Genomic DNA, 57671 nt, shown 5'->3' with positions numbered 1-57671 from the left:
TTGGCGATGATGGTCAAGCCCAGCTTGTTCGCCGTCGATTCGCGCATCAGCACCAGGGCGGCCGCGCCATCGTTGATCGACGAGGACGAAGCGGCGGTAATCGTGCCGTCTTTCCTGAACGCCGGTTTCAGGGCCGGGATCTTTTCCAGGCGCGCTTTCAATGGTCCTTCGTCAACGCTGACGACGGTGTCGCCACCACGGCCGGGCACGGTGACGGGCGCGATTTCCCAGTCAAAGCCGCCATCTTTCGCGGCTGCCTGGGCGCGCTGCACCGAGGCGATGGCAAACGCATCCTGCGCTTCGCGCGTAAAGGCGTACTGGCTGGCGCATTCTTCGGCAAACGTGCCCATCGAGCGGGCATTGCCTTTTTCATCGCGGCTGTAGGCGTCTTCCAGGCCGTCCATCATCATGTGGTCGAACAGCATGCCGTGGCCGATGCGGTAGCCGCCGCGCGCCTTCGGCACCAGATAGGGCGCATTGGTCATCGATTCCATGCCGCCGGCCACCACCACCTCGGCGCTGCCGGCCAGCAGGGTGTCGTGGGCGAACATGGTGGTCTGCATGGCCGAGCCGCACATTTTGGACAGGGTGACGGCGCCGGTGGCGTCCGGCAAGCCGGCCTTGCGCAGGGCCTGGCGCGCGGGCGCCTGGCCCTGGCCGGCCATCAGGCAATTGCCGAAATATACGTGTTCGACCAATTCGGGGGCGATGCCGGCGCGCTCGACGGCGGCCTTGATGGCCACGGCGCCCAGGTCGCTGGCGGTGATGTTGGAAAAATCGCCCTGGAAGGCGCCCATGGGGGTGCGCGCGGCACCGACGATAACGACTGGATCATGCATGATGGATCTCCGTATCAGTAATGGGTTATTTGGTTTCGGCAAACAGTTCGCGGCCGATCAGCATGCGGCGAATTTCGCTGGTGCCGGCGCCGATTTCATACAGCTTGGCGTCGCGCCACAGGCGGCCCGCCGGGTAGTCATTGATATAGCCATTGCCGCCCAGCGCCTGGATCGCTTCGCCGGCCATCCAGGTGGCTTTTTCGGCGCTGTACAGAATCGCGCCGGCCGCATCCTTGCGCAACTGGCGCACGGCTTCCGGCGTGGTGGCGCGGTCGCAAGCCTGGCCCACCGCATACACATAGGCTTTGCAAGCCATCATGGTCGAATACATGTCGGCCAGTTTGCCCTGCATTAATTGGAATTCACCGATGGCCTGGCCGAACTGCTTGCGGTCGTGCACATACGGCACCACCAGGTCCATGCAGGCCTGCATGATGCCCAGCGGTCCGCCGGACAGCACGGTGCGTTCGAAGTCCAGGCCCGACATCAGCACATTGACGCCCTTGCCCAGGCCGCCCAATACATTTTCGGCCGGTACTTCGCAATCCTGGAACACCAGTTCGCCCGTGTGCGAGCCGCGCATGCCCAGCTTGTCGAGCTTTTGCGCGATCGAGAAACCCTTGAAACTTTTTTCGATCAGGAAGGCCGTCATGCCGCGCGCGCCGGCCGCCAGGTCATTCTTGGCGTACACCACCAGCACGTCCGCGTCGGGGCCGTTGGTGATCCACATCTTGGTGCCGTTCAGCACCCAGCGGTCGCCCTTGAAATCGGCGCGCAGCTGCATGCTGACGACGTCCGAACCGGCGTTCGGTTCCGACATGGCCAGCGCGCCGATATGCTCGCCGGTGATCAGTTTCGGCAGGTATTTGGCTTTCTGTTCGTCGGTGCCGTTGCGCTTGATCTGGTTGACGCACAGGTTCGAGTGGGCGCCATAGGACAGGCCGACCGAGGCCGAGGCGCGCGAGATTTCTTCCATGGCGATGATATGGGCCAGGTAGCCCATGCCGGCGCCGCCGTATTCTTCGCTGACGGTAATGCCGAGCAGCCCCATGTCGCCCATCTTGCGCCACAAGTCCATCGGGAACTGATCGCTGCGGTCGATTTCGGCGGCGCGCGGTGCGATTTCGGCGGCGGCGAATTGTTGAATCGCTTCGCGCAGGGAGGCGATGTCTTCGCCGTGGTCAAAGGTCAAGCCTGGGAGATGGAGCATGTCGTCCTCGTCGTCGTTATGTGGTGTCGGCTGTCTGCCGCTTCAAAAGTCATCGTGTCAAAAGCAATGATACTCAGTTGTGACGTTTACGTAAACGTAAAGCAAAGTATAAAACAGGTCCGCCTGGCCTGCATCAGGCCTGCCGCATCAGGTTGGCGCCAGCGCGCCGTCGTCCAGTTCTGCCAGCATGCGCGCGCAGGCCGCTTCGTGGCTGCTGATCTCGGCCAGCGCCATTTCGATGTCGATGCGCTGCTGCTCCAGCGTCTGCCGGTGCTGCGCCAGCACGCCAAGAAAACGGTCCATCTGCGCGCGCGTGTCCTTAGGCGATTCATACATGTCGACCAGGCCTTTGATCTCGGACAAGGCCAGGCCCAGGCGCTTGCCGCGCAGGGTCAGTTTCAGGCGGGTGCGGTCGCGCGGCGTGTAGACGCGGCTGCGCCCGCCCGCGCCTTCGCGTTTCGGGCTCAGCAGTCCCTGGTCTTCATAGAAGCGGATGGCACGCGCCGTGATGTCGAACTCGCGGGCCAGTTCGGTAATGGTATAGGTAATGCTTGGTGCGGGCGCAGGCAGGGACATGGGCGTGGGGCTGGTGGGCATGATGGTGTGGACTGGATTGACGTTTACGTTCACGTCAATGCCATTGTAGCGTGCCCACGCCGTGCTGCCAGAAAAGAAATGCTGGCACGTGGTGACGGCAATCGTTATGCACGATACAAAATTTATTGAAATTGACGGATTTTAGTACGAAAAAGTCAATGAAGATTGAAAGTTGGTGGCGCAGATGACACCAAAAAGAACTTTCTTTGTGCCAACATAAGCGCTTTTCGTTATGATGGAAGTAAATTTGCTATCCAGACAAGCATACTGCCATAAGTTTCCATATTAAAAATTAAATGGTTTTTGTGCAAAGTTTGTTATTAAGAAATTGTATGGCGTAGGCCTTGCATGTGTCGCCGCAGGGGCGCATGATCCACTACCGTATGTTGTAGCGCCAAAACGAGGCTTTGAAATCGTGCTGCATTGCGAAATTCAAAGCCAGCCGCGAATTTGACCCGAAGCCATGCAGGATAACAAGAGAAAATTTGGCCGCTTTTTTACCCAAAAAGTCCGCCGGAGTGTTAATTGTAAATTATTTTCTTTTCAAAAAGTAACAATCCGTATGGTCATTCAAGAAACTGACTTTCATGTTACAACATGAAATAGTACACCTATGAATTCTTCTAACGAACGCGAAAGCTTTAGCCAGCGACTTCAGCTGGCTCTGAAAAACGCCCACTACTCCCCCGACAGCCCGACCAGACTGGCCCGGGAATTCAATATCCGCTTCGACGGACGCCCGATTACCGTGCATGCTGCAAGGAAATGGTTAGTCGGGGAAGCCATACCCACGCAAGAAAAATTGCGCATGATCGCCCAATGGTTGGGCGTGCCGGCGGAATGGCTGCGCTTTGGCGGTCCCGAAAGCGCCGTACCGAATGGCGAAGCGGGCAGTGCCTTGTCGCGCTTCGAGTCGGCCGATGTGAAATTAATTGCTGATCTGCAAAGATTAGATGAGCATCATCGTCAAATCGCGCGCGAATTTATTCGTATGCTGGTGCGCGTCAACTACCAAAAGTAAGTATTTTCCCGTAGATGCGGCGCCATCGCATGGCGCCAGGCCGGCCGTTCAAGGTCGGCTGTTTTTTTGCGCGAGGTCATGCTGGAGACATGATTTTGCTGCACAATAAGACCTCTTATGTTGCACTGCAACTGGATTATTCGACAATCATCCCGTAACAGACAGCGCAGTCGCCAATAGCGGCGCATAATAAGACCAGCAGCAGCCAGTTTGTCATCCAACACGGAGCCGAGCATTTGAGCCGTCTTATGAAAAGCAACTACAGCAACACCGCGCAGCTGAAAGACTTGATGACCGTGCCACCCATGACCGCCGCGCAACATGCGGAAGTGATGCGCAAACGGATCGCCCACCGCAGGATGGTTGAAGAAGCCAGGGATTTGAAGCGCGCAAGCGCCAGTCAGTTCGACAAAAGATAACGCTTCACGCAGGATTGCTGTCGCCGGCCTTCAATCCATGCCAGCGTGGCGCCAGGCTGTGCTCGATGCCGAGCAGGTCGATGACTCTGGCGACCGTATGGTCGACCATCTCGGCTATGCTGTCCGGCAAATTATAAAAGCTGGGCAGGGGCGGGAAGATGATGCCGCCCATTTCGGTGACGGCCGTCATATTGCGCAGGTGCGCCAGGTTGAACGGCGTTTCGCGCACCATCAGGATCAGGCGCCGGCGCTCCTTGAGCACCACATCGGCCGCGCGCGTGATCAGATTATCCGACAGGCCATGCGCCACGGCCGCCAGCGTCTTCATCGAGCAGGGCGCGATCACCATCCCATCCGACTGGAACGAGCCGCTGGCAATCGATGCGCCGATATCGCGCAGCTTGTGCACCACATGCGCTTGTGCTTCGACGTCCTTGCGGCCCATGCCGGTTTCCTGGTGCAAGGTCAATACCGCCGCGTCCGACAACACCAGGTGGGTTTCGACGCCGGGGATGGCGCCTAATAATTGCAGCAGCCGCAAGCCGTACACGGCGCCAGTGGCGCCCGTGATGGCAACCACGATACGGCGCGGCCGCTGCGGTACATCAGGCATCGAGCAGGGACTTCAGTTCGCCCGATTCAAACATTTCATTCATGATGTCGGAGCCGCCGATAAACTCGCCCTTGACATACAGTTGTGGAATGGTTGGCCAGTTCGAGTAGTCCTTGATGCCCTGGCGAACTTCCGGATCGTCCAGCACGTTGACGGTCGCGATATTTTCCACGCCGCAGGCTTTCAGGATCTGGATGGCGCGGCCGGAAAAGCCGCATTGTGGAAATTGGGCGGTGCCTTTCATGAACAGCACGACCGGAGTGCTCGTCACGGTTTCTTTGATCCAGGTTTGTACGTCGCTCATGGTGGCCTCTGATTGGGTAAATAAATAGATGGCGTCATTTTATAAGAAAACGACGCCAGGGGTATGCGCTCAGGTCATTAATTCAGGATGCGTGCCACGCTACAGGATCTTGCCCAGGCAGACGGACTGGGCCGCGCCCACGTATTTGCCATACGGTGCGACGGACGCATAGCCGTGCTTGCGGTAAAACGCCACGGCGCGGCTATTGATCACGCGGGTGGACAGGACCACCGTGCGGTAACCCAGGCGCAGGGCTTCGGCTTCGGCATGAGCCAGCAATGCCGCACCCACGCCCACGCTGCCCGGACCGGCAAACATGCGCTTGAGTTCGGCCGTCGTACTGTTTGGCGCACCCAGCGGTCGCAGGGCGGCGCAGCCGAGCAGCTGGCCGGCACTGTTTTTGGCCAAGTAAAATCCAGCGCGCTGGTCCGGCGCCTCGATATCGAACGAGGCGCGGCCGCTGTCGCCGCTGAGGCTTTGCAACACCTCGGACAATTCATCTTGCAATAGCTGCGCCTCGGGACTGCTGGCGCTGGCTGTTGCAATGACGATCTCCGACATATTGCTTTAGCCGCGCAGCTTGGCAAACGCGGCCGCCATGCTGCCGGCCGGCTCCGGCGCATTGCGCGTTTGCGACTGGTGCTGGGCCATGCTGCGGCGGTCGTTGCGGTCGCCCTTTTGCTCGGGCTTGCTGCCAGCCTGCGGCGCGCTGTCCGTTAGGCGCATGGTCAGTGCGATGCGCTTGCGCTTCTCATCGACTTCCAGCACTTTGACGCGCACCACTTGCCCCGCTTTCACCACCGTGTGCGGATCCTTCACAAACGTATTCGACAGCGCCGAGATATGCACCAGGCCGTCCTGGTGCACGCCGATATCGACAAAGGCGCCAAACGCGGCCACGTTGGTGACCACGCCTTCCAGGATCATGTCCGGGCGCAGGTCGCGGATTTCCTCCACGCCTTCTTTAAAGGTGGCGGTGGTGAATTCCGGACGCGGATCGCGGCCCGGTTTTTCCAGCTCTTTCAAAATATCGGAAATGGTCGGCACGCCGAAGGTTTCGTCGGCATATTTTGCCGGGCTCAGGGTTTTCAGCAGCGACGTTTCGCCGATCACCGCCTTGATGTCCTTCTTGATGTCCGCCAGGATCTTTTCCACCAGCGGATACGATTCCGGGTGCACCGCCGAGGCGTCCAGCGGATTGTCGCCGCCCATCACGCGCAGGAAGCCGGCCGCCTGTTCGAACGTCTTGTCGCCCAGGCGCGGCACGCCCTTCAAAGCCGCGCGCGAAGTGAACGCGCCCTTCATGTCGCGGTAGCTGACGATGCTTTGCGCCACGCTGGCCGACAGGCCCGACACGCGCGCCAGCAGTGGCGCCGACGCCGTATTGACGTCGACACCGACGGCATTCACGCAATCTTCCACCACCGCATCGAGCGAGCGCGCCAGCTGGCTTTGGCTGACGTCATGCTGGTACTGGCCCACGCCGATCGATTTCGGGTCGATTTTCACCAGCTCGGCCAGCGGGTCCTGCAGGCGGCGCGCGATCGAGACGGCGCCGCGCAAGGACACATCCATGTCCGGCAATTCTTTCGAGGCGAACTCGGACGCCGAATAGACCGATGCGCCCGCTTCCGAGACGACGATCTTCGTCATCTTCGCTTCCGGGTGCTGCTTGATCAGGTCCTGTGCCAGCTTGTCCGTTTCGCGCGAGGCGGTGCCGTTGCCGATCGAAATGAGCGACACATTGTGCTTGGCGGCCAGGCGGCCCAAGGTATGCAAGGAGCCATCCCAGTCGTTCTTCGGCTGGTGCGGGTAGATCACGGCAGTGTCGACGACTTTACCGGTGGCGTCGACCACGGCCACCTTGACGCCCGTGCGCAGGCCCGGGTCCAGGCCCATGGTGGCGCGCTGGCCGGCGGGCGCCGCCAGCAGCAGCGCTTTCAAATTGGTGGCAAACACATTGATGGCGTCCTGCTCCGAGCGTTCGCGCAGCGCGCCCATCAGTTCGGTTTCCAGGTGCATGAAGCTTTTTACGCGCCAGGTCCAGCGCGCCGTGTCGGACAGCCATTTGTCGGCCGGGCGGCCCTGGTTCTTGATGCCGAAGCGGGCGGCGATACGGCCTTCGCACGGATTGTGCGGCGCATCCCATTTCGGTTTTTCCGCTTCCGTGTCCAGGCGCAGGATGACGTCGAGGATGCCTTCGCGGCGGCCGCGCAGCAGGGCCAGCGCGCGGTGCGATGGCACCGTGGCAATGGTTTCCGAGTAATCGAAATAATCGGCGAATTTTTCGCCTTCATCCTGCTTGCCTTCGACCACTTTCGATTCGACCACGCCATGCTCCTGCACGTACTCGCGCAAGGTTTGCAGCAGGGTCGCGTCTTCGGCGAAGCGCTCCATCAGGATCTGCCGTGCGCCGTCCAGCGCGGCCTTGGTGTCCGCCACGCCCGGGTTGTTGCCATCGGCACTCGTAAATGCGTCGCGCAGGAACTTGCCCGCTTCCATTTCCGGCGTCAGTTCCGGATTGTCCAGCAAGCCGTCGGCCAGCGGGCTCAAGCCCGCTTCGATGGCGATCTGGGCCTTGGTGCGGCGCTTCTGTTTATAGGGCAGATACAAGTCTTCCAGGCGCGTCTTGTCTTCGGCGTGCATGACGGCGTCCAGCAGCGCCGGCGTCATCTTGTTCTGTTCGGTGATCGAGGCCACGATGGCGGCGCGCCGGTCTTCCAGTTCGCGCAGGTAGCGCAGGCGCTCTTCGAGCAGGCGCAGCTGGATATCGTCCAGGCCGCCGGTCGCTTCCTTGCGATAACGGGCGATAAAGGGCACGGTGGCGCCTTCGTCGAGCAGTTCGATGGCGGCGGCAACCTGCACCGGTTTGGCGGCAAGTTCAAGGGCAAGACGTTGTTCGATGGTGGGCAGCATGGTTGTTTCCAAAGCGATCAAGGCTGGAATGATACGCAATCGGCGCGATTGTGTCAGTCTTTGGACAGTGTGCGCTGCGGAACTGATATTGAATAAGCTATTCGGCCGCGTATGAAGGATAATATTGCCTGTTGCCGATTTTGATACACACTCCAACCATCATGCGTACCATGGATTTTACCCGCGACGACATCAGTGACACCCCTGCCGCACCGGCCAGCGCGCCTGGCGGGCCCTTGCCGTACGCCGTCGCCACCTGGCTGCAGCGCGTGGAGGCGGCCGCCCACCCCAAGCCCGTGCTGCCACTGGCCGAACCCGACCCCAAGCTCAATGCGCACCGCCTGATCTATGTGCTGGCGCCCACCAGCGGCGGGCGCCATGTGGCGCTGTGCCTGTACAAGGCGCGGCTGAGGCCGAATGGCGATGTCGCTGCGGCCAGCCCCATCAGCGAGATCTTTTCGCTGCTGTCGGCGCCGCCCACGTTCCTGACGCCGGCCGACGAAGACCTGGTGCGCTTCTTCGTGGCCATGCGCACGGGCCAGAATTCGCAGACCGGCAGCGCCACCGAACCGAAGGGGAAAGTCGGCGCGGCTTTGCTTTCCATGCTGGCCGAGCAGGACAAACTGTTGTGGGCCAATTCCTGGGCCGATGTCGGCAATGGCCTGGTGTATCCGCTGAAAGAAGGTCCGGTGCGCCCGGCGCGGCTGTTCTGGCGCGACGAGGGCAAGACCATGCGCCTGGGCTGGCAGGTCGACCCGCCGGAAGGCGTCAGCCACCACGGCGCCGACCAGATCGACTACATGCTGCCGACCGATCCGCCGTGGTATATCGACAATCTGTCGTGCGGCGTGCTGGAACTGAACCAGGGCGGCTCCGACATTTCCCTGGCCGACCTGCAGGCGCTGGTGGCGCAGGCGCCGCCCCTGAACGCGAACGACAAGGTGCGCGTGTCGCAACTGTTGCTGGCGCAGGGCTTGCAGCATCTGATGCCGTTGCCGCAGCCCTTGCCGCAGCGCCTGCGCAAGGATGTGGCGGCCACGCCGGTGCTGCTGATGGACAGCGCCATGCTGGCCGACGGCAGCGTGCAGCGCTGGCATGATTTTGTGGTGCTGTCCTACGACTACGATGGCGAAAGGGTGTCGTTCGACCCGGCCCAGCGCGTGGTGCGCCAGGTCGGCGAGGTAACGGAAATTATCCAGCGCAACACCATCGACGAGGCGCGCGCGCTGGCGCTGCTGGCCGAACTGCAATTCAAGAAACCGGGCGCGGCACCCTTGAGCGGCCTGAAGGGCGCCTTGCTGCTGCCGAGCCAGGCCGAATGGCTGCGCTTTGCCGAGTCCGGCATTGATACCCTGCTCGATGCGGGCTGGATCGTCGAGAAAACCAATAAATACCGCTATGACGTGCTTGATGTCGATGACTGGTACGCCGATATCGATGACCAGGACCCGGACAGCGGCAACGCCTGGTTCGAGCTGGAACTGGGCATCGTCGTCAACCAGGAGCGCGTGCCGCTGCTGCCGGTGCTGGTGCAACTGATCCGCAATGCGCCGAACGACTTCAATCCGAAGATCATCGATGCGCATGCCGAGGATGACCAGATGCTGGCCACCCTGCTTGACGGCACCCGCGTGGCGCTGCCGTGGGGCAGGGTGCGTCCTATCCTGAACACCCTGGGCGAGCTGTATTTCAACGACAAGATCAAGCGCGCCGTGCGCATGTCGACCCTGGATGCGGCGCGCCTGGAAGAGCTGGCGCGCGGACTGGAACTGCGCTGGACCGGTGGTGAGCAGTTGCGCGCCATGGGCCGCAAGCTGAGCCAGTTCGGCTCGGTGCAGAAAGTGGCGGCGCCCGCTGGCCTGCAAGCCACCTTGCGCGATTACCAGGCCGACGGCCTGGCGTGGATGCAATTCCTGCGCGACCATGACCTGGCCGGCATCCTGGCCGATGACATGGGCCTCGGCAAGACGGTGCAGACGCTGGCGCATATCCTGATCGAAAAAGAGGCGGGGCGCTTGACGCATCCGGCGCTGGTGATCGCGCCGACCAGCCTGATGGGCAACTGGCAGGACGAGGCGGCCAAATTCGCCCCGAGCCTGAAAGTGCTGCTGCTGCAAGGCAAGGACCGCGCCCAGCAATTCGACCAGATCGACGATTGCGACCTGGTGCTGACGACGTATGCGCTGCTGCCGCGCGACGAGGAAATCTTGCGCGAGCATGATTTCCACCTGGTGATCCTCGACGAATCGCACTACATCAAGAATACGCGCAGCAAGGCGGCGCAAAGCGCGGGCCTGTTGCGCGCGCGCCACCGCCTGTGTTTGTCCGGCACGCCACTGGAAAATCACCTGGGCGAACTGTGGTCGCAATTCCATTTCCTGCTGCCGGGCTTGCTGGGCGACGAGAAAACCTTCAACAGCCAGTTCCGCCATCCGATCGAGCGCCAGGACGACCCGCTGCGCCGCATGCTGCTCAACCGCCGCATCAAGCCCTTCCTGCTGCGCCGCACGAAAGACAATGTCGCGAAGGAGTTGCCGCCAAAGACGGAAATGGTGCGCAAGGTCGAACTGACGGGGCCGCAGCGCGACCTGTACGAAACCGTGCGCCTGGCGATGGACCAGAAGGTCCGCGAGGAAATCGACAAGAAGGGTGTGGCGCGCAGCCAGATCGTGATCCTCGAAGCGCTGCTGAAACTGCGCCAGGTCTGCTGCGATCCGCGCCTGGTCAAATCCCTGCCGGCGAAAAAGCAGGCGGCCGGTTCGGCCAAGCTGGCCGACCTGATGCAGATGGTGGAAGACCTGCTCGACGAAGGGCGCAAGATCCTGGTGTTCTCGCAATTTACCAGCATGCTGGAACTGATCGAGGAAGAACTGGAATCGCGCGATATTCCCTACGCCTTGCTGACCGGCGAAACCAAGGACCGCAGCGCCCAGGTGGCGGCCTTCCAGCAGGGCGCCGTGCCGATCTTTTTGATCAGCCTGAAGGCCGGCGGCGTGGGCCTGAACCTGACGGCCGCTGACACCGTCATCCATTACGATCCGTGGTGGAATCCGGCCGCGGAAAACCAGGCCACCGACCGCGCCTGGCGCATCGGTCAGGACAAGCCCGTGTTTGTCTATAAATTGATCGCCAAGGGCACGCTGGAAGAAAAGATTCAATTGCTGCAGCAAAAGAAATCGGAACTGGCGCAATCGATCCTGGCCGAAGGCGAGTCGCAGAAAATGGCGCTCACCCAGGAAGACTTGCAGCAGATTTTCGCGCCGCTGGAGGATTAAGCACGCTTATACTGGCGTATTGATTCCATGCCGGGTGTAAACATGCTGCCTGTCTTCCTGTTGCTGCTGGCCGGCGCCATCCTGATGGCGCTGCGTTTCGTGCAATTGCGCCGCGCCCTGCTGCGCGCGCGCGCCGGCGAGGCGCAGTTCCGCCTGCTGGCCGAGCATAGCCGTGACGCGCAATTCCTGCTCGACGCGACCACCCTCGAATTGCTTTATATTAGCCCGGCCGCACAGCGTGTCACCGGGCTGGACCTGTCCGCCTTGCAGCGGCATGCGGCGCTGTTGTGCGCCGACGTGCCGGCCCGCTTGCAGCGCTGGCAAGACGGCGACACCAGCCGGCTGACGCTCATGCGCGAAGCGGAACTGCCGCACGGCGACGGCCAGCTGGCGCTGGAAATCACCTCCACCATCGTCGAGCGCATGGCGGGCCGCCCCTGGACCCTGGTCGGCAGCGTGCGCGACGTGACGCAGGCGCAGCGGGAAGAAGCACAGCGCGGCGTCGAGCAGAAACGCTTTGCCTCGATGCTGTCGCATGAATTCCGTACGCCGCTGGCCACCATCGATGGCGCCGCCCAGCGCCTGGTGGCGACCGGCGGCGGTGCCGACGAGGCCACGCGCAAGCGCTATCTCAAGATACAGGCGGCGGTCGACCGTTTGTTGGCCATGATCGACGACTATCTGTCGCCCGAGCGCATGGCGGCCATCGGCCGCGAGCGCGCCGCCGACGGCATCGCCCCCCTGGCGCTGCTGCAACAGGCCGCCGCCACCGTGCCGGCCAGCCATCCGGTGCAGCTGCATCTCGATGAAGACTTGCCGGCCCGCCTGCGCTGCGACGTGGCCGGCATGGCCCTGGCCCTGAAAATCCTGCTGGAAAACGCCGTCAAATTCAGCCCGGCCGGCAGCCCGATCGTACTTGAAGGCCGCTTGGGGCCACAGGGTGGGGTGGAGTTCGTGGTGCTGGACCATGGTCCCGGCGTGCCGGCGTCTGAAATGGCGCAAGTGTTCGACAAGGGCTACCGCGGCAGTCTTGCGGCCGGCCACCCGGGCGCGGGGCTGGGCCTGTATATGGCGCGCGCCGTGGTCGAGGTCCATGGCGGCAGCTTGCAGCTCGATCACCGCGGGGAGGGCGGCGCCGCTTTCCGGATTTGGCTGCCGCTGCCGGTGGCCACCGGGAAAAGCCTTGCTTACGCTGAAGTCAACCGTGATAATTCCTTGACGTAGACCTGCCCTGCCGTCCATGATGGTGCAAGAAGTGCATGGCAAGGTTTGCCGCATGAAATGCTTATTAACAGAAGAATGGCGTAGCAATGACGAAAATACTGATCGTCGAAGACAATCTGGACTACGCAGAAGACATGGCGGAGTTCCTCGTTGAGCTCGAACATGAAGTCCATATCACCAGCTCGGCCGGCGATATGTGGGCAGCGCTCAGCCACGGCAATGTCGATGTGGTCGTGCTCGATCTGGGCTTGCCCGACGAGGACGGCTTCAATGTCATCCCGCGCATGCGCCAGCTGTACCCGCAGATCGGCGTGCTGGTGCTGACCGGACGGGTGGCGTTCGACAGCCGCATCCTGGGCCTGCGCCTGGGCGCCGACCACTACCTGACCAAGCCGATCAAGTTCCCGGAACTGGCCGCCCATATCGAGGCGCTGGACCGCCGCGTCGGTCCGCAGGAATCGGCGGCGCCGGAGCCGGGCAAGTGGACCTTGAAAGTGAGCGCGCGCCAGTTGGAATTGATGGGTTCGGTGATCGCGCTGACGGAAAAGGAATTCAATTTCCTGCACCTGCTGACCATCAATACCCGCCCGGTGCCGCGCGACGTGATCGTGGCCGGCATGGGTGGCGACGATCCCGATGCGGGCCGCCGTGTCGACATGCTGGTGTACCGATTGCGCAAGAAAGCCAAGACGGGGCTGGGCCAGGACCTGCCGCTGCGCAGCGCCTATGGCGAGGGCTACAGCCTGTCGGCCAGTTTCAATCTGTCCTGAAGACAAGCTGACAATAATAAAGGGACGGAGTCGTCCCTTTTTTTTCGTTTGTGAAAAAAATCAGGGTCAGAGTCGCGCCGCAGCACGCAAGCTGTGTAGAATCAAGGCATTCGCGTTCACTCTCCGACTCTGCCATGGCCCGCTTGCCCCGTCTGATCATCCCGCACCTGCCCCATTACGTCATCCAGCGCAGCAGCAACCGCCAGCCGGTGTTCCAGGACAACGCTGATTACCTGCAATTTCTTGCGTGGCTGAAAACCGGCGCCAAAATGTTCAAGGTGGCCATCCACGCCTATGTTTTATTGCCCGATCAGCTGCATTTATTGGCCACGCCCGGCGATGCGACGGGCCTGGGCCAGCTGATGCAGTGGCTGGGGCGCTATTACGTGCCCTACTTTAACCAGAAGTATGGCCGCGAGGGGGCACTGTGGCAGGGACGCTACAAAACCTCGGTGATCGATGCCGAGCATTTTTTCCTGCTTTCCTGTCACTATCTGGAAATGGTGCCGGTGCAGGCAGGCCTGGCGGCCCAGCCGCGCGACTACCCCTGGTCCAGCCACGCCTACCATGCCGGCCTGCAGCCCGACCCCATCGTCACCGACCATGCGCTGTACTGGGCGCTGGGCAATACCCCGTTCGACCGCGAGGCGGCCTATCTGCGCCTGGTCGAGCAGGGCCTGGGCAGCAGCCAGGTCAAGGCCCTGGAAGCGGCGGTATTGAAGGGTTGGCCGCTCGGTTCGGACGCGTTCAAGCAGGCGCTGGAACTGAAGATGAAACGCCAGGTGCTGCCCGCGAAACGGGGCCGGCCGCGCAAGATGGTGGCCGAGATCAGCGAAAAAATGCCAGGGTAAACAAGACGCATTTTCATTGGTGAATTGATGACTATGTCCCTATTAAATTTAGTCGGCGACAAAATTGCATTTAATTCGACTCCGACCCTGATTGTTCTAGTTGAGTTTTCTGCTGCATTGCACTACTCTAGTTTTTCGATAGTCATCTGCAGCGGAGAAGCCCATGAAAGCGCAAGGCCTGTACGACCCAGCCAATGAACACGATGCCTGTGGCGTCGGTTTCGTCGCCCATATCAAGGGCAACAAAACCCATTCGATCGTCGAACAGGGTTTGCTGATACTGAAAAACCTCGATCACCGGGGCGCCGTGGGCGCCGATGCGCTGATGGGCGATGGCGCCGGCATCCTGATCCAGATTCCCGACCAGTATTACCGCGAAGAGATGGCCAAGCAGGGCGTGGAATTGCCGCCGCCTGGCGAATACGGCGTGGGCATGGTGTTCCTGCCGAAGGAACATGCCTCGCGCATCGCGTGCGAACAGGAAATCGAGCGCGCCGTGCGCATCGAAGGCCAGGTGATCCTGGGCTGGCGCAACGTGCCGATCGATACCGACATGCCGATGTCGCCGACCGTGCGCGCGAAAGAGCCCGTGATCCGCCAGATCTTTATCGGCCGCGGCCCGGATATCATGGTCACCGACGCGCTCGAGCGCAAACTGTATGTGATCCGCAAATCGTCGGGCCACGCCATCCAGGCCTTGAAACTGCTGCATGGCAAAGAATTCTTCGTGCCGTCGATGTCGGCGCGCACCATCGTTTATAAAGGCCTGCTGCTGGCCGACCAGGTCGGTGTCTATTATAAAGACCTGCAGGACGCGCGCTGCATCTCGGCGCTGGCGCTGGTGCACCAGCGTTTCTCGACCAATACCTTCCCGGAATGGCCGTTGGCCCACCCGTACCGCCTGATCGCCCACAACGGCGAGATCAACACCGTCAAAGGCAACTTCAACTGGATGCGCGCGCGCGAAGGCGTGATGAAGTCGGCCGTGCTGGGCGACGACCTGCAAAAGCTGTTTCCGCTGATCTATGAAGGCCAGTCCGACACCGCCTGCTTCGACAATGCGCTCGAACTGCTGCTCATGGCTGGCTACCCGATCGCCCAGGCGATGATGATGATGATCCCGGAAGCGTGGGAAAACCACACCACGATGGACGACAACCGCCGCGCCTTCTACGAATACCATGCCGCCATGATGGAACCATGGGACGGCCCGGCCGCCATGGCGTTCACCGACGGCCGCCATATCGGCGGCACCCTGGACAGGAACGGCTTGCGGCCTGCCCGTTATATCGTCACCGACGACGACCTGGTGGTGATGGCCTCGGAATCGGGCGTGCTGCCGATCCCGGAATCGAAGATCATCCAGAAATGGCGCTTGCAGCCTGGCAAAATGTTCCTGATCGACCTGGAAGCGGGCCGCATCATCGACGACCAGGAACTGAAAAACACCTACGCCAACGCCAAGCCGTACAAAGCGTGGATCAACTCGGTGCGCATCAAGCTCGACGAAATCAAGATGGCCGACAGCCTGCTCAAGCAGGACCGTGCGCAGGGCGAAAAAGCCCAGCCGTCCCTGCTCGACCGCCAGCAGGCGTTCGGCTACACCCAGGAAGACCTGAAATTCCTGCTCGCGCCAATGGCCGTTGCTGGCGAGGAAGCTACCGGCTCGATGGGCAATGACTCGCCGCTGGCCGTCATGTCGAACAAATTGAAGCCGCTGTATAACTACTTCAAGCAGCTGTTCGCGCAAGTGACCAACCCGCCGATCGACCCGATCCGCGAAGCGATGGTGATGTCGCTGGTGTCGTTTATCGGCCCGAAACCGAACTTGCTCGACACCAACAACGTCAACCCGCCGATGCGCCTGGAAGTGTCGCAGCCGGTGCTGGGTTTTGACGACATGGCGCGCCTGCGCAATATCAGCGCGCACACGGGCGGCAAGTTCAAGTCCTACGAACTCGATATCTGCTACCCGCTGGCCTGGGGCAAGGAAGGCGTGGAAGCGTGCCTGGCCTCGCTGTGCGCCGAAGCGGTCGACGCCGTCAAGTCGGGCCATAACATCCTGATCATCTCGGACCGCGCCATCTGCGCCGAGCAGGTCGCCATTCCGGCGCTGCTGGCCACCTCGACCGTGCACCAGCACCTGGTCAGCAAGGGCCTGCGCGCGTCGGCCGGCCTGGTGGTGGAAACCGGTTCGGCCCGTGAAACCCATCACTTCGCCCTGCTGGCAGGCTATGGCGCGGAAGCCGTCCACCCTTACCTGGCGATGGAAACCCTGGTCGAACTGGCGCACGGCTTGCCGGGCGACCTGTCGGGCGACAAGGCGATCTATAACTACACCAAGGCGGTCGGCAAGGGCTTGATGAAGGTCATGTCGAAGATGGGTATTTCGACCTATATGTCGTACTGCGGCGCGCAGATCTTCGAAGCCATCGGCCTGAATAAATCGCTGGTCGACAAGTATTTCAAGGGCACGGCCTCCAACGTGGAAGGCATCGGCGTGTTCGAAGTGGCGGAAGAAGCGCTGCGCCTGCATAACCTGGCCTTCGGCAATGACCCGGTCCTGATGGACAAGCTCGACGCCGGCGGCGAATACGCCTTCCGCGTGCGCGGCGAAGACCATCTGTGGACGCCGGATGCGATTGCCAAGCTGCAGCACTCCACGCGCAGCAACAATTTCTCCAGCTATAAAGAGTACGCCCAGATCATCAACGACCAGAGCCGTCGCCACCTGACCCTGCGCGGCCTGTTCGAATTCAAGCTCGACCCGACCAAGGCGATTCCGCTCGAGGAAGTGGAACCGGCCAAGGAAATCGTCAAGCGTTTCGCCACCGGCGCCATGTCGATGGGTTCGATCAGCACCGAAGCGCACGCCACCCTGGCCGTCGCCATGAACCGTATCGGCGGCAAGTCGAATACGGGCGAAGGCGGCGAAGATCCGTCGCGCTATGCGATGGAACTGAAGGGCATCAAGATCAAGCAGGGCGAAACCATGGCCTCGATCATGGGCAAAGAGCAGATGGTGGTCGATATTCCTTTGCAGGAAGGCGATTCGCTGCGCTCGCGCATCAAGCAGGTGGCGTCGGGCCGCTTCGGCGTCACGGCGGCCTACCTGAACTCGGCCGACCAGATCCAGATCAAGATGGCGCAAGGCGCGAAACCGGGCGAAGGCGGGCAGTTGCCTGGCCATAAAGTGTCGGAATATATCGCCACCCTGCGTTTCTCGGTGCCGGGCGTGGGCCTGATCTCGCCGCCGCCGCACCACGACATCTATTCGATCGAAGACCTGGCGCAGCTGATCCACGATTTGAAGAACGCCAATCCGCGCGCCTCGATCTCGGTCAAGCTGGTGTCGGAAGTCGGTATCGGTACAGTCGCCGCCGGCGTGACCAAGGCCAAGGCCGATCACGTGGTGGTGGCCGGCCATGACGGCGGCACGGGCGCTTCGCCCTTGTCGTCGGTGAAACACGCCGGCACGCCATGGGAGCTGGGCCTGGCAGAGACTCAACAAACCCTCGTGTTGAACGGCCTGCGCAGCCGTATCCGCGTGCAAGCGGATGGCCAGATGCGTACCGGCCGCGACGTGGTGATCGCCGCCTTGCTGGGCGCCGACGAAATCGGTTTCGCCACGGCGCCGCTGGTGGTCGAAGGCTGCATCATGATGCGCAAATGCCATCTGAACACCTGCCCGGTGGGCGTGGCCACGCAAGACCCGGTGCTGCGCGCCAAGTTCTCGGGTAAACCCGAGTATGTCGTCAATTACTTCTTCTTCGTTGCCGAAGAAGCGCGTCAATTGATGGCGCAGCTCGGCATCCGTACCTATGACGAACTGATCGGCCGCGTCGACCTGCTCGACAAATCGAAGGCGATCACGCACTGGAAGGCGCAGGGCCTGGACTTCTCGGCCATCTTCCACAAGCCGGAAACAACGGGCGACCAGGCCTGCCGCCATGTGGAAAACCAGGACCACGGCCTGGAAAAAGCGCTCGACCACAAGCTGATCGCGCAGGCGCGCGCCGCACTGGAAAAGGGCGAACGCGTGTCGTTTATTTCGCCGGTGCGCAACGTCAACCGCACGGTCGGCACCATGCTGTCCGGCGAAGTGGCGAAGAAATACGGCCATGCCGGCTTGCCGGATGACACCATCCACATCCAGCTGCAAGGCACGGCGGGCCAGTCGGCCTGCGCCTTCCTGGCGCACGGCATCACGATCGACCTGGTCGGCGAAGGCAATGATTACGTCGGCAAGGGCCTCTCGGGCGGCCGCATCATCGTGCGGCCGAATACCGAGTTCCGCGGCTGGGCGGTGGACAACATCATTATCGGCAACACGGTGCTGTACGGCGCCGTCGCCGGCGAAGCCTTCTTCAATGGCGTGGCGGGCGAACGTTTTGCCGTGCGCAACTCGGGCGCCACCGCGGTGGTCGAAGGCCTGGGCGACCATGGCTGCGAATACATGACTGGCGGCACGGTGGTGGTGCTGGGCGCGACGGGCCGTAACTTTGCGGCGGGCATGTCAGGCGGCATCGCCTACGTGTATGACCCGGCCGGCGACTTTGCCAGCAAGTGCAACACCGCCATGGTCGGCCTCGACAAGGTGGTCTCGGCCAGCGAACAGCAGGTCAACCGCGACGCCTGGCATGCCCAGCACCGCAACGGCACGCCGGAAGCCGATGAAGTGATCCTCAAGCGCCTGATCGAGCGTCACTTCAAGCACACGGGCAGCACCCGCGCCCGCGTCCTGCTCGACGACTGGGCAGTGGCACGCGGCAAATTCGTCAAGGTCTTCCCGAACGAATACAAGCGCGCGCTGATCGAAATGGCCGCCGACGCCGCACAGGAAGTGCAAGCCGTCGCCGCCTGAGCCAGCTGAAAACAATGTGACACGGGAGCGGCCAGGCCGCTCCCCGCCAGCCAAACATAAAGGAATCATCGTGGGTAAAATCACCGGCTTCATGGAATTCAAGCGCCAGGACGAACACTATCTGGAGCCTGCCGCGCGTCTGAAGAACTACAAGGAATTCGTGCTGCACCTGTCGGACGCGCAAGCGACCGTGCAGGGCGCGCGCTGCATGGATTGCGGCATCCCTTTCTGCAACACGGGTTGCCCGGTCAATAACATCATCCCGGACTGGAACGACCTGGTGTACCGCGGCGCCTACCGCGAAGCACTGGACGTCTTGCATTCGACCAATAACTTCCCGGAATTTACGGGCCGTATCTGCCCGGCGCCGTGCGAATCGGCCTGCACCCTGGGCATCCACGAAGATCCGGTCGGCATCAAGTCGATCGAACACAAGATCATCGACATGGGCTGGGAGCATGGCTGGGTCACGCCGCAGCCGGCATCGTTCAGCACCGGCAAGAAAGTGGCCATCGTCGGTTCCGGTCCGGCCGGCCTGGCGGCGGCGCAGCAGCTGGCGCGCGCCGGCCACGCCGTCACCGTGTTTGAAAAGAGCGACCGCGTGGGCGGCCTGCTGCGCTACGGCATTCCCGACTTCAAGATGGAAAAGTCGCATATCGACCTGCGCGTGAAACAGATGGAAGCCGAAGGCGTGGTATTCCGCACCAGCGTGCTGGTCGGCAAGGATTTCCCTGCCAATGTGAACAACTGGGCCAAGGAAACGATTTTCCCGGAAGACCTGGAAAAAGAATTCGACGCCGTCATCATGGCCGGTGGCGCGGAGCAGCCGCGCGACTTGCCGGTGCCGGGCCGCGAACTGAAGGGCGTGCATTTCGCCATGGATTTCCTGCCGCTGCAAAACAAGGTCAACGCCGGCGACAAGGTCAAGGACCAGATCAAGGCCACCGGCAAGCACGTGGTGGTGATCGGCGGCGGCGATACGGGGTCGGACTGCGTCGGCACCTCGAACCGCCAGGGCGCCGCCTCGGTGGCCCAGTTCGAACTGATGCCGATGCCGCCGGAACAGGAAAACAAGCCGCTGGTCTGGCCTTACTGGCCGACCAAGCTGCGCACCTCGTCCTCGCACGAGGAAGGCTGCGAGCGCGACTGGGCGGTGGCCACCAAGCGCTTCGAAGGCAAGGGCGGCAAGGTCGAAAAACTGATCGCCTGCCGGGTCGAATGGAAAGACGGCAAGATGAGCGAAGTGCCGAACTCGGAATTCGAGATGAAGGCCGACCTGGTGTTCCTGGCGATGGGCTTTGTGTCGCCGGTGCAGCAAGTGCTCGAAGCGTTCGGCGTCGACACTGATGCGCGCGGCAACGCCAAGGCCGTCACGGAAGGCGAACGCAGCTACTACACCTCGGTGCCGAAGATCTTTGCCGCCGGCGACATGCGCCGCGGCCAGTCGCTGGTGGTGTGGGCGATACGCGAAGGACGCCAGTGCGCGCGCGCCGTCGACGAGTTCCTGATGGGCGCGTCGTTGCTGCCGCGTTAAGAAAATAAGCGAGCACTCGCTCGCTTTGAAAGCCAGGGCCACGGCGCATACAGCGGCGTGGCCCTTGTTGTTTTGCTCGCCGGATCAAGTGATCGGAAAGGCGGCCGGTCTTTACACGGTTTTTACACTAAAATATCTGACTTTCGATTCATTAGTGTTGTATTCTTCCCCTTGCCAGGAGCGTGGCGGGGAGGGCCTCAGCAGAGATTATGGTTTCTGCACTACAATACGCCATTAAAATAGTGAGTTTCGTCGTGCCAAATCTTGTTGAAATCCGTGATTTACACTTTGCCTATGGAGAACGTTCGATTTTATCGGGCCTTCAAATGGATTTCCCACGTGGAAAAGTTGTGGCCGTCATGGGTGGCTCCGGCAGTGGCAAGACCACCGTATTGCGCCTGATCGGCGGCCAGCTGCGCCCCAGTTCCGGCGCCGTCAATGTCGACGGCCAGATCGTGCATGAACTCGATACTGAAAACCTGTACCTGATGCGCCGCAAGATGGGCATGCTGTTCCAGCACGGCGCCTTGTTTACCGACCTGACGGCGTTCGAGAACGTCGCCTTCCCGCTGCGCGAGCATACCGACCTGAACGAAGAGCTGATCCGCACCCTGGTGCTGATGAAGCTGCACGCGGTTGGCCTGCGCAATGCGGCGCAACTCAAACCTGCTGAAATTTCAGGCGGCATGGGCCGGCGCGTGGCGCTGGCGCGGGCGATCGCGCTCGACCCTGAATTGATCATGTATGACGAACCGTTTGCCGGCCTGGACCCGATTTCCATGGGCGTGACCGCCAATCTGATCCGCAACCTGAACGATGCACTCGGTTCCACGTCCATTCTGGTTTCGCACGATGTGAAGGAGTGTTTCGCCATCGCTGATTATGTCTATTTTCTGTCGTCCGGCAAAATCGTGGCGCACGGCACGCCGGCCGAGATGGCCGTTTCGACCCACCCGTACGTAAAACAGTTCGTCAATGCGGAAGCGGACGGCCCGGTGCCGTTCCACTATCCGGGCAAGACCCTGGCCGATGACCTGGGCCTGCACGCGAAGGGCAGCCGATGATCGCGCGTTTCCTGGCGGCTATCGGAGCATGGTTGCGTCATTCGGTCCAGGACCTCGGCTTTGCCGTACGGTCCTTCTTTATCATTATTGCCGCCTCGGGCGGCCTGTTTCGCCGGCCGCGCCTGGTGGTCGAACAATTGTTTTTTGTCGGCAGCCGCTCGCTGGTGATCACCACCGTGTCCGGCCTGTTTGTCGGCATGGTGCTGGGGCTGCAAGGCTATTACACCTTGACCACCTATGGCGCGACGCAGTCGCTGGGCCAGCTGGTGGCGCTGTCGCTGATGCGTGAACTGGGTCCGGTCGTGACCGCGCTGCTGTTTGCCGGCCGCGCCGGCACCTCGCTGACGGCCGAAATCGGCCTGATGAAGGCTGGCGAGCAATTGTCGGCCATGGAAATGATGGCCGTGAACCCGATCCAGCGCGTGCTGGCACCGCGGCTGTGGGCCGGCGTGATCGCCATGCCTATTTTGGGCGGCATTTTCACGGCGGTCGGCATTATCGGCAGCTATCTGGTGGGCGTGGTGCTGATCGGCGTCGACGAAGGTTCGTTCTGGTCGCAAATGCAGGCCGGCGTCGATCTGTGGAAAGATATCGTCAACGGCACGTATATCAAAAGCATGGTATTCGGCATCGCCGTGACGTTTATCGCCCTGTTCCAGGGCTACCAGGCGCAGCCGACACCGGAAGACGTGTCCGGCGCCACCACGCGCACGGTGGTGATCTCGTCGCTGATGGTGTGGTGGCTGGACTTCATGATGACGGCCGTGATGTTCAGCAAATAAATTTCGTAAAAGCAAGAAAATCAGCCGCCTGCACAGGGTTTGCGCAGGGGGCGGCAAGTAAAAATTATTTAGGATTGTTTATGCAACGTAAATCTCTGGATGTCTGGGTAGGCTTGTTCGTCTTGCTGGGCGTGGCGGCAGTGATGTTTCTGGCGTTCAAGGCTGGCAACATGAGTTCGCTGTCTTTCACCGATACGTATACTATTACGGCGAAGTTCGACAATATCGGCGGCCTGAAACCGCAAGCACCCGTCAAGGGCGCTGGTGTGGTGGTCGGCCGGGTGTCGGAAATCGTGTTTGACGACAAGACGTACCAGGCCCTGGTCAAGCTGGACATCGAAGAAGGTTATAAATTTCCGAAAGATAGCTCGGCCAAGATTTTGACGGCCGGTCTGTTGGGTGAGCAATATATCGGCCTGGAAGCGGGCGGTGACGAAGCAAACCTGGCGGAGGGCGACAAGATTGCCCGCACTCAATCGGCCACAGTGCTGGAAGACCTGATCAATCAGTTCATCTACAGCAAGGCAGCGGACGGAAAGGACAGCAAATGAGCGAGTCGAACATGAATACTGTAGCAAATGCGGGCCGTATCGCCCTGATGCTGGCCATCGCCGCCACCCTGAGCGCCTGCGCCAGCAGCGGCAACCCGCGCGACCCGTTGGAGGGTTACAACCGCGCCATGTTCAAGTTCAACGACAAAGTCGATGAAGTGGCCTTGAAACCGGTCGCCACCGCCTACAAGAACGTGCTGCCATCGTTCGTGCAGACCGGCGTGAGCAATTTCTTCGGCAACTTGTCCGATGTCTGGAGCGCCGCCAACAACCTGGCGCAAGGCAAGGGCGAGGCGGGCCTGCAGGACATCGTGCGCGTCACGATGAACTCGACTTTCGGTATCCTGGGCCTGATCGACATCGCCTCGCAAGCAGGCGTGCCGAAACACAATGAAGACTTCGGCCAGACCCTGGGCTGGTACGGCGTCAGCCCCGGCCCTTACGTGGTGCTGCCGCTGATGGGGCCGTCGACCATGCGCGACACCGTCGCCCTCCCGCTCGATGTCGTCGGCGACCCATGGCGCTACAAGGATCCGACCAATGTGCGCAATATCGGCACGTTTACGCGCATCGTCGACAAGCGCGCCGCCTATCTCGACGCGACCAACCTGATGGAAGCGGCGGCGCTGGACCGTTACGAGTTCATCCGCGACGGCTACCTGCAAGCGCGCGAAAGCAAGGTCTTCGATGGCGACACCGACCGCCGCGACCAGAAAGCACCGAAAAACGACAGCAGCGCGATCGATGAGGAAGATGACGTGAAACAGGCGCCAGTCGCTAGCGAGCCGGCGCCAGTGGCACCCGTCGTCACCCTGGAGCCCGTAACATCTGGTAGCAATACTGTTGCCGCCGAGACCACGACCTCAGAGTAAACTAGCCATACCGCAAGCACCGCAGCGAGCGCCTGTTGGCCTCCTGCGGCTGGCAACACCACCAGAAAGGTAGACCCATGAAATTGATGAAACAATTGCTGGCGATGGCCACCATCGCCTTTGCCACCGCCGCCCAGGCCGCACCCGCCACCGAAGCGCCGGACGCGCTGGTCAAACGCATCAGCCAGGACGTGATCGACACGGCCAAGGCCGACAAGGGCATTCAGGCCGGCGACATCAACCGCGTCAACCAGCTGGTGGAAACCAAGATCCTGCCATACGTGGATTTCCAGCGCATGACCTCGCTGGCCGCCGGCCGTCACTGGCGTACCGCCACGCCGGACCAGCAGCAGCGCCTGTCGGCCGAGTTCCGTACCCTGCTGGTGTACACCTATTCGGGCGCCCTGTCGCAGATCAAGAATGAAACCGTGGACTTCAAGCCGCTGCGCGCCAGCCCCGACGATACCGAAGTGGAAGTGCGTTCGCAGGTCAATGTCGCCCGTGGCGAACCAGTCTTGCTGAACTACCGCGTGGCCAAGTCGCCTGCCGGCTGGAAGATCTATGACATCAACGTGATGGGCGCCTGGCTGGTGGAAACCTACAAAAGCAGCTTCAACAGCGAAATCAGCAAGGGCGGCATCGATGGCCTGATCAAGACCCTGGCCGACAAAAACAAGGCGCTGGCCTCGCGTCCTGCGGCCAAAGCCAAATAATCGGCTATCATACTAGCTCCAGCACCCGACCAGCGCAGCCCGACGCCATGCCAGACCCTCTCGACACCTTGCAGTCCTTGACCTCCCTGACCGTGCACAACGCCACTTCGGCGTTGGAGCAGGGGCTGGACGCGATCCGCTCGGGCCAGACCAGGTTTGACCTGCGCAATGTCAAGGCCGTCGATTCGGCGGCCGTGTCGGTCATGCTGACGTGGCAGCGCGCGGCACAGGAAGCGGGCGCCGTGCTGGAGCTGAACAACCTGCCGACCAACCTGAAAAACCTGACCAAGCTGTATGGCGTCTGCTCGCTCGTGTCGAGCACGCTGTCGGCCGACGACTGTGGCACTGCCGGCGCGCACGCCGCGCGCAGCCCGTCCGACCTGCATCATCATTGATCCTGTCCCGCTCCCCGCATCAGCAGTAGTTATCAGGCCGGCCGTGCAGCAGCGCCGCCGGACTGATCTCCAAGTGTTCCACGAATTTTCCAACTATAATTGACTGTTGCGCCACCTTCAACAGAAGACGGCGCCCGGCACCGGCCTGTCGGCCTGACCTTACTCCGGCAAGCGGCGCATCACACCAGAACACAAGCACATGACCGCAATTCAAATCACGAATGTCGAAAAGAGCTATAAATCGCTCAAGGCGCTGGGCGGCGTCTCGCTGGCGATCGAGGAGGGCGAATTTTTCGGCCTGCTCGGTCCCAACGGCGCCGGCAAGACCACCCTTATTTCCATCATCGCCGGCCTGATACGGCCGGACGCCGGCAGCGTCACCATCCAGGGCCACGACGTGGTCACCGACTTCCGCAATGCCCGCCGCAGCGTCGGCGTGGTGCCGCAGGAACTGGTGTTCGATCCCTTCTTCACGGTGCGCGAAACCTTGCGCCTGCAGTCCGGCTACTTCGGCCTGCCGAACAACGACAAGTGGATCGACGAGGTGATGGAAAACCTCGACCTGACCGGCAAGGCCGACACCAATATGCGCGCGCTGTCGGGCGGCATGAAGCGCCGCGTGCTGGTGGCCCAGGCGCTGGTGCACAAGCCGCCCGTGATCGTGCTCGACGAGCCGACCGCCGGCGTCGACGTGGAACTGCGCCAGACCCTGTGGAAATTCATCTCGCGCCTGAACCGCGAAGGCGGCCACACGGTGGTCTTGACTACCCACTACCTGGAAGAGGCGCAAGCCATGTGCCAGCGCGTGGCCATGCTGAAAACCGGCAAGGTGGTGGCGCTCGACACCATGTCGGCCCTGATCCGCCGCATCGCCGGCTCGCAGCTGCAGGTACACCTGCTGCACGGCAGCCTGCCGGCCGATCTGCGCCACCTGGTACTGCACCCCGAAGAGCAGCAGGCGCCGAACAAGTTCAGCCTGCGCGTGAACGACTACAGCGAAGTCGAACAGATCCTGGCCCGCCTGCGCGAGTCGGGCGCCGTGATCGATGAAATGCAATTGCAACAAGCTGACCTGGAAGATATCTTCTTGCAGATCATGGATAAAGGTACCGTATGATGTCGTCAGGCTTTCGCACCCTCGTCTATAAAGAGACCTTGCGCTTCTGGAAAGTGGCGACGCAAACCGTGGCCGCCCCCGTGCTGACCTCGATGCTGTACCTGCTGGTGTTCGGCCATGTACTGGACGGGCGCGTCGAACCGAGTCCCGGCGTCAGCTACACCGCCTTTCTGATTCCCGGCCTGGTGATGATGAGCGTGCTGCAAAACGCGTTCGCCAACTCCTCGTCCTCGCTGATCCAGTCCAAGATCACCGGCAACCTGGTGTTCGTGCTGCTGACCCCCTTGTCGCACTGGGAAATCTTTTCAGCGTATGTACTCGCTTCGGTCGCGCGCGGCCTGGCGGTGGGCTTCGGCGTGTTCGCCATCACCTGCTGGTTCGCCGACCTGTCGTTCGTGGCGCCGCTGTGGATCATCGTGTTTGCCTTCCTGGGCGCCGCCCTGCTGGGCACCATGGGCCTGATCGCCGGCATCTGGGCCGAGAAATTCGACCAGCTGGCCGCCTTCCAGAACTTTTTGATCGTGCCCGCCACGTTCCTGTCGGGCGTGTTCTATTCGATCCATTCCCTGCCCGCGCTGTGGCAGACGGTGTCGCACCTGAACCCCTTCTTCTACATGATCGACGGCTTCCGCTATGGCTTCTTCGGCACCTCCGACGTCAATCCGTGGCTGAGCGTGTCGATTGTCGCCGGCTTCCTGGTGATCCTGGCGTTCGCCTCGATCCGCCTGCTGAAAAGCGGCTACCGCCTGCGTCATTAATACTATTTACGACCCAATTCAAATCTCCAAGGACTTATCGTGACCACCACACCAGAACTGATCCACGGCTACCTGCAAGCCGGCCTCGAATGCACCCACCTCGAAGTGGAGGGCGACGGCCAGCACTTCCAGGCCATCATTGTCTCGCCCGCGTTTGCCGGCAAGCGTTTGATCCAGCGCCACCAGATCGTCTACGCGGCGCTGGGCGACCGCATGCGCGAAGAAATCCACGCGCTGTCGATGAAAACCCTGACCCCTGAAGAATACCAAGGATAAGCCATGGACAAGCTCCTGATCAACGGCGGCAACCGCCTGAACGGCGACATCGCCATCTCCGGCGCCAAGAACGCCGCCCTGCCCATCCTGTGCGCGGGTCTCTTGACCGCCGGCGACCTGGAACTGTCGAACGTGCCGCACCTGCACGATGTCGCCACCATGCTCAAATTGCTGGGCCAGACGGGCTTGAAAGTGCAGCAGGACGGCGACCGCGTGGTGCTCAATGGCAGCGCCATCACCAGCCTGGAAGCGCCGTATGACCTGGTGAAAACCATGCGCGCCTCGATCCTGGTGCTGGGGCCATTGCTGGCGCGCTTCGGCGAAGCGAAAGTGTCGCTGCCGGGCGGCTGCGCCATCGGTTCGCGTCCGGTCGACCAGCATATCAAGGGCCTCGAAGCGCTGGGCGCCGAGATCCGTATCGAAGCGGGCTATATCTACGCCAAGTGCGCCAAGCTCAAGGGTGCGCGCATCGTGACCGACATGATCACCGTCACCGGTACCGAAAACCTGCTGATGGCCGCGACCCTGGCGCAGGGCGAGACCATCCTGGAAAACGCCGCCTGCGAGCCGGAAGTGACGGACCTGGCCAACCTGCTGGTGGCGATGGGCGCGAAGATCGACGGCATCGGCACCAGCCGCCTGGTGATCCAGGGCGTGGCCGAGCTGCATGGCGCGGCCCACGCGGTGATTGCCGACCGTATCGAAACCGGCACCTTCTTGTGCGCGGTGGCGGCCACCGGCGGCGACATCACCCTGCGCAATGTGCGCACCGACATCCTCGACGCGGCGCTCGACAAATTGCGCGCGATGGGCCTGACAATGACCTTTGGCGCCGACTGGATCCGCGCCGAAATGTCGGCCCGTCCGAACCCGGTCAGTTTCCGCACCACCGAATACCCGGGTTTCCCGACCGACATGCAGGCGCAGTTCATGGCCGTCAACACGATCGCCAATGGCGCCAGCCGCGTCACCGAAACCATCTTTGAAAACCGTTTCATGCACGTGCAGGAAATGAACCGCCTGGGCGCCGACATCACCATCGAAGGCAATACGGCCATCATCGCCGGCGTCAAGCAACTGCGTGGCGCGCCCGTGATGGCGACCGACCTGCGCGCCTCGGCCTCGCTGGTGATCGCGGCCCTGGCCGCCGACGGCGAAACCCTGATCGACCGCATCTATCACCTCGACCGCGGCTACGACCGCATGGAAGTGAAACTCTCGGCGGTTGGTGCCAACATCGTGCGCATCAAATAAAGAAGGCAAGAACATGAATGGTTTGAACAAGGACTCGCAGCTGATCCTGGCGCTGTCAAAGGGCCGCATTTTCGACGACACCATGCCGCTGCTGGAAGCGGCCGGCATCCGCGTGCTGGAAAACCCGGAAACCTCGCGCAAGCTGATTCTGCCGACCAATGACCCGAACGTGCGCGTGATTATCGTGCGCGCCAGCGACGTGCCGACCTATGTGCAGTATGGCGCGGCCGACTTTGGCGTGGCCGGCAAGGACGTGCTGCTGGAACACGGCGGCGAAGGCCTGTACCAGCCGATCGACCTGAATATCGCCGCCTGCCGCATGTCGGTGGCGGTGCAGGCCGGCTTCGATTACGAAAAAGCCGTGCACCAGGGCGCGCGCCTGCGCGTGGCCACCAAGTTCGTGCACACGGCGCGCGAGCATTTCGCCGCCAAGGGCGTGCACGTCGACCTGATCAAGCTGTATGGCTCGATGGAACTGGCGCCGCTGGTGGGCCTGTCCGACGCCATCGTCGATCTGGTGAGCACCGGCAGCACCTTGCGCGCGAACAACCTGGTGGAAGTCGAACACATCATGGAAATCTCGTCGCGCCTGGTGGTCAACCAGGCTGCGCTCAAGCTCAAGCGCGAGCGCTTGCAGCCGATCATCGAGGCGTTTGAACGCGCCTCGCAAGCCAAGTAACAAGCACCGGAACAAGCAGGAAGATCATCATGCCGATACAGATACGCAAGCTCGATTCAAGCCAGGATGGCTTTCAACAGTCGCTCGACACGCTGCTGGCGTTCGAAGCGGGCACCGATGAAGCGATTGAAACGTCGGTCACGAAAATTCTGGCCGACGTGAAAACGCGCGGCGACGCCGCCGTGCTGGAATACACCAACCGTTTTGACCGCATCCCGCATGGCGGCGCGGCCGAAATGGCGGCCTTCGACATCTCGCAAGCCGAGCTGCAGTCGGCCCTGAATGGCTTGCCGTCGGCCCAGCGCGAAGCGCTGCAGGTCGCCGCGCAGCGCATCCGCGTGTTCCACGAACGCCAGCGCGACGAGCTGAAAGGTTTTACCTACACGGAAGCTGATGGCACGGTGCTGGGCCAGAAGATCACGCCGCTGGACCGGGTCGGCATCTATGTGCCGGGCGGCAAGGCCGCCTATCCCTCGTCGGTGCTGATGAACGCGATTCCCGCCCAGGTGGCGGGCGTGGCCGAGATCATCATGGTGGTACCGACGCCGGACGGCATCAAGAACCAGATGGTGCTGGCGGCCGCCGCGATTGCCGGCGTGACGCGCGTGATCACCATCGGCGGCGCGCAGGCGGTCGGCGCGCTGGCCTATGGCACGCGCACGATTGCCGCCGTCGACAAGATCGTCGGCCCGGGCAACGCCTATGTGGCCGCCGCCAAGCGCCGCGTGTTCGGCATCGTCGGCATCGACATGATCGCCGGACCGTCCGAAATCCTGGTGCTGTGCGACGGCACGACCGACCCGGACTGGGTGGCGATGGACCTGTTTTCGCAGGCCGAGCACGACGAGCTGGCGCAGGCGATCTTGCTGTGTCCGGACGCCGACTATATCGCGCGCGTCGAGGAAAGCATCGCCAAGCTGCTGCCGACCATGCCGCGCCAGGCCACCATCAGCACTTCGCTGCAGGACAGGGGCGCGCTGATCAAGGTGCGCGACATGGACGAGGCGTGCGCGATTGCCAACAGCATCGCGGCGGAACACCTGGAAATCTCGGCGCAGGAGCCGTGGCAGTGGGCCGATCAAATCCGCCATGCGGGCGCCATGTTCCTCGGCCGTTTTTCGTCCGAATCGCTGGGCGACTACTGCTGCGGCCCCAATCACGTGCTGCCGACCTCGCGCACGGCGCGTTTTTCCTCGCCGCTGGGCGTGTATGACTTCCAGAAGCGTTCGTCGATCATTCATGTCAGCGAAGCCGGCGCGCAAACCCTGGGCAAGGTCGCCGCCACCCTGGCCTATGGCGAAGGCTTGCAGGCGCACGCGCGCAGCGCCGAACTGCGCTTGAAACCGCAATGATATCGCCGGCGCCGGCGCAGGACTGGCTCAACCGGGTCTGGTGCGAAGACGCGCTGGCCGGGCTGGCCCGCATTCCCGATGGCGCGGTCGACCTGATCCTGACCGATCCGCCGTACAACCTGGGCAAGGACTACGGCAATGCCTCGGACCAGCAGACGGTGGCCGACTACCTGCGCTGGACCGAGCAGTGGATCGATGCGGCGCTGCCCAAGCTGAAAGCCAACGGCAGCCTGTATATTTTCACCACCTGGCGCTTCTCGCCCGAGATCTTCGTCATGCTGAAACAGCGCATGGCGATGATGAATGAAATCATCTGGGACCGCCGCGTGCCGTCGATGGGCGGCAGCGTGCGCAGTTTTTCGTCGGTGCACGACACGATCGGCTTTTTCGTCAAGCGCAAGGACTATTACTTCGACCTCGACGCGGTGCGCATCGCGTATGACGCGGCGACAAAAAAAGCCCGTTCGCGCTCGATCTTCATCGGCGCCAAATGGCTGGAAGTGGGCTATAACCCGAAGGATTTGTGGAGCGTGTCGCGCCTGCACAAGGAACACCCGGAGCGGGCCGACCATCCGACCCAGAAGCCGCTGGAAATCATCGAGCGCATGGTGAAGGCCTCGTGCCCGCCCGGCGGCGTGGTGCTCGACCTGTTCATGGGCAGCGGCACCACGGCGCTGGCGGCCAAGCGCTGCGGGCGCGATTTCGTGGGGTTTGAACTGAACCCCGATTACTGCGCCATCATCGAGCAGCGGCTGGCGGCGCTGGAGCAGGAGCAAGATGCGCCGGCGCCGGCGAAAAAGAAAGCCGTCAGCCGGCCGGCCGCCAAAAAGACAGCGGCCAGGAAACCCCGCCGCGCCGCCGTGCCGGAAGACGCCGCCGTCTAAATTGTCATTCATGTCAGGAGTGTTTGCAGCATGTCTTTCCTCGATCAGTTAATCCAGAACACGGTACGCCCTGACGTACAGGCCATCGGCACGTATCACGTGCCCGATGCCAGCGGCTACGTCAAACTCGATGCGATGGAAAACCCGTATCTGCTGCCGCAGCATTTGCGTGACGCGCTGGGCGTGCGCCTGGCTGGCGCCGTGCTGAACCGTTATCCGCCATCGTACGCCAGCCTGAAGGCGGCCATCTGCGCCAAGCTGGGCGTGCCTGCCGGTTACGATGTGATCCTGGGCAATGGCTCCGATGAATTGATTTCCATGCTGGCGATGGCCTGCGCGAAACAGGGCGCGGCGCGCCGTGCCGTGCTGCTGGCGCCCGTGCCCGCTTTTGTCATGTATGGGCGCTCGGCGCAGCTGGCCGGCATGGACTTTGCCGGCGTGCCGCTCAATGACGATTTCACGCTCGACATGGACGCCATGCTGGCCGCCATCGAGCTGCACCGCCCGGCGCTGGTATTCCTGGCCTACCCGAACAATCCGACCGGCAATCTGTACGCGCCCGCCGATATCGAGCGCATCATCGCCGCCCTCGGTGACACCGGCATCGCGGTGGTCGACGAAGCGTATGAACCGTTCGCGCAGCACAGCTTCATGGGTCGCCTGCCCGAGTTTCCCAACCTGGTGGTGATGCGCACCGTGTCGAAGCTGGGCCTGGCCGGCATCCGCCTGGGCTATATGTCGGCCGCGCCAGCCCTGCTGGAGCAGTTCGAGAAAGTGCGTCCGCCGTACAACGTCAATGTGCTGACCCAGGCCGCGGCCGAATTCGTGCTCGATCATCTCGACGTGCTCAATGCGCAGGCCGCGCTGATCAACACCGCGCGCGAGGAACTGGCGGCACGTCTGGCGGCACTACCCGGCGTGACGGTATTTCCCTCGAAGGCAAATTTTCTCTTGATTCGTGTGGCTGATGCCGACGATGTTTGCGTAAAACTGCTTGCCCACCGGGTTTTAATCAAAAATATGAGTAAAATGCATGCTGTGCTGGCCAATTGCCTGCGTGTCAGCGTCAGCACCCCCGAAGAAAACACCCTTTTTTACGATGCCTTCCAGGCATCCCTCGTTTAGCTAATCGCCAGAGTCCCTCCATGAACCGCACCGCAGACATCACGCGCAACACCAACGAGACGCAAGTTCGCGTCGCCATCAACCTCGACGGCACCGGCCAGCAACAGCTGAACACGGGCGTGCCCTTCCTCGACCATATGCTGGACCAGATCGCCCGCCACGGCCTGATCGACCTCGATATCACGGCGACGGGCGACGTGCATATCGACAACCACCATACGGTGGAAGACGTCGGCATCACCCTGGGCATGGCGGTGGCCAAGGCCATCGGCGACAAGAAGGGCATCCGCCGCTACGGCCACGCCTATGTGCCGCTGGACGAGGCGCTGTCGCGCGTGGTGCTCGATTTCTCGGGCCGCCCGGGCATCGAATACCATATTCCGTTTACGCGCGCGATGATCGCCGGCTTCGACGTCGACCTGACGCTGGAATTTTTCCGCGGCTTCGTCAACCATGCGGGCGTGACCCTGCATATCGATAACTTGCGCGGCACCAATGCCCACCACCAGTGCGAAACCGTGTTCAAGGCCTTTGGCCGCGCACTGCGCATGGCCGCCGAGCTCGACGAGCGCGCGGCCGGCATCATTCCGTCGACCAAGGGCAGCCTGTAAGCGGCGCCCTGTGTCACTCTGTAGATTCTGAGAATAAAACACATGAATAAAATTGTGGTGGTGGATTACGGCATGGGCAACCTGCGCTCGGTGGCGCAGGCGCTGCGCGCGGTGGCGCCGGAAGCGGACGTGCGCATTTCGGGCCTGGCGGCCGACATCGACAGCGCCGACCGCATCGTGCTGCCGGGCCAGGGCGCGATGCCCGACTGCATGCGCAGCCTGCGTGAATCGGGCGTGATGGAAGCGCTGCTGCGCGCGGCCGACAGCAAGCCGGTGCTGGGCGTGTGCATCGGCGAGCAGATGCTGTTCGACGGCAGCGAAGAGGGCGACGCGGCCGGCCTGGGCTTGTTGCCCGGCAAAGTCGTGCGCTTCCAGCTCGACGGCCAGCTGCAGGACGACGGCTCGCGCTTCAAGGTGCCGCAGATGGGTTGGAACCAAGTGAAACAAACGGCGTCACATGCCTTGTGGGACGGCATCGACGATGACGCTTATTTCTACTTTGTGCACAGCTATTTTGCTCAGCCTCAAGAGGCCGCGCACACGGTCGGCCAGACTATCTACGGCAAGCCGTTCGCGTGTGCCGTCGCCCGTGATAATATTTTCGCGACACAGTTCCACCCTGAAAAAAGTGCTGCCGCTGGTTTGCAGCTGTACAAGAACTTCGTTCACTGGCAACCCTGACCCCTGACCGTTGCTTTCCCAGAACCTTTTGCTTCTCACTCACCTTAAACCACACTGACCATGCTGCTTATTCCCGCCATCGACCTGAAAGACGGTCACTGCGTACGCCTGAAACAAGGCGATATGGAACTTGCCACCGTATTTTCCGAAGACCCGGCCGAAATGGCCCGCCATTGGCTGATGCAAGGCGCGCGGCGGCTGCATCTGGTCGACCTGAACGGCGCGTTTGCCGGCAAACCGAAAAATGAAGGCGCCGTCAAGGCCATCCTGAAAGCCGTGCAAGATTTCGCGGTGGAACACGATATCGATGAAATCCCGGTGCAGCTGGGCGGCGGCATCCGCGACCTCGATACCATCGAGCGCTACCTGGACGCCGGCATCAGCTACATCATCATCGGCACGGCGGCCGTGAAAAGCCCGGGCTTTTTGCACGACGCCTGCGGCGCGTTCCCTGGCCATATCATCGTCGGCCTGGACGCCAAGGACGGCAAGGTGGCGACCGATGGCTGGAGCAAGATGTCGGGCCATGAAGTGATCGACCTGGCGAAAAAATTCGAAGCCTATGGCGTCGAATCGATCATTTACACGGATATCGGCCGCGACGGCATGATGGGCGGCATCAATATCGAAGCCACCGTCAAGCTGGCGCAAGCGGTGAAGATTCCCGTCATCGCCTCGGGCGGCCTGCACAACCTGGGCGACGTCGAAGCGCTGTGCGCGGTGCAGGACGAAGGCATCGAAGGCGTGATCTGCGGCCGTTCGATCTATGAAGGCACGATCGACCTGGCCTCGGCGCAACTGCGCGCCGACGAGCTGAGCGGCGACCTTGACGTGGAAGACGACGCCGAGGCCTGAGGCAGCACCGCCGGGGCGCGGATGCCCCGGTTTTCTTGTGGCGACAATCTGGATTAATCATGCTTGCAAAACGAATCATCCCCTGCCTGGACGTGACCAATGGCCGCGTCGTCAAGGGCGTCAATTTCACCGAGCTGCGCGACGCGGGCGACCCGGTGGAAATCGCGCGCCGCTATGACGAGCAGGGCGCCGACGAAATCACCTTCCTCGACATCACGGCATCGAGCGACAACCGCGGCCTGATCTTCGACATCATCGAAGCGGTCGCCTCGCAGGTCTTCATTCCGCTGACCGTCGGCGGTGGCGTGCGCGTGGTCGACGACGTGCGTCGCTTGCTCAACGCGGGCGCCGACAAGGTCAGCATCAACACCTCGGCCGTGACCAATCCGCAACTGGTGTACGAAGCGTCGCAAAAACATGGCTCGCAGTGCATCGTGGTGGCGATCGACGCCAAGCAGGTCTCGCCCGGCAAGTGGGAAGTATTTACCCATGGCGGGCGCAACGCCACCGGCCTCGACGCGTTCGAATGGGCACGCAAGATGGAAAGCCTGGGCGCCGGCGAAATCCTGCTCACCAGCATGGACCGCGACGGCACGAAAATCGGCTTTGACCTGGGCCTGACGCGCGGCGTGTCCGATGCCGTCAGCATTCCCGTGATCGCCTCGGGCGGCGTGGGTGGCTTGCAGGACCTGGCCGACGGCATCAAGCTGGGCCGCGCCGATGCGGTGCTGGCCGCCAGCATCTTCCACTATGGCCAGCACACGGTGCAGGAAGCCAAGCGTTTCATGGCGCAGCAGGGCATTCCGATGCGCCTGGTTTAAGAGGATAGAGATAACATGCAGAACGGAACTATGGTCGCAAGCAATGCAAAGTGGCTGAAAAAGGTCAAATGGGATGAGCACGGCCTGGTGCCCGTGATCGCGCAGGAAGCGGGCAGCAACGATGTGCTGATGTTCGCCTGGATGAACCGCGACGCGCTGGCGCGCACGGTGGAACTGGGCGAGGCCGTCTACTGGAGCCGTTCGCGTAAAAAACTGTGGCACAAGGGCGAGGAATCGGGCCACACGCAAAAGGTGCTGGAAATCCGCCTCGATTGCGATGAAGACGTGGTCTTGCTGAAAATCGAGCAAACCGGCGGCATCGCCTGCCATACCGGCCGCCATTCCTGCTTCTTCCAGAAGTTCGAGGGCGACGAAAAGACCGGCGAATGGCAGATCACCGAGCCGGTGCTGCAAGATCCCGACACCATTTACGCACACACGAAGAACAAATGAGTGAAACCCTGAAACGTCTGGCCGCCGTGATCGAATCGCGCAAGCTGGCCAATGGCGGCGACCCGGCCACCTCCTACGTGGCGCGCCTGTTTGCCAAGGGCGACGATGCGATCCTGAAAAAAATCGGTGAAGAAGCGACGGAAACCGTGATGGCCGCCAAGGATGCGCGGCGCGACAACGATCCGTCCAAAGTGCTGTACGAATGCGCCGACCTGTGGTTTCATTCGCTGGTCATGCTGGCCCAGTTCGATTTGACGCCGCAGCAGGTGCTCGATGAACTGGCGCGCCGCGAAGGCCTGTCCGGCCTCGAGGAAAAAGCTGCGCGCAAGGATGAGCTGCGCGACGCCGGCGAAGCGGACAAACACTGACCAACCCTGGAGCCTGCGTGGATAACTGTATTTTCTGCAAGATCGCCGCAAAACAGATTCCGTCGACCATCGTGTACGAGGACGACGACTTGCTGGCCTTTAAAGACATCAACCCGGCCGCCCCCGTGCATCTGCTGTTGATCCCGAAACGCCATGTGGCGACCCTGTCCGATTGCGACGACAGCCATGTGGCCCTGCTGGGCAAGCTGTTGCGCCTGGCGCCCAGGCTGGCGGCCGAGTTCGGCTGCGCCGTCAGCATGGACGCCGATGGCGTGCCATCGGGCGGCTTCAAGACCCTGATCAACAGCGGTCCGGACGGCGGCCAGGAGGTGTACCACCTGCACATGCATGTGTATGGCGGCCCGCGTCCGTGGCGTAATCAGCATTGACCCCATACTGAGATTGCGCGATGCAGCAAGTTCGCGTGTATACTATCCGCATTGGTTGACGCTACTCGGGCGCTGTCCCGCAAGGAGAATGTGATGGGTTCATTGAGTATTTGGCACTGGCTGATCGTTCTGGTGATCGTGATGCTGGTCTTTGGCACCAAGAAACTGGGCAATATGGGCGGTGATATCGGCAAGGCCGTCAAAGGCTTCAAGGATGGCGTCAAGGGCGACGATGAAAAACCGCCGGCGAACACCCCTCCCGTGCCACCATCGCAAGTGGCCGACAAGAGCACGATCGACGTCGACACGAAAGAGAAAAGCAAGTTCTGATGGCGTGGCAGGGCTAGCGCCTTGCCCGTTTGAAGCACTTGGACGCTTATGATCGATCTCGGTCTCTCTAAAATCGCCATCATTGGCGTGGTGGCGCTGATCGTCATCGGTCCTGAAAAGCTGCCGAAGGTGGCGCGCATGGCCGGCACCTTGTATGGCCGGGCGCAACGTTACCTGAACCAGGTGAAATCCGAGGTCACGCGTGAAATCGAACTCGAAGAGCTGAAAAACCTGCAGAAGGAAGTGCAGGAGGCGGCCGATTCGGTCAAGCAAAGCGTGGAGAAATCCATGCATGGCGTGGAAAATTCGATTTCCGGCAGCCTGGCCGAGGTGGAAAACGCCTGGCGCGGCGATACTTCCGTGTATGCGGCGCAGGACCACGACGGCCACGACGCGCATGAAGCCATGTTGCGCGCCACCCAGGACGACCTGGCCCGCAAGGCGCGCGAGTTCCGTCGCAAGAAACTGGTACGCAATTCCGCCATTCCCGGCTGGTACAAACAGCGCCATGGCGGCAAGCAGCATGTGCAGTCGGCCGCGGCCCGCGTGGCGCGCTTCCGGCCGCGCAGCGCCTCCTCCCCATCGTCTTTTTACTCATGAGTAGCAAATCTCCGGTGGAAGAAACTTTTATTTCGCATCTGGTCGAGTTGCGCGACCGCCTGGTCAAGGCTTCGATCGGCATCGCGGTGGTGTGCGCGGTGTTGTTCTATTGGCCCGGTCCCGCCCAGATCTACGACTTTATCGCCGCGCCGATGATCGCCTCGCTGCCGGCCGGTTCGAAAATGATCGCCACCGGCGTCATTTCGCCGTTCCTGGTGCCGATGAAGGTCACCCTGGTGATCTCCATCATCGTCGCCCTGCCGTGGGTGCTGTACCAGATGTGGGCATTTATCGCCCCAGGCCTGTATCTGCATGAAAAGCGGCTGGTCGCGCCACTGGTCATCTCGTCTTCGCTGCTGTTCATGGCCGGCGTGGCCTTCTGCTATTTCTTTGTATTTGGCCGCGTGTTTCATTTCATTAGCAATTTTTCACCATCGTCGATCGCGGTGACGCCCGATATTGAAAACTACCTCGATTTTGTCATGTCGATGTGCCTGGCCTTTGGCGCCACCTTCGAAGTACCGGTGGTGGTGGTGATCCTGGTGCGCATGGGCCTGGTCAGCATCGCCAAGCTCAAGGAAGTGCGCCCTTACGTGATCGTTGGCGCCTTCGTGATCGCCGCCATCGTCACGCCGCCCGACATCGTCAGCCAGTTCGCGCTGGCCGTCCCGATGTGCCTGCTGTTCGAACTGGGCCTGCTGGTGTCGCCGATGTTTGTCAGGGCCACCCAGGCGCCGGAAGAAGCGTCGTAGACGTTACTTTATCGAGCCCATGAAAAAGCCGCTGTCTTCCCGAGGAAGCAGCGGCTTTTTTGCGGGTGGGGATGTGACTCAATACTGCAGCATCAGCTTGCTGAGTATGCCCAGGTTCAGCAGGATCAAGGTGCTCATCATCCAGTAGACATGCTTCATGTCCGCACCATGGCGCAAATCCATGCGTTCCAGCCGAGCGTCGATTTTCTGCTCGAACGATTTCAGCCTTTGTTCGACCAGTTTGATTTCACCCAGCACATTGCGCTCGACGGCCGCCAGTTCGCCATGCACCACGACAGCGCTGCCCAGTACGTCACCAAGCGCCGCCGCGTGGGCTTCGGCTTGCATGGTGGGAACGCCGGAGGACGCGAGGCGTTTGGCGTAATCGAGGGTGTCGAACTGGATCGGCATATGCATCATCACTCCCTGGTTCCACACTAGCAGAAAAATCGGCAAATGCCAGTACTGCTATGGACGTTATCGATTGAACTACGCTACGCCGATGCCGGCTGGACGGCTTGTGATACCGCAAGCGCATAAAAAAGGGCGCCGCGGCGCCCTTTGCGTCAGTATGGTTCAACGCCTTACTGCATCAATTCCTTGATCACCTTGACCGGCGCGCTGCCGTAGCTGAGGAATTGCTCATGGAAATCCTTCAGCACGAAGCGGCTGCCCAGTGCCTGCTTGCGCTGTTCGCGCAAATCCATGATTTCGCTGTAGCCGCTGAAGTAGCTGGTCAGTTGAACCGAGCTCAGCTGCACGCGGCGCCACTTTTCCGTGGCTTCGCGCTTGGTCTGGAAGGCCTGGCGCGTCAGCAGGTCGAGCGCCTGCGCTTCCGTCATGCCCAGCACGTGCACGCTGTAATCGAGGATGGTGTTGGTGACGCTGCGCAGGTTCCACTTCGAGTACATCAGCCACATTTCCGCTTCATTGTTGCCGTAGCCCGATTCGAGCATCATGCGCTCGCCATACACGGCCCAGCCTTCGACCATGGCGCCGTTGCCGAAGATGGCCTTGATCAGCGACGGCGACTTGTTGGCATAGACCAGCTGCGTGTAATGGCCGGGGATGGCTTCGTGGATATTCAGGATCTGCAAGATCCAGTGGTTATATTCGCGCAAGCTGCTTTCCGCCTGCTCCGGCGTTTCGCCGTCGAGCGGCGTCACGTTGTAATAGGTGCGGTCCTGCGGGCGATACGGGCCCGGTGCCTCGATGCTGGCGCCGGCCACGCCGCGCTGGTAGGGCGGCGTTTCACGCACCACCAGCGGCTTTTGCGGGTCCATCGTCAGCAGGTTGTGGCTGGTGACCCATTCCTGCAACTGCGGGATCTGGCGGCGGATTTCCGGCACGAAGTCGGCTGGCGCCACGTGATTGCTGGACAGCTTGTCGATCACCATGCCGATCTTGTCGGTGCGGTCCTGCGGCTTGGCGACATTGCCCATGGTTTTGGTCCACAGCTCGTCGGACAGGCTGTCCATGTGCTCGAGCAGCTTTTCGCGCGCCGCCAGCGCCTTCTGGTACATCTGTTCGGCGCTGACGCTGGCCTGGATATCGTAATTGAATTTCTGCTCATACAGTTCCTTGCCGATGCGGAAGGAGCGCGCGCCGTTTTGCGCCAGCGCGGCGTCCTGCTCGGTCAGCCAGGCGGCATAGCCCTGCACGGCCGTACGGGCCGCCGTGACGCGCGCGTTGTACAGCTGCTTTTCGGTCGGCGTCAGGATCGACGCCTGCGCTGCCTTGTTCAGGTCGTCGAGCACGCTCAGCACGCCTGCGCTCTGGGCAATCGCCAGCTGCGTGTGTTCGCGCGTCGGATTGACGATGCTGGCGCGCGCGGCAATATAGTATTGCGGCACGGTGGCGATGCGCTTGAGCAAAGTGCGCAGGCGCTGCGGCTGCGCAGCGTATTCCGTGTTGAGGATGAAGTCGATCGAGCTGGCCACGTTGTACATGGCCGGATTCCATTCGAATTCGCGGAAGGTGGTCAGGTACCAGCGGTCCGATTGCAGCTTGTTGGTCAAGAGGGCCAGGTCGGTGCGTTGCTTGTCCGACATCTTGCTGCCGTCGAGCTTGCCGAATTTTTCCAGCCATTCATTGATAAAGGCCAGTTGGCGCTGGCGGTTGGCCGCGTCGGGGATCGTCAGGTTGGCGGCGCCGTCGTATTTACCGGCGGAAATCGCGCTTTCCGGATCGAGGCGCCACAGATTGGTCAGGAACTGGCCACTGAGGTAATTCATGGTGCGGTCGCGGCTGTTTTCGCCGGCGATGGCGGCAGCGGCGGCGGCCGTGGCGGTGGCGCCGACGACGGCGGCCTTCTTGCCCACGCTTTTCTTCTTGCTGCTGCTGGTGGTGGCCTTGCCATTTTTCTGCGGCTTCTTGGCAGCGCTGGCTGGCGACAGCGTAAACGTCATCATCAACGCCGCAAGCACAACTTTGTTTCTTATCATCATAAATATTCTCTTGATTATTTGGTTATTTGTGTCTATCAGTAAATATTAAACTGATAATGTCGGTAACAAACAACGATTGCACAGCCTTGCTGTGCTTGCCGTGGCGGCCCAAAGATTAGCATCAATCGCCGGCGTTGCGCCACTTTTAGATGCGATCAGACGACGATGGCGTGCTGGCGCAGGATTTCCTGCAGGCGTGCATTGATGGTGTCGACGGCCTGCTTGCCGCGCGCCATGCCGCTGGCATGGATCACCGTTTGCCGGGTCGTGCGCAGCGTGATGCACACCGTGTACGAGCGGAACAGCCAGCTCCAGAAATTGGTTTCATGGCTGGCCTGCTCCATGTCGCGCCACTGCACGCCCGTCAGTTTTTTCTTCCATGGCAAGATGCCGGAAGCCAGCCAGACGCCCGCCTCGTCGTAATACAGCTGATGGCTGCGGATCGTCAGCAGGCGGTAGCCGACGATCAGCGCCGAGCCGATCAGCACGATCAAGGCGGCGCGCGTGTTGTACTTGAAGGCCAGCGGCAGGGCGGCAAAGAACAGCAGTACCGCGATGGCGAAGGTGCCGGCATACGCGGTCCAGGACTTGGCGCACAAAAAAACGGCGCGCGGGCCGGCGCTGGCGGGGAGGGCGAGTGGGTCGGTCATGGGCGCAATCGTAATGCAAGGGAAAAAACATCATCGCATGGAATCCGGCTGGCCGTTCGCGCCAGCCTTATTTTTTCAGCCCCTCCTGCAGCATGCCCAGCATGTCGTTGGCCGACATGCGCGCGGCCGCGTCGCTGCCTTCCAGCAGGCTGTCGGCCAGGTCGCGCTTGTGCTGGTGCAATTCGACGATGCCTTCCTCGATCGTGTGCCTGGCCACCAGCCGGTAGATCGTCACGGGGCGCAATTGCCCCATGCGGTGGGCACGGTCCGAGGCCTGGTCTTCGACGGCCGGATTCCACCACGGGTCCATATGGATCACGTAATCGGCCGCCGTCAGGTTGATGCCCATGCCGCCCGCTTTCAGGCTGATCAGGAACACCTCGCCGTCGCCCGCCTGGAAGGCGTCGACCCGCCGCTTGCGTTCCTGCATGGTGGTACTGCCATCCAGATACTGGTAGCTGACGCCATGCTGCTCCAGGTGCTGGCGGATCAGGGTCAAATGGTCGACAAACTGGCTGAACACCAGCACCTTGTGGCGGTTTTCCAAGAGGCCCGACAGCAGCTCGGCAAACGCCGCCAGCTTGCTGCTGGCCAGCCCCAGTTCCGGCGCCACCAGCTGCGGGTTGCAGCAGGCGCGGCGCAGCTTCATGATTTCGGCCAGGATCTGGATGGCTTTTTTCGAGGTCGGCCCTTCCACCATGGCCAGCTTTTCCAGCGCTTCGCGGCGCAGCGACTCGTACAAGGCGGTCTCCTGCGGCGACAGCTGCACCTCCAGCACGATTTCCGTGCGCGGCGGCAGTTCCGACAGCACTTGCGTCTTGGTGCGGCGCAAGATGAATGGCGCGATCAGGCGCTTGAGCCGCAGACGGGCGCCGGCCGCCGCCCGCTTGTCCTGGTCTTTTTCGATCGGACCGGCAAAGCGCAGGTTGAACTGGTCCAACGTGCCGAGCAGACCCGGATTGATGAAGCGGAACAGGTTCCACAATTCGCCCAGGTGATTTTCCAGCGGCGTGCCGCTGGCCACCATGCGAAAATCCCCCTGCAGCGCCATCACGGCCTGCGAGCGCTTGGTGGCGCCATTCTTGATGGCCTGCGCTTCATCGAGCACGATGGTATGCCAGCGCACGCCGGCAAACAGCGCCGCTTCCTGCTGCAGCAGGCCATAACTGGCCACCACCAGGTCGAACGGCTGCAGCTTGTCGAGCATGTCAACGCGGTCACCGCTGCCAAACAGTTTCAGGTTCAGGGTCGGCGCGAAGCGCTGCGCCTCGGATAGCCAGTTCATGCACACCGACGTGGGCGCCACCACCAGGGTCGGGCCATTGGGTGCGCGCGACAGGATCAGCGCCAGCGCCTGCAAGGTTTTGCCGAGGCCCATGTCATCGGCCAGGCAGGCGCCCACGCCCCAGTTGGCCAGGCGCGCCAGCCATTCGAAGCCGGCCAGCTGGTAGTCGCGCAAGTCGGCTTGCAAGGTGGAGGGCAGTTGCGGCGTGTAGTCGTCCAGCGCGCGCAGGCGCAGCAGGTGCTCGCGCCACAGTTTGTCGGCGTTCACGCCGCCGGCGTCATGCGCCAGTTCTTCCAGCGCAAACGCGGCCAGCGGATGCACATGCACGCCATCCTCGTGCACCTGGCCATACGCGGCCAGTTCGGACAGGCGCCGGTGCAGCTCGTCGCTGAGCGCCAGGAACTGGTTGTCGCCCAGCGCCACGAAGCGGCTCTTGTTGTTCTGCATCAGGTCGAGCAGGGCGCGCAGGTCCATCACCTTGTCTTCGTCGATCTGCACTTCGCCGCTGGCGGCAAACCAGTCTTTGTCACTTTTGATCTTGAGCCGCATCTGGCCGCTGTCGATGCGTTTCGTCACGCGCATCGATTCGCCTTCGGGCCAGGCCAGCACGATGCCGGCCGGGTCGAGTTCCTGCAGTTCCACCAGCAATTGCAAGGATAGCGATGGCTGGCCCAGCAGCCATTCGCCATGCTCTTCCTCGGCCTGTTCCAGCACCAGGCACTGCTTGACCAGCTGGCGCTGCGCTTCGCGCTCGGCGTTCAGGTCGCGCCGCGCCTGCACCGCGCGTCCGGCGACGTCGGCAAACACGCTTTCGGCGCCGCTGCCGGGGGCGTAATAGGCGCCGCTGTCAACCAGCGGGCGCACCAGGATCTGCATCTTGAGGCCCTGGCTGTAGGGCAGCAGGTGGATATGCAGGCGCGGGTCGGCCGTGATCACTTCGGCGTCCGCCACGCCGCCGCCGATATCGGATTGCACCGTGACGATGGACGAGATGGCGCCGATCGCCTGCAGCACCTGTTTTTCCGCATGCAGCGGCACCGACAGCCCCAGGCCGACGATGGCGGCGATGCGCCGGTGCTCGTCCTGGATATGCACCACGCGCAAGCGGGTTGGGGTTTCCTTCAGCACCACCACGTCGACCGCTTCTTCCGGCACGGGCGGTTGCAGGCCCAGCCACAGCTGGCCGTCGTGCGACTTGATCAGCAGTTCCGGCGCGCCGGCCAGCAATTCCACGCGCGTGTCGGGTGCGTCGAGCCAGAACACCAGCGGGTGGCCCACCAGCAGCAGGGCCGCCTTGTCGGGCACGATTTCATGGCGCGGCGCCGATGAGTAATATTGCTTGAACGGGACGATGCTGGCAGCCGCGCGCACGTCGTGCGGCGACAGGAAATCGAGCTCGTGCGCCTCTTCGGCCAGGCGTTTCAATCCCATGGCGCGGCCCTTGCTCCAGCCGCCGCGCGCGTCGCGCTTCTGCTCGCGCACCTCCACCGCCGTCAGGCCGTAACGGGCGTCGAACGCCACCAGCCAGACCAGCCGCGAGGCACTTCCCGGTGCTTCGCTGGCCGCGCCCGGCTGCAGGTTGATCAGCGCGCTCAGCTGGCGCTGCCACGCTTCCTGGCGCTCGAACCACGGCGCCATATCGGTCAGGCCATGCTGCGCCCGTTTGGCGGTGGCGTAGTGTTCCTGAGCCAGGTCGCCCAGCAGGCCCAGCACGCCGGCCGCCTGCGCCGCCACCAGCTGGTAGCCTGCCGCGTCCGCTTGCGCCACCAGCGCCTGCAGCTGCGGCTTGCGTTCGGCCAGTTGCGGCAGCGACAGCCAGTAATACAGCAAACCCTGGAACAGCTGCGCCTGCAGGGCGGTTTCCCAGTGGCGCGTTTGTACCAGTTCTGCCTGCATCACGCCGGCGCGCACCAGGCGCAGCATGTGCAGCTGCTGGTAGACGGCGCTGTCATGGTTGGGTTGCACATGCACGGCGATATCGAGATAGGTCTCGGCCGTTTTCAGATGCCTGGCGTCGCCGCTTTTCAATAGCGCCAGCATGTACAGGTGGCCGCCGATGCCGGCAAACAGCAGCTTGCGCTTGCCGCTTTCCTTGCGCAGCGCCTTCAGGGCCGCTTCGAAGCCGGCCAGCGCCTGGGCATGCTCGCCACGCAGCACGGCGATGGTGCTGTCGATATACACCATCTGCGCGCCTTCCTGGCCAGCCAGGTAATCGGCCGCCTGCGCCAGTTCGCCGCACAGGATGGCGTCTTCGGCCAGGGCCAGCGGCAGCGCGGGTGCAATCCAGTCGCCGGCCGCCGTTTGCGCCGCGAAATGCGCGCGCGCATAGCCGCGGATGGCCGGCGCCGTGGCGGGCTCGCGCGGCGCATTGGCCAGCAGCACGGCCAGGATCTCGTCCTGCAGTTGCGGCACGATATAGGGCAGCATGGCCGGCTCGAACGGCCGGCCGCAGATCTCGATCAGCGGATGCAGCTGCTGCGCTTCGTAGCAGGCCATGCAGGCCACCAGCAGGCTGGCCACCTGGCTGCGCTCGTCATTGCGCAACAGCGCGATGCGCAAGCGCGCCACGCCTTGCCGGTAGCTGCGCAGTTCCACATAGCCGTCCCAGTTGCGGCGCACCGGGTTGATGGTTTCGATGGCCTGGCACAGGTCGCGAAAATGCAGGTGTTCGATCGCCTCGCGCATGGCCGGCCAGCGCAGTTTCGCTTCGCAGGCAAAGCCGCGTCCCACCACCTCGGTCGCCAGCGCCAAGCGCGCCAGCCGCTGCAGCATGGCGGTGACGACCGCCAGCGTAAATGGCGTGCCATCGGGCTCGACGATATTGGCGCGTTGCAGGTGTTCATACACGGCATGCTTGCCGACCGGCTCGCCGACGATGGCCAGCAAGGCCAGGATCATCTTCTCGTGCAGGTCGAGGGCGTCGAATTCTTCAAGCAATTCAGGCAAATGCGGGTCGGTCATGCGGGTTTTTGTGTTGGGTATGCATAAAAATCAGGCGGGCAGATTGGCGATCTGCACCGGCGCCTCGCCTTGCGGCGTAGCCAGCTGGAACACGCGCTGATAAAAGTACAGCTCCGCGTCCAGGGTGCGAATGATGTTTTCCGCCTTGCGGAAACCATGGCCTTCGCCCGCCAAAGGCACATAGGCCACCGGCACGCCGCTGGCGCGCAATGCGTCGACCATCAGCTGCGACTGCTGCGGCGGCACCACCTTGTCGTCCAGGCCCTGGAAGAAAATCATCGGCCGCGACAGTTTGTCGGTGTGGTGGATCGGCGAGCGCGCCTGGTACAGCGCTTCGGCCTCGGGCTGCGAAGCGATCAGGTAGTCATTGTAGTGCGATTCGAATTTGTGCGAATCGAGGTCCAGCCCTTTCAGGTCCGACACGCCATAGTAGCTGGCACCGGCCTTGAACACATCGTGGAAGGTCAGCGCGCAGAGGGTGGTCAGGCCGCCGGCGCTGCCGCCGCGGATGATCAGGCGCTCGCCGTCGGCCAGGCCCTGTGCCACCAGATAGCGCGCGCCGGCGATGCAGTCGTCCACGTCGACGATGCCCCATTGGCCGCGCAGTGCGTCGCGGTAGGCGCGGCCGAAGCCGCTGCTGCCGCCATAGTTCACATCCAGCACGCCGATGCCGCGGCTGGTCCAGTACTGCGTCGCCAGCTTTAATGTATTGCTGGCCATGCTGGTGGGTCCGCCATGGCTGATGACGATCACCGGCGGCAGCGTGCCTTCTGGGGCCTGCGCGTCGGCGTTCACGGGTGGATAGAAAAACGCGTGCGCCGTGCGGCCGCCGGTAGTCGGGTAGCTGATGCTGCGCGGCACCGACAAGTAATCGAGCGCGGGCAGTTCCGTGATCGATTGCGCCAGCACTTCCAGTTCATTGTTCGACAGGTCGATGCGCGCCAGTTCCAGCGCGATGGTGGGGCTGCCGCCCAGCAAGGCCACATAGCCGGGGCCGACGCGCAGTTCGCGGATTTCCTGGTACGGGTGCGGCAAGGCTTCCAGTTTTGCCGCGCCCACCGTCAGGCGGCCCAGGTGGCTCACGCCCTGCACGATATAGGAGCAAATCAGTTCATCGTCGGACACAAAACCGTACAGGCTGCCGCCAAAGGTCCAGTGCGGCGTGGCAAATTCGGCTGCCATCGGACACAGCGCTTCCACCGCGTCGCCGTGCAGGCGGTACAGATTCCACCAGCCGCTGCGGTCCGACACAAAATGCAGCACGCCGGCCGGCGACCATTCCGGCTGGCAAATCGACTCCTGCGCACTGCCGGCCACCAGGCGCGCTGTGCCCAGGCTGCCATCGGCTTGCACGTCGGCCAGCCACAATTCGGTACCCTGCCATGGCAGGCGCGGATGATCCCAGGTGATCCAGGCCAGCTGCCGGCCGTCCGGTGACAGGCGCGGCGCAGCATAAAAATCGTGGCCCTGCGCCAATACCGTTTCGGTGCCGTCGAAGCCGACCGCCGCCAGGGTGTTCTCGGGATGGGCATGGCCTTCTGCCGGATGCTGTTCTCGCACCGCGATCAGGCGCGCGCGGGTGCTGTCGACCACGAAGTCGGCATAACGGGCAGTGCCGCCGGCGCTGAACGCTTGCGGCACGGCGTCACCCTGGATGCGGTACAGGCGGTTATCCAGGAAATGCGAAAAATACACGCTCTCGCCGTCGATGGCATACGCGCCGCCGCCGTATTCATGCACGCGGGTGCGCACATTGAACGGCGCCGGCGTGACATCGTCGACGCGCGCGCCGCGCTGGCGCAGCAGGGTGTTGCGGCCCGCTTCGCTGGCCCTACCCGCCAGCCAGTACACATCGCCGCCGTCCGCACCGCCCAGCGCCAGCTGGGTCAGCGGCGAAGCGCCGGCCGCGACGATGGCGGCGCTGATCGGCGAAGGCCAGGCGCCGTAGGGGATCACAGGGGCGGTGGTGGTGGATGTCATGTGGAACTCCGTTCGGTGGATAGGGTGGCAAGCGCCAGGCGTGCATCATCATAAAGGAAGGCGCCAAGCTGCGCCAAATGCTGCAAACCGTTACCGGAATCAATGAGTTGGCGCCGATTGGATGCGATAATACCGCTTCCCCAAAGCTAGATTGCCTGCCATGCCACAATTTGCTCCGCTCCAGAACGACACCTTTTTGCGCGCCCTGCTGCGCCAGCCGACCGAGCATACCCCTGTCTGGCTGATGCGCCAGGCTGGCCGCTACCTGCCTGAATACCGCGCCACGCGCGAGCGTGCCGGTTCCTTCCTGGGCCTGGCGAAAAATCCCGATTACGCCACCGAAGTGACCTTGCAACCGCTGGACCGCTTTCCGCTCGACGCGGCGATCCTGTTTTCCGACATCCTGACGGTGCCCGACGCGATGGGCCTGGGCCTGTATTTCGCCGATGGCGAAGGCCCGAAATTCGAACGTCCGCTGCGCACCGAACAGGACGTGATGGCCTTGCAAGTGCCGGACCTGGAATCGCTCGATTACGTCTTCAAGGCCGTCACGCAGATCCGCACGGAACTCAATGGCCGCGTGCCGCTGATCGGTTTTTCCGGCAGCCCGTGGACGCTGGCCTGCTATATGGTCGAAGGCGGCGGCTCGAAGGAATTTCACACCATCAAGAAGATGCTGTACAACCGCCCCGAGCTGATGCACCACATCCTGGCCATCAACGCCACCTCCGTGGCGCAGTACCTGAACGCGCAGATCGATGCCGGCGCGCAAGCGGTGATGATTTTCGACTCCTGGGGCGGTGCGCTGGCCGATGGCGCCTACCAGGAATTCTCGCTGTCCTACATGCGGCAGGTGGTGGCGCAACTGAAACGCGACAAGGATGGCGTCAAGATTCCCGCCATCGTGTTTACCAAGGGCGGCGGCCAGTGGATCGAGCAGATCGCCGATATCGGCGCCGACGCCGTCGGCCTGGACTGGACCGTCAACCTGACGCGCGCGCGCCAGCTGGTCGGCCATAAAGTCGGCCTGCAGGGCAACCTGGACCCGGCCATCCTGTTCGCCAGCCCGGACCAGATCCGCGCCGAAGTGGCCAAGGTCCTGGGTGCCTTTGGCGCCCCTTCCGAAGGCAGCGGTCATGTGTTCAACCTCGGCCATGGTATTTCCCAGTTCACGCCGCCGGAATCGGTGGAAGCCATGGTGGAAGCCGTGCACAGCCAGAGCCGCGCCCTGCGCGCCGGCAAGTAAGCATCCGCCGCCGGCGCTGGCCGCCGGGACCGGGTGCCGGAACCGGGTGCCGGGACCGGGCGCCGGCAGCCGCAAGGCAGGTTTTCCACAGGAAGCCTGCCTTTTTTGTTGGCGCACCTGCAGCATCAAAACCGACTTATGCACAATTTTTTTTACTGCGGAAATAACAGGCAGTTGAAAAGCCATGCCCCGCAGGGTATTGCAAGTCATTGATTTTTAAATGATAAAAATCGCTTTCTGCAAACGGTCTGGCGCTCTCTGGCCAGGTTGTTCCTCCAGCAGGCGCCGTTGTTCCGTCATTGTCCACAAAGTTATCAACAGATTCTGTGGATAAAAAGGAAAAGTATTTTGTTATCCGGGACTTAGCGGCGCTGTGCAGGTTTTACCTGAGATGCATGGTGCGGTGCATGATGATTCGGCAAGTCTGGCCTTGCCAGCGCGACCGGCACCGGTCTGCGCCCGGCAGGCGATCAATTTGCACCGATATCAGGAAAAATGCTTTGATGCGCATCATGCTGATGATACTTAATGCCAAGAAACAAGACCTGAAATAGCTCAGTTATGCACAGCTGCCGAGTTAAGCCTGCCATTTCAGCACTGCCGGGCTGTGTTTTTCAAGGCATTGATTTTAAACGATTAATTTATTTTTCGTGCGCTCTTGACGGCAATTGGCATTGTATGCAGTGCGGATTTTGAAAGTTAATTTTGCTTTGTCCACAAAGTTATCCACAGAATTATCTTCAGGCAGATTCTGCTTTGCGGGCGAGACCAAGTATCATGGCCGGCTGTGCGCCTGCCGCGCTGTTACGCTGTTAATCAACTGGAATAGGCAACATCCATGGCGCAGTGCATCCTGAAAATCGCGCTCGATACTCCTCTCAACGCCCTGTTCGACTATCGCTGGAGCGGCGACGACGCGCCGCTGCCGCAGGTCGGCCAGCTGGCGCTGGTGCCGTTCGGCCGGCGCGAAGTGATGGGCCTGATCGTCGGCTTGTCCGACAGCACCGACGTGCCCGACGCGAAAATGAAAGATGTGCTGGCCGTGCGCAGCCAGCTGGACCCCTTGTCGGCGCAATGGCTGGCGCTGGCCGCGTTTGCCGCCGATTATTACCAGCGCCCGCTCGGTGAAGTGGCGCTGCCGGGCTTGCCGAAGAACCTGCGGGTGCTGACCACCGTGGCGCTCGACCGCGCCATCAAGAAGCTGGCCAAAGTGGTCGACGCCCATGACGGCAGGCCGCTGAACATGCCGCCGCTCAACCCTGCCCAGCAGGAAGCGGCCGATGCCATCGGCGGCGCGCAGGGCTTCAAGCCGACCCTGCTGTACGGCGTGACGGGCAGCGGCAAGACCGAAGTCTACCTGCAGGCCTGCGCCCAGGTGCTGGCGCGCGAGGCGGCGGCGCAGATCCTGATCCTGGTGCCGGAAATTAACCTCACGCCCCAGCTGGAAGGCAATATCCGCGCGCGTTTCCCGGGCGTGATGCTGGCCACCCTGCACAGCAGCCTGTCCGAGGGCGAGCGCATGCTGCACTGGCTGGCTGCTCACCAGGGCCAGGCGCGCATCGTGCTGGGCACGCGGCTGGCCATCCTGGCGTCCTTGCCGAATTTGAAACTGATCGTCATCGACGAGGAGCACGATCCCTCCTACAAGCAGCAGGAAGGCTTGCGCTATTCGGCGCGCGACCTGGCCGTCTGGCGCGCCTGGCAGCTGCAGATTCCGATCGTGCTCGGTTCGGCCACGCCGTCGCTGGAAAGCTGGCACCACGCGCAGACGGGCCGCTACCGCAAGCTGGAACTGCGCGAGCGGGCCGTGAAAAACGCCGTCTTGCCGCGTGTAAAGCTGCTCGACATGGAGCGCGACAAGCCGAAGGATGGCTTGACCTCGCACCTGGTGGCAGCCTTGAAACTGCGCATGGAACGCGGCGAGCAGTCGCTGCTGTTCCTGAACCGGCGCGGCTATTCGCCGGTGATCTGCTGCGAATCGTGCGGCTGGATCAGCAACTGCACCCGCTGCACCTCGTTCATGGTGCTGCACAAGCCCGAACACCGGCTGCGCTGCCACCATTGCAGCCTGGAACTGCGCATCCCGCGCCATTGCCCCACCTGCGGCAATGTCGACCTGCAACCGCTGGGACGCGGCACGCAGCGCGTGGAAGAGGGCTTGCAGCAACTGTTTCCCGAGGCGCGCATTTTACGGATCGACGCCGATTCCACGCGCAAGAAGGGCAGCGCGCAGGAGGCCTTCGATACCGTGCATCGCGGCGAAGTCGATATTCTGATCGGCACGCAGATGGTGGCCAAGGGCCACGATTTCAAAAAGCTGACCCTGGTCGGCATCCTGAATCCCGACACGGCCCTGTTTTCGCAGGACTACCGCGCCAGCGAGCGCCTGTTCGCGCAGTTGATGCAGGTGGCGGGCAGGGCGGGGCGGGCGGCGCAGACCGAGGGCGGCAGCGTCTCCGAGGTGCTGATCCAGACCCGCTATGCGCGCCATCCGCTGTATGACGCGGTGGTCAACCACGATTACGACCATTTCGCCACCACCTTGCTCGAAGAGCGGGCCCAGGCGGCCTTGCCGCCGTATCTGTTCCAGGCGCTGCTGCGCGCGGAAGCGCCGGAACTGGCTACCGCCATCGAATTCCTGCAGGCGGCCAAGGAGTGCATGGCGCATCCGGCGATTACCATCAACGATCCGATTCCGATGAGCATGACGCGCGTCTACAACGTCGACCGCGCCCAGCTGCTGCTGGAGTCAAGCTCGCGGCCGGCGCTGCAAGGTTTCCTGAAAGAGTGGCTGGCGGTGCTGCGCGCCATGAAGACGCGCGTGAAATGGTCGCTGGAAGTCGATCCGCTCGATATCTGATCAACCCAGCCAGGCACGCGCCGAGCGCACGATCTGTTCCGACAGCAATTTGGTAAACGGCGTGTCGAGGCTCCAGGCGTGCCAGTGCAGGGGCACGTCCACGGTGCGGCCGGGGGCCAGGTCGAGCAGGCGGTCGGTGGCCAGATACTGCGCCGCCAGGCGCTGCGGCATCAGGCCGTAGGCCAGCCCGTCCTCGATGCAGGCGCGGCGCGCCGCCGCCAGCGGCAGGCGGTGATGCGGAAACGGCGCGTGCAGGTCCAGCTGTTCGGCCAGGAAACGTGCCAGCAGGCTGTGCTGGCCCACCACGGCCGGCGCCAGCTGCACCGCTGCGGCGCTGAACCCGTCGCCGAACCAGTGGCCGGCGAACACGGGCGTGGCCACGCAGACATGGCGCAAGGTGCCCAGTGGCGTCACGCTGGTGGCGTGGACATCGGTTCCCGTGTCACTGGCCACGCAGCCAAATACCGTGCCGTCGCGCACCATCTGCAGGGCGGCATCGCTGTCGGCCAGGCGCACGTCGAGCTGGCAGCGCGGCGGCGCCAGCAGCGGCGCCAGGGTAGCGGGAAACCAGGTCGCCAGGCTGTCGTCATCGATGGCAATCGCCAGCTCGGGCATGCTGACGGTATTGCCCAGGTCGATATCGAGCGACGCTTCCATCAACGTCACATGGCGGTGGTGCGTGATCAGGCGCTGGCCCAGGCCGGTCGGTACGGCCGGCTGGCCACGGATGATCAGCAAACGCCCGCTGGCGTCTTCGAGCGCCTTGATGCGCTGCGAGACGGCCGACTGGCTGATGCCCAGCGCCACGGCGGCTTTCTCGAAGCTGCCATGGCTGGCCACGGCGTCAAGCACGGCCAGCGCGCGATAATCGAGTGATCCCATTAGCTCTACTTATAAATTTACAAAACAATTAGCCATACTAATATACGCGTGCCGCTTGGTAAAACCTTTTTCCATGCCAACGGAGTAGTATGCATGCTCATCGAATGACCTCTGTGGTGGCAAGAATGAACAACGATATCAAGACGATACAGGTGGACGTGGCCGTGATCGGCAGCGGCACGGCCGGCCTGACGGCGCACAAGGCGGCGCGCCTGCACGGCAAGCGCGTGCTGATGATGGAAAGCGGCCCCTACGGTACCACCTGCGCGCGCGTGGGCTGCATGCCCAGCAAACTGCTGATCTCCGCCGCCGAAGCGGCCCATGCCGTGACGGCCGCGCCCGCTTTTGGCGTGCATCCGGGCGCGCTGCGGATCGACGGCCAGCAGGTGATGGCGCGCGTGCGCAGCGAGCGCGACCGTTTTGTCGGTTTCGTGCTCGAAGGCGTCGATGCGATTCCGGACGAGGAAAAACTGCGCGGCCACGCCCGCTTTATCGCGCCCGGCAAGCTGCAGGTCGATGACCACACCATCGTCGAAGCGGCCAGCGTGGTGATCGCCACCGGCTCCTCGCCCATCGTGCCGCCCGAATGGAAGGCGGCCGGCGAGCGCGTGATCACCAGCGACGCCGTGTTCGGCTGGACCGATCTGCCGCGCTCGCTGGCGGTGGTGGGCGCCGGCGTGATCGGCCTGGAACTGGGGCAGGCGCTGGCCCGCCTGGGCGTGCGCGTGACCCTGTTTGCGCGCGGCGCCAAGGTGGCGCAGCTGACCGATCCGCTGGTGCTGGCGGAAGCGGGCACAGTGCTGGCCGGGGAATTCGATATCCGCTTCCAGACCAGCGTCGCGCATATCGCCAAAACCGACGATGGACTGGGCCTATTGCTGACCAGCCGCGATGGCGAAGGGACAGAAAAAACCGAGCAGTTCGAGTATGTGCTGGCCGCCATCGGCCGCAGTCCGAACGTGCACGGGATCGGCCTGGAGACGGCGCAGATTGAACTCGACCGTCACGGCGTGCCCCTGTACGACAAGCACACCATGCAATGTGGCAAGAGCGCCATCTTTATCGCCGGCGACGCCAGCGACGAGCTGCCGCTGCTGCCCGAGGCGGCCGACCAGGGCCGCATCGCCGGCGACAATGCGGCGCGCTTTCCCGAGGTGCAGCCGGGCTTGCGCCGCACGCCGCTGGGCGTGGCGTTCACGGAGCCGCAGATCGCCACCGTCGGCGCCACCTACCAGCAACTGTGCGTCACGCATGCGGGCCGCTTTGCGGTGGGCGCCGTGTCGTTCGGCAACCAGGGCCGCAGCCGCGTGATGCTGCAAAACAAGGGGCTATTGCGCGTGTATGCCGAATTTGGCAGCCAGCGCTTCCTGGGCGCCGAGATGATCGGCCCGCGCGCCGAACACCTGGGCCATTTGCTGGCCTGGGCTTGCCAGGCGCAGCTGACGGTGCACGCCATGCTCGACATGCCGTTTTATCACCCCGTGATCGAAGAGGGCGTGCGCACGGCCTTGCGCGAACTGGCGCTGCACCTGCAAAACGATCCCGGCAATGTGCCGGCCTGCGCCGACTGCACGCCGGGCGCTTGAGATTTAGTTGAGCAGTCCGGCGTCGAGTCGGCCTTCGGCCGCCAGCTCGCGCAGCACGCGGATGGTGTCGATGTCGGCTTCCTGGTAGGCCGAGCGGCGGAAGTCGTCGTACATGGCGTTGGCCGCATCGGTGGCCGCGTCATGGCCGTCGTCGTACTGGAAGCGCACCCACAGGCTGTGCTCGTCCGGCATTTCGATCGTCATCACCAGCGAGGAGGCGCTGATGTCCTTTTGCTGCGCCACGTCATAGCGCACCTGCAATTGCGGCAGCAGCACGACCTTGTCGTTGATCACCAGTTCGCCATAGCGCAGGCGGCGTGAAAAGCCGCTGTCCGTGCGGTCGCTGATCTCGCACTCGTCCAGGTGCGGCACGAACAGCTTGGGCGACTCGGCGCGCAGCACCAGGCCGCGCCAGACTTGCTCGACCGTCAGGGTATCGATCAGCGGGTTGAGGGGATCGTTGATTTCAATCAGATGTTCAAATTTCATGGGGCGGCCATTCGAGAGGTTGGGGCGCAAGGCCGGAGTGATAGCTGGAATAATAGCCGGAATGGTACTCCAGGCCGGGCTGCGCCGCATAGATTCAATCGGCCAAGATGGCGTCCATGCGGCATTTATCAAGAGCCTGGCTTGCGCAATCAGCGTGCACGACGCTGTTACAATGGGCCGCTGTTCCCTGCGGAAATACCCTGATGTCCAAAGCACCACAATTCGGCCTGAACGCTCCCCAGAGCGAAGCCGTCACCTATCTCGACGGCCCTTGCCTGGTGCTGGCCGGCGCCGGCTCGGGCAAGACGCGCGTGATCACGCAAAAGATCGCCCACCTGATCGAAGACCGGGGCTACGACCCGCGCACCATCGCCGCGCTGACGTTTACCAACAAGGCGGCGCTGGAAATGCAGGAGCGCATCGCCAAGCTGCTGAAGCAGCCGAGGCAGGCCAAGCAGCTGACGGTATCGACCTTCCACTCGCTGGGCGTCAAGATCTTGCGCCAGGAAGCCAATGGCGTGGGGCTGAAGGACCGCTTTTCCATCATGGACAGCGACGACTGCTTTTCGCTGGTGCAAGACCTGGCGATTACCACCGATAAACAGATCATTCGCCAGATCCAGACCGCCATGTCGCTGTGGAAAAACGGCCTGATCGACCCGGACACGGCGCTGGCGCAAGCCAAGGATGAAGACGAAGCGAACGCGGCGCGCATCTACCGCAGCTATGTGGCCACCTTGTCGGCCTACCAGGCGGTCGATTTCGACGATCTGATCCGTCTTCCCGTCGAGTTGTTCCGCAACAACGGCGCCGTGCGCGACAAGTGGCAGCGCCGCCTGCGCTACCTGCTGGTCGACGAATACCAGGATACCAATACCTGCCAGTACGAACTGGTGAAACTGATGGTGACGGGCATCGGCAAGAAGCCGATGTTTACCGCCGTGGGCGACGACGACCAGGCCATCTACGCCTGGCGCGGCGCCACCGTGGAAAACCTGAAAACCCTGGAAACGGATTTCCCCGACCTGCGCGTGATCAAGCTGGAGCAGAACTACCGCTCCACCATGCGCATCCTGAACGCGGCCAATGCCGTGATCGGCAACAATCCGAAATTGTTTGAAAAATCGCTGTGGTCCGAACACGGCCTGGGCGAGCCGATCAAGGTGCTGGGCATGCAGTCCGACGAGCAGGAGGCGGAACAGGTCGCCATCATGATCTCGGCCGACCATTTCGAACGCAAAAATAAATTTTCCGATTACGCGATTTTGTACCGGGGCAACCACCAGGCGCGCATCATCGAACAATGCCTGCGCAAGGAACGCATTCCGTACACGATTTCCGGTGGCCAGAGTTTCTTCGACAAGGCCGAGATCAAGGACATCATCAGTTACTTGCGCCTGCTGGCCAATGAAGACGACGATCCGGCGTTTATCCGCGCCGTCACCACGCCGCGCCGGGGCGTGGGCCAGTCGACGCTGGAAGTGCTGGGCGCGTTCTCGGGCCAGTGGCAGTGTTCGCTGTTCCAGGCCGTATTCAAGGGCGGCATCGAAGCCAAGCTGACCGACCGCCAGCTGGGGCCGCTGCGCGACTTTTGCAACTTCATCAACGACCTCGAGTCGCGCGCCAGCCGTCCCGGCGCGGCCGGCAGCGGCGACGCGGCGGCCGAAGTGCTGGACGACATGATGAAGGAAATCCATTACGAATCGTATCTGTACGACGCCTTCGAAGAGCGCCAGGCGCAAAGCAAGTGGCAGAACGTGCTGGAATTCGTCAACTGGCTCAAGGAGCGGGGCAGGGGCGGCAAGGACCGCGACGGCGAAGAAAAAAACGTGCTGGAACTGACGCAGATGGTGGCCCTGATGACCATGCTGGAAGGCAAGGACGAGGAGCAGGACGCCGTGCGCATGTCCACCCTGCACGCCTCGAAAGGGCTGGAGTTTCCGCACGTCTTCCTGGTCGGCGTGGAAGAGGGCATCTTGCCGCACAAGGGCGACGCCGATGCGCCGGCCGAAACCATGGCCGCGCGCATCCAGGAAGAGCGGCGCCTGATGTATGTGGGCATCACGCGCGCCCAGCGTACCTTGCAGATTACCTGGTGCAAGAAGCGCAAGCGGGCCGGCGAGCAGGTCCATTGCGACGTGTCGCGCTTTATCAAGGAAATGGAACTCGACGTGGGCGACGCCGTACCGACCGAGTCGGAAGTGATTTCACCGAAGGAACGCCTGGCCCGCATGAAGGCGCTGCTGGCCACGCCCAAGGGCTGAATTCAGCCGGCGTCCTGTGCTGCCTTGGGCACGATGGCAAACTGCATGCCGAGCGCATCGAGCATTTTCAGGATGGTCTCGAAGCGCGGCTTGCTGCCTTCCCGTAACGCTTTATACGCGCCTTCGCGCGTGATGTCGGCTTTGGCGGCCACCTTGCCCATGCCATGCGCGCGCACCACGTCGTTCATGGCCGACTGGAACAGCTCGGCATTGCCGGTGGCGACGATTTCGCTCATGTAGGCGGCCACCGCTTCGGGGCTGGTCAGGTGCTGCGCGGGATCGAAGCGGGTCAGGCCCAGCGCACCCAAGTCGTCGAGGTCGAAAGTATCGCGATCATTTTGTTGGTTCATTTTTTTCTTCCTTGGCTGGCGTTAACGGCGGCCTGCTTCTGTTTCCTGAGCGCCGCCTGCTGTGCTTTCAATTCGGCGAGGATCTTTTTTGCCTGGCCGATATCGTGTTGTTGGCTCGATTTGTCGCCACCGAGCAGCAGCAGGATCAGGCAGCCCAGATTGGTTTCGTGAAAATACACGCGCCACCCGGGGCCCGTTTGCAAGAAGCGCAGTTCGCACACGCCGTCTCCCACCGAGCGCCAGTCGCCCTTTTTGCCGTGTTGCAGGTTCTTGATGCGCGCGTCGATGGCGGCCGCCGCAACATCATGCAGCTTGCCTTCCCAGCGGCGATACTCGGCCGTCTTGAAGGTCTCGATCAAACACGGTTCAATATCAGCTGACGTGTCCATTGTAATCGCTTGTTCTCATTCGTCAAGGAGTTTGTCGCATGACCAGCATAGTCAACAATATCGTCCTCGATGGCAGAGATGGCAGCCAGGGCGATTGCATGAAGCATCAGATCGGCAAGCCCAAGACCTTGGCAAGGTAGTCAGCACTCCAGCCGGCTTTTAA

The 57671-nt window shown here is 62.3% G+C and carries 52 protein-coding genes (1 of these 52 running past the window's edge); 36 read left to right on the top strand and 16 right to left on the bottom strand.

Features of this window, described 5'->3' with window-relative positions:
* The 3 genes from ACP7B7_RS02480 to ACP7B7_RS02470 form a co-directional block, all read right to left on the bottom strand.
* Window positions 1-839: the 5' portion of an acetyl-CoA C-acyltransferase gene (locus ACP7B7_RS02480; RefSeq protein ID WP_426075630.1), read on the bottom strand. Its footprint begins 358 nt before the window's first position; 839 of the gene's 1197 nt are visible here — the first part of the coding sequence; its start codon is at window positions 837-839; its stop codon lies off the left edge, out of view.
* A gap of 25 nt (window positions 840-864) precedes the next feature.
* A complete protein-coding gene (locus ACP7B7_RS02475; protein WP_308923083.1) occupies window positions 865-2049 on the bottom strand; it encodes an isovaleryl-CoA dehydrogenase in 1185 nt (394 codons plus the stop codon).
* Window positions 2050-2196: 147 nt separating this feature from the next.
* Window positions 2197-2625 carry a MerR family transcriptional regulator gene (locus ACP7B7_RS02470; RefSeq protein WP_308925835.1) on the bottom strand — a complete coding sequence of 143 codons (429 nt, stop codon included), beginning with the start codon at window positions 2623-2625 and terminating at the stop codon, window positions 2197-2199.
* A gap of 634 nt (window positions 2626-3259) precedes the next feature.
* Here ACP7B7_RS02470 and ACP7B7_RS02465 point away from each other — a divergent pair.
* A complete protein-coding gene (locus tag ACP7B7_RS02465; protein ID WP_308923082.1) occupies window positions 3260-3667 on the top strand; it encodes a hypothetical protein in 408 nt (135 codons plus the stop codon).
* Window positions 3668-3915: 248 nt separating this feature from the next.
* Window positions 3916-4086: a hypothetical protein gene (locus ACP7B7_RS02460; RefSeq protein WP_308923081.1), complete on the top strand. Its 171-nt coding sequence runs from the start codon at window positions 3916-3918 to the stop codon at window positions 4084-4086.
* A gap of 4 nt (window positions 4087-4090) precedes the next feature.
* On the opposite strand, the gene ACP7B7_RS02455 is transcribed toward ACP7B7_RS02460, so the two are convergent.
* The 4 genes from ACP7B7_RS02455 to ACP7B7_RS02440 all read right to left on the bottom strand — a co-directional run bounded on the left by ACP7B7_RS02455 (window position 4091) and on the right by ACP7B7_RS02440 (window position 7919).
* Window positions 4091-4699 (bottom strand): UbiX family flavin prenyltransferase, encoded by a 609-nt coding sequence (locus tag ACP7B7_RS02455; protein ID WP_308923080.1) that lies wholly within the window; start codon window positions 4697-4699, stop codon window positions 4091-4093.
* Window positions 4692-5003: a Grx4 family monothiol glutaredoxin gene (grxD, locus tag ACP7B7_RS02450; protein ID WP_010402157.1), complete on the bottom strand. Its 312-nt coding sequence runs from the start codon at window positions 5001-5003 to the stop codon at window positions 4692-4694. The genes ACP7B7_RS02455 and grxD overlap by 8 nt, the downstream gene beginning before the upstream one ends.
* A gap of 99 nt (window positions 5004-5102) precedes the next feature.
* Window positions 5103-5564 (bottom strand): GNAT family N-acetyltransferase, encoded by a 462-nt coding sequence (locus ACP7B7_RS02445; protein WP_426075629.1) that lies wholly within the window; start codon window positions 5562-5564, stop codon window positions 5103-5105.
* A gap of 6 nt (window positions 5565-5570) precedes the next feature.
* Entirely contained in the window at window positions 5571-7919 is a 2349-nt protein-coding gene (locus ACP7B7_RS02440; RefSeq protein ID WP_308923078.1) for a Tex family protein, read from the bottom strand.
* 170 nt (window positions 7920-8089) lie between these two features.
* Between ACP7B7_RS02440 and ACP7B7_RS02435 the strand changes: the two genes are divergently transcribed.
* From ACP7B7_RS02435 to tatC, 30 genes are all read left to right on the top strand, one after another.
* Window positions 8090-11194, top strand: coding sequence for a DEAD/DEAH box helicase (locus ACP7B7_RS02435; protein WP_426075628.1), 3105 nt, complete (start codon window positions 8090-8092; stop codon window positions 11192-11194).
* Between the two features lie 42 nt (window positions 11195-11236).
* Complete coding sequence (locus ACP7B7_RS02430) at window positions 11237-12418, top strand: PAS domain-containing sensor histidine kinase (protein WP_308923076.1); 1182 nt, start codon at window positions 11237-11239, stop codon at window positions 12416-12418.
* 86 nt (window positions 12419-12504) lie between these two features.
* Complete coding sequence (locus ACP7B7_RS02425) at window positions 12505-13188, top strand: response regulator transcription factor (protein ID WP_308923075.1); 684 nt, start codon at window positions 12505-12507, stop codon at window positions 13186-13188.
* 134 nt (window positions 13189-13322) lie between these two features.
* Window positions 13323-14039 carry a transposase gene (locus ACP7B7_RS02420; RefSeq protein WP_426075627.1) on the top strand — a complete coding sequence of 239 codons (717 nt, stop codon included), beginning with the start codon at window positions 13323-13325 and terminating at the stop codon, window positions 14037-14039.
* Between the two features lie 163 nt (window positions 14040-14202).
* Window positions 14203-18903, top strand: a complete 4701-nt coding sequence (locus ACP7B7_RS02415) for a glutamate synthase-related protein (RefSeq protein ID WP_426075626.1) — start codon at window positions 14203-14205, stop codon at window positions 18901-18903.
* A 70-nt stretch (window positions 18904-18973) separates the two neighbouring features.
* Window positions 18974-20437: a glutamate synthase subunit beta gene (locus ACP7B7_RS02410; protein WP_426075625.1), complete on the top strand. Its 1464-nt coding sequence runs from the start codon at window positions 18974-18976 to the stop codon at window positions 20435-20437.
* Window positions 20438-20691: 254 nt separating this feature from the next.
* The gene (locus ACP7B7_RS02405) at window positions 20692-21501 is read left to right on the top strand and encodes an ABC transporter ATP-binding protein (RefSeq protein WP_426075624.1); all 810 of its coding nucleotides are present in this window, start codon (window positions 20692-20694) and stop codon (window positions 21499-21501) included.
* Window positions 21498-22283 (top strand): lipid asymmetry maintenance ABC transporter permease subunit MlaE, encoded by a 786-nt coding sequence (gene mlaE / locus ACP7B7_RS02400; RefSeq protein WP_308923070.1) that lies wholly within the window; start codon window positions 21498-21500, stop codon window positions 22281-22283. The genes ACP7B7_RS02405 and mlaE overlap by 4 nt, the downstream gene beginning before the upstream one ends.
* An 80-nt stretch (window positions 22284-22363) precedes the next feature.
* A complete protein-coding gene (gene mlaD, locus ACP7B7_RS02395) occupies window positions 22364-22834 on the top strand; it encodes an outer membrane lipid asymmetry maintenance protein MlaD (RefSeq protein ID WP_308925834.1) in 471 nt (156 codons plus the stop codon).
* An 11-nt stretch (window positions 22835-22845) separates the two neighbouring features.
* Complete coding sequence (locus tag ACP7B7_RS02390) at window positions 22846-23706, top strand: MlaA family lipoprotein (RefSeq protein ID WP_426075623.1); 861 nt, start codon at window positions 22846-22848, stop codon at window positions 23704-23706.
* 77 nt (window positions 23707-23783) lie between these two features.
* On the top strand, window positions 23784-24419 hold the full coding sequence (locus tag ACP7B7_RS02385) for an MlaC/ttg2D family ABC transporter substrate-binding protein (protein ID WP_308923068.1): 636 nt from the start codon (window positions 23784-23786) through the stop codon (window positions 24417-24419).
* A 47-nt stretch (window positions 24420-24466) separates the two neighbouring features.
* Window positions 24467-24814, top strand: coding sequence for an STAS domain-containing protein (locus ACP7B7_RS02380; protein ID WP_308923067.1), 348 nt, complete (start codon window positions 24467-24469; stop codon window positions 24812-24814).
* 199 nt (window positions 24815-25013) lie between these two features.
* Window positions 25014-25931, top strand: coding sequence for an ABC transporter ATP-binding protein (locus ACP7B7_RS02375; RefSeq protein ID WP_308923066.1), 918 nt, complete (start codon window positions 25014-25016; stop codon window positions 25929-25931).
* Window positions 25928-26689, top strand: coding sequence for an ABC transporter permease (locus ACP7B7_RS02370; RefSeq protein WP_308923065.1), 762 nt, complete (start codon window positions 25928-25930; stop codon window positions 26687-26689). Before ACP7B7_RS02375 ends, ACP7B7_RS02370 begins: the two co-directional genes overlap by 4 nt.
* 39 nt (window positions 26690-26728) lie before the next feature.
* Window positions 26729-26965 carry a BolA family protein gene (locus ACP7B7_RS02365; protein ID WP_094442502.1) on the top strand — a complete coding sequence of 79 codons (237 nt, stop codon included), beginning with the start codon at window positions 26729-26731 and terminating at the stop codon, window positions 26963-26965.
* A gap of 3 nt (window positions 26966-26968) precedes the next feature.
* A complete protein-coding gene (gene murA, locus ACP7B7_RS02360; RefSeq protein WP_308923064.1) occupies window positions 26969-28219 on the top strand; it encodes a UDP-N-acetylglucosamine 1-carboxyvinyltransferase in 1251 nt (416 codons plus the stop codon).
* Between the two features lie 13 nt (window positions 28220-28232).
* Window positions 28233-28898 (top strand): ATP phosphoribosyltransferase, encoded by a 666-nt coding sequence (gene hisG / locus ACP7B7_RS02355; RefSeq protein WP_426075622.1) that lies wholly within the window; start codon window positions 28233-28235, stop codon window positions 28896-28898.
* A gap of 29 nt (window positions 28899-28927) precedes the next feature.
* Window positions 28928-30250, top strand: a complete 1323-nt coding sequence (gene hisD / locus ACP7B7_RS02350) for a histidinol dehydrogenase (RefSeq protein WP_426075621.1) — start codon at window positions 28928-28930, stop codon at window positions 30248-30250.
* Window positions 30247-31134, top strand: coding sequence for a DNA-methyltransferase (locus tag ACP7B7_RS02345; RefSeq protein WP_426075620.1), 888 nt, complete (start codon window positions 30247-30249; stop codon window positions 31132-31134). Before hisD ends, ACP7B7_RS02345 begins: the two co-directional genes overlap by 4 nt.
* Window positions 31135-31164: 30 nt before the next feature.
* Complete coding sequence (hisC, locus tag ACP7B7_RS02340) at window positions 31165-32259, top strand: histidinol-phosphate transaminase (protein ID WP_426075619.1); 1095 nt, start codon at window positions 31165-31167, stop codon at window positions 32257-32259.
* Window positions 32260-32279: 20 nt separating this feature from the next.
* Window positions 32280-32870, top strand: a complete 591-nt coding sequence (gene hisB, locus ACP7B7_RS02335) for an imidazoleglycerol-phosphate dehydratase HisB (protein WP_308923059.1) — start codon at window positions 32280-32282, stop codon at window positions 32868-32870.
* A gap of 42 nt (window positions 32871-32912) precedes the next feature.
* A complete protein-coding gene (gene hisH, locus ACP7B7_RS02330; RefSeq protein WP_308923058.1) occupies window positions 32913-33551 on the top strand; it encodes an imidazole glycerol phosphate synthase subunit HisH in 639 nt (212 codons plus the stop codon).
* Window positions 33552-33611: 60 nt separating this feature from the next.
* Window positions 33612-34406, top strand: a complete 795-nt coding sequence (gene hisA, locus ACP7B7_RS02325) for a 1-(5-phosphoribosyl)-5-[(5-phosphoribosylamino)methylideneamino]imidazole-4-carboxamide isomerase (RefSeq protein ID WP_308923057.1) — start codon at window positions 33612-33614, stop codon at window positions 34404-34406.
* Window positions 34407-34465: 59 nt separating this feature from the next.
* Complete coding sequence (hisF, locus tag ACP7B7_RS02320) at window positions 34466-35227, top strand: imidazole glycerol phosphate synthase subunit HisF (RefSeq protein ID WP_308923056.1); 762 nt, start codon at window positions 34466-34468, stop codon at window positions 35225-35227.
* Window positions 35228-35257: 30 nt separating this feature from the next.
* The gene (gene hisI / locus ACP7B7_RS02315) at window positions 35258-35680 is read left to right on the top strand and encodes a phosphoribosyl-AMP cyclohydrolase (RefSeq protein ID WP_308925833.1); all 423 of its coding nucleotides are present in this window, start codon (window positions 35258-35260) and stop codon (window positions 35678-35680) included.
* The gene (locus ACP7B7_RS02310; protein WP_076569447.1) at window positions 35677-36048 is read left to right on the top strand and encodes a phosphoribosyl-ATP diphosphatase; all 372 of its coding nucleotides are present in this window, start codon (window positions 35677-35679) and stop codon (window positions 36046-36048) included. Before hisI ends, ACP7B7_RS02310 begins: the two co-directional genes overlap by 4 nt.
* 17 nt (window positions 36049-36065) lie before the next feature.
* Window positions 36066-36437 carry a histidine triad nucleotide-binding protein gene (locus ACP7B7_RS02305; RefSeq protein WP_426075618.1) on the top strand — a complete coding sequence of 124 codons (372 nt, stop codon included), beginning with the start codon at window positions 36066-36068 and terminating at the stop codon, window positions 36435-36437.
* A gap of 93 nt (window positions 36438-36530) precedes the next feature.
* Window positions 36531-36767: a Sec-independent protein translocase subunit TatA gene (tatA, locus tag ACP7B7_RS02300; protein ID WP_308923053.1), complete on the top strand. Its 237-nt coding sequence runs from the start codon at window positions 36531-36533 to the stop codon at window positions 36765-36767.
* Between the two features lie 48 nt (window positions 36768-36815).
* Window positions 36816-37367, top strand: coding sequence for a Sec-independent protein translocase protein TatB (tatB, locus tag ACP7B7_RS02295; protein WP_308923052.1), 552 nt, complete (start codon window positions 36816-36818; stop codon window positions 37365-37367).
* Window positions 37364-38119: a twin-arginine translocase subunit TatC gene (gene tatC, locus ACP7B7_RS02290; protein WP_308923051.1), complete on the top strand. Its 756-nt coding sequence runs from the start codon at window positions 37364-37366 to the stop codon at window positions 38117-38119. The genes tatB and tatC overlap by 4 nt, the downstream gene beginning before the upstream one ends.
* A 78-nt stretch (window positions 38120-38197) precedes the next feature.
* Here tatC and ACP7B7_RS02285 read toward each other — a convergent pair whose 3' ends face one another.
* From ACP7B7_RS02285 to ACP7B7_RS02265, 5 genes are all read right to left on the bottom strand, one after another.
* Window positions 38198-38539, bottom strand: coding sequence for a hypothetical protein (locus ACP7B7_RS02285; RefSeq protein WP_426075617.1), 342 nt, complete (start codon window positions 38537-38539; stop codon window positions 38198-38200).
* Window positions 38540-38703: 164 nt separating this feature from the next.
* Entirely contained in the window at window positions 38704-40563 is a 1860-nt protein-coding gene (locus tag ACP7B7_RS02280; protein WP_308925832.1) for a DUF885 domain-containing protein, read from the bottom strand.
* A 158-nt stretch (window positions 40564-40721) separates the two neighbouring features.
* Entirely contained in the window at window positions 40722-41216 is a 495-nt protein-coding gene (locus ACP7B7_RS02275) for a hypothetical protein (RefSeq protein WP_308923049.1), read from the bottom strand.
* Between the two features lie 67 nt (window positions 41217-41283).
* Window positions 41284-45462: a DEAD/DEAH box helicase gene (locus ACP7B7_RS02270; RefSeq protein ID WP_308923048.1), complete on the bottom strand. Its 4179-nt coding sequence runs from the start codon at window positions 45460-45462 to the stop codon at window positions 41284-41286.
* Window positions 45463-45492: 30 nt separating this feature from the next.
* Entirely contained in the window at window positions 45493-47442 is a 1950-nt protein-coding gene (locus ACP7B7_RS02265; RefSeq protein ID WP_308923047.1) for a S9 family peptidase, read from the bottom strand.
* Between the two features lie 160 nt (window positions 47443-47602).
* Here ACP7B7_RS02265 and hemE point away from each other — a divergent pair, with 160 nt between their 5' ends.
* Window positions 47603-48688 (top strand): uroporphyrinogen decarboxylase, encoded by a 1086-nt coding sequence (hemE, locus tag ACP7B7_RS02260; RefSeq protein ID WP_308923046.1) that lies wholly within the window; start codon window positions 47603-47605, stop codon window positions 48686-48688.
* 838 nt (window positions 48689-49526) lie between these two features.
* Window positions 49527-51548 carry a primosomal protein N' gene (locus tag ACP7B7_RS02255; protein ID WP_426075616.1) on the top strand — a complete coding sequence of 674 codons (2022 nt, stop codon included), beginning with the start codon at window positions 49527-49529 and terminating at the stop codon, window positions 51546-51548.
* On the opposite strand, the gene ACP7B7_RS02250 is transcribed toward ACP7B7_RS02255, so the two are convergent.
* Window positions 51549-52430, bottom strand: coding sequence for an ArgP/LysG family DNA-binding transcriptional regulator (locus ACP7B7_RS02250; protein ID WP_426075615.1), 882 nt, complete (start codon window positions 52428-52430; stop codon window positions 51549-51551).
* Window positions 52431-52555: 125 nt separating this feature from the next.
* On the opposite strand from ACP7B7_RS02250, the gene ACP7B7_RS02245 reads away from it, so the two are divergent.
* The gene (locus ACP7B7_RS02245) at window positions 52556-54016 is read left to right on the top strand and encodes a dihydrolipoyl dehydrogenase (RefSeq protein WP_426075614.1); all 1461 of its coding nucleotides are present in this window, start codon (window positions 52556-52558) and stop codon (window positions 54014-54016) included.
* A 3-nt stretch (window positions 54017-54019) separates the two neighbouring features.
* Here ACP7B7_RS02245 and ACP7B7_RS02240 read toward each other — a convergent pair whose 3' ends face one another.
* A complete protein-coding gene (locus ACP7B7_RS02240; RefSeq protein ID WP_426075613.1) occupies window positions 54020-54505 on the bottom strand; it encodes an SRPBCC family protein in 486 nt (161 codons plus the stop codon).
* Window positions 54506-54708: 203 nt separating this feature from the next.
* Here ACP7B7_RS02240 and ACP7B7_RS02235 point away from each other — a divergent pair, with 203 nt between their 5' ends.
* Window positions 54709-56769 (top strand): UvrD-helicase domain-containing protein, encoded by a 2061-nt coding sequence (locus ACP7B7_RS02235; RefSeq protein ID WP_308923041.1) that lies wholly within the window; start codon window positions 54709-54711, stop codon window positions 56767-56769.
* Window positions 56770-56771: 2 nt separating this feature from the next.
* Here ACP7B7_RS02235 and ACP7B7_RS02230 read toward each other — a convergent pair whose 3' ends face one another.
* Both ACP7B7_RS02230 and ACP7B7_RS02225 read right to left on the bottom strand, forming a co-directional pair.
* Window positions 56772-57119, bottom strand: coding sequence for an addiction module antidote protein (locus ACP7B7_RS02230; RefSeq protein ID WP_426075612.1), 348 nt, complete (start codon window positions 57117-57119; stop codon window positions 56772-56774).
* Window positions 57116-57508 (bottom strand): type II toxin-antitoxin system RelE/ParE family toxin, encoded by a 393-nt coding sequence (locus ACP7B7_RS02225; protein WP_426075611.1) that lies wholly within the window; start codon window positions 57506-57508, stop codon window positions 57116-57118. Before ACP7B7_RS02225 ends, ACP7B7_RS02230 begins: the two co-directional genes overlap by 4 nt.
* Between the last annotated feature and the right edge of the window lie 163 nt (window positions 57509-57671).

This window comes from Janthinobacterium sp. PSPC3-1, from assembly GCF_049896105.1.
Lineage (GTDB): Bacteria > Pseudomonadota > Gammaproteobacteria > Burkholderiales > Burkholderiaceae_D > Janthinobacterium.
This window is presented reverse-complemented; position numbering and strand designations above follow the sequence as displayed.

Bases quoted from the DNA above. Each gene is read 5' to 3' on its own strand.
- ACP7B7_RS02475 (WP_308923083.1), bottom strand. From the start codon at position 2,049: ATGCTCCATCTCCCAGGCTTGACCTTTGACCACGGCGAAGACATCGCC.
- ACP7B7_RS02470 (WP_308925835.1), bottom strand. From the start codon at position 2,625: ATGTCCCTGCCTGCGCCCGCACCAAGCATTACCTATACCATTACCGAA.
- ACP7B7_RS02465 (WP_308923082.1), top strand. From the start codon at position 3,260: ATGAATTCTTCTAACGAACGCGAAAGCTTTAGCCAGCGACTTCAGCTG.
- ACP7B7_RS02460 (WP_308923081.1), top strand. From the start codon at position 3,916: ATGAAAAGCAACTACAGCAACACCGCGCAGCTGAAAGACTTGATGACC.
- ACP7B7_RS02455 (WP_308923080.1), bottom strand. From the start codon at position 4,699: ATGCCTGATGTACCGCAGCGGCCGCGCCGTATCGTGGTTGCCATCACG.
- grxD (WP_010402157.1), bottom strand. From the start codon at position 5,003: ATGAGCGACGTACAAACCTGGATCAAAGAAACCGTGACGAGCACTCCG.
- ACP7B7_RS02445 (WP_426075629.1), bottom strand. From the start codon at position 5,564: ATGTCGGAGATCGTCATTGCAACAGCCAGCGCCAGCAGTCCCGAGGCG.
- ACP7B7_RS02440 (WP_308923078.1), bottom strand. From the start codon at position 7,919: ATGCTGCCCACCATCGAACAACGTCTTGCCCTTGAACTTGCCGCCAAA.
- ACP7B7_RS02435 (WP_426075628.1), top strand. From the start codon at position 8,090: ATGGATTTTACCCGCGACGACATCAGTGACACCCCTGCCGCACCGGCC.
- ACP7B7_RS02430 (WP_308923076.1), top strand. From the start codon at position 11,237: ATGCTGCCTGTCTTCCTGTTGCTGCTGGCCGGCGCCATCCTGATGGCG.
- ACP7B7_RS02425 (WP_308923075.1), top strand. From the start codon at position 12,505: ATGACGAAAATACTGATCGTCGAAGACAATCTGGACTACGCAGAAGAC.
- ACP7B7_RS02420 (WP_426075627.1), top strand. From the start codon at position 13,323: ATGGCCCGCTTGCCCCGTCTGATCATCCCGCACCTGCCCCATTACGTC.
- ACP7B7_RS02415 (WP_426075626.1), top strand. From the start codon at position 14,203: ATGAAAGCGCAAGGCCTGTACGACCCAGCCAATGAACACGATGCCTGT.
- mlaE (WP_308923070.1), top strand. From the start codon at position 21,498: ATGATCGCGCGTTTCCTGGCGGCTATCGGAGCATGGTTGCGTCATTCG.
- mlaD (WP_308925834.1), top strand. From the start codon at position 22,364: ATGCAACGTAAATCTCTGGATGTCTGGGTAGGCTTGTTCGTCTTGCTG.
- ACP7B7_RS02390 (WP_426075623.1), top strand. From the start codon at position 22,846: ATGAATACTGTAGCAAATGCGGGCCGTATCGCCCTGATGCTGGCCATC.
- ACP7B7_RS02385 (WP_308923068.1), top strand. From the start codon at position 23,784: ATGAAATTGATGAAACAATTGCTGGCGATGGCCACCATCGCCTTTGCC.
- ACP7B7_RS02380 (WP_308923067.1), top strand. From the start codon at position 24,467: ATGCCAGACCCTCTCGACACCTTGCAGTCCTTGACCTCCCTGACCGTG.
- ACP7B7_RS02375 (WP_308923066.1), top strand. From the start codon at position 25,014: ATGACCGCAATTCAAATCACGAATGTCGAAAAGAGCTATAAATCGCTC.
- ACP7B7_RS02370 (WP_308923065.1), top strand. From the start codon at position 25,928: ATGATGTCGTCAGGCTTTCGCACCCTCGTCTATAAAGAGACCTTGCGC.
- murA (WP_308923064.1), top strand. From the start codon at position 26,969: ATGGACAAGCTCCTGATCAACGGCGGCAACCGCCTGAACGGCGACATC.
- hisG (WP_426075622.1), top strand. From the start codon at position 28,233: ATGAATGGTTTGAACAAGGACTCGCAGCTGATCCTGGCGCTGTCAAAG.
- hisD (WP_426075621.1), top strand. From the start codon at position 28,928: ATGCCGATACAGATACGCAAGCTCGATTCAAGCCAGGATGGCTTTCAA.
- ACP7B7_RS02345 (WP_426075620.1), top strand. From the start codon at position 30,247: ATGATATCGCCGGCGCCGGCGCAGGACTGGCTCAACCGGGTCTGGTGC.
- hisC (WP_426075619.1), top strand. From the start codon at position 31,165: ATGTCTTTCCTCGATCAGTTAATCCAGAACACGGTACGCCCTGACGTA.
- hisB (WP_308923059.1), top strand. From the start codon at position 32,280: ATGAACCGCACCGCAGACATCACGCGCAACACCAACGAGACGCAAGTT.
- hisH (WP_308923058.1), top strand. From the start codon at position 32,913: ATGAATAAAATTGTGGTGGTGGATTACGGCATGGGCAACCTGCGCTCG.
- hisA (WP_308923057.1), top strand. From the start codon at position 33,612: ATGCTGCTTATTCCCGCCATCGACCTGAAAGACGGTCACTGCGTACGC.
- hisF (WP_308923056.1), top strand. From the start codon at position 34,466: ATGCTTGCAAAACGAATCATCCCCTGCCTGGACGTGACCAATGGCCGC.
- hisI (WP_308925833.1), top strand. From the start codon at position 35,258: ATGGTCGCAAGCAATGCAAAGTGGCTGAAAAAGGTCAAATGGGATGAG.
- ACP7B7_RS02310 (WP_076569447.1), top strand. From the start codon at position 35,677: ATGAGTGAAACCCTGAAACGTCTGGCCGCCGTGATCGAATCGCGCAAG.
- tatA (WP_308923053.1), top strand. From the start codon at position 36,531: ATGGGTTCATTGAGTATTTGGCACTGGCTGATCGTTCTGGTGATCGTG.
- tatB (WP_308923052.1), top strand. From the start codon at position 36,816: ATGATCGATCTCGGTCTCTCTAAAATCGCCATCATTGGCGTGGTGGCG.
- tatC (WP_308923051.1), top strand. From the start codon at position 37,364: ATGAGTAGCAAATCTCCGGTGGAAGAAACTTTTATTTCGCATCTGGTC.
- ACP7B7_RS02285 (WP_426075617.1), bottom strand. From the start codon at position 38,539: ATGATGCATATGCCGATCCAGTTCGACACCCTCGATTACGCCAAACGC.
- ACP7B7_RS02280 (WP_308925832.1), bottom strand. From the start codon at position 40,563: ATGATAAGAAACAAAGTTGTGCTTGCGGCGTTGATGATGACGTTTACG.
- ACP7B7_RS02275 (WP_308923049.1), bottom strand. From the start codon at position 41,216: ATGACCGACCCACTCGCCCTCCCCGCCAGCGCCGGCCCGCGCGCCGTT.
- ACP7B7_RS02270 (WP_308923048.1), bottom strand. From the start codon at position 45,462: ATGACCGACCCGCATTTGCCTGAATTGCTTGAAGAATTCGACGCCCTC.
- ACP7B7_RS02265 (WP_308923047.1), bottom strand. From the start codon at position 47,442: ATGACATCCACCACCACCGCCCCTGTGATCCCCTACGGCGCCTGGCCT.
- hemE (WP_308923046.1), top strand. From the start codon at position 47,603: ATGCCACAATTTGCTCCGCTCCAGAACGACACCTTTTTGCGCGCCCTG.
- ACP7B7_RS02255 (WP_426075616.1), top strand. From the start codon at position 49,527: ATGGCGCAGTGCATCCTGAAAATCGCGCTCGATACTCCTCTCAACGCC.
- ACP7B7_RS02250 (WP_426075615.1), bottom strand. From the start codon at position 52,430: ATGGGATCACTCGATTATCGCGCGCTGGCCGTGCTTGACGCCGTGGCC.
- ACP7B7_RS02245 (WP_426075614.1), top strand. From the start codon at position 52,556: ATGAACAACGATATCAAGACGATACAGGTGGACGTGGCCGTGATCGGC.
- ACP7B7_RS02240 (WP_426075613.1), bottom strand. From the start codon at position 54,505: ATGAAATTTGAACATCTGATTGAAATCAACGATCCCCTCAACCCGCTG.
- ACP7B7_RS02235 (WP_308923041.1), top strand. From the start codon at position 54,709: ATGTCCAAAGCACCACAATTCGGCCTGAACGCTCCCCAGAGCGAAGCC.
- ACP7B7_RS02230 (WP_426075612.1), bottom strand. From the start codon at position 57,119: ATGAACCAACAAAATGATCGCGATACTTTCGACCTCGACGACTTGGGT.
- ACP7B7_RS02225 (WP_426075611.1), bottom strand. From the start codon at position 57,508: ATGGACACGTCAGCTGATATTGAACCGTGTTTGATCGAGACCTTCAAG.